Below are 57199 nucleotides of genomic sequence, written 5' to 3'. Positions count from 1 at the left end.
CCGGGCCCGGCGGGGTGAGGGCCCGACCTTGGTCGAGGCCCTCACCTACCGCATGGAGGCCCACACCAACGCCGATGACGCCACGCGCTACCGGGCCGACAGCGAGGTCGAGGCCTGGCGGGCACATGACCCGGTGCAGCTGCTGGAGCGGGAGCTGACCGATCGCGGACTGCTCGACGACGCGGGCATCGAACAGGCGCGGGAGGCGGCCGAGCGTATGGCGGCCGCGCTGCGTGACCGGATGAACGCCGATCCGGTGCTGGAGCCGATGGATCTCTTCACTCATGTGTACGCCGAGCAGACCAGTCAGCTCCGGGAGCAGTCCGCCGCCCTGCGCGCCGAGCTGGACGCCGAGCACGACCACCACGAGCACAGCGCGGAGGCGGGACGATGACCACCGCGGCAGCGACCGCCGACGGACGTACGGCGAAGGCCAAACCGGCCAGCATGGCGCAGGCTCTCGGGCGCGCGCTGCGGGACTCCATGTCCGAGGACCCCACCGTCCATGTGCTCGGTGAGGATGTGGGCACGCTCGGCGGGGTCTTCCGGATCACCGACGGGCTGGCGAAGGAGTTCGGCGACGAGCGGTGCACCGACACCCCGCTCGCCGAGGCGGGCATCCTGGGCGCGGCCGTCGGCATGGCGATGTACGGGCTGCGTCCCGTGGTGGAGATGCAGTTCGACGCCTTCGCCTACCCGGCTTTCGAGCAGCTGATCAGCCATGTCGCCAAGATGCGCAACCGCACTGGGGGAGCCATGCCGCTCCCCATCACCGTGCGGGTGCCTTATGGCGGCGGGATCGGCGGTGTCGAGCACCACAGCGACTCCTCCGAGGCGTACTACATGGCCACGCCCGGCCTGCACGTCGTCACACCGGCCACGGTCGGGGACGCGTACGGGCTGCTGCGTGCGTCGATCGCCTCGGACGACCCGGTGGTCTTCCTGGAGCCGAAGCGGCTCTACTGGTCCAAGTCCGACTGGTCGCCCGAGGCCCCCGCAGCGGCCCTGCCGATCGGCAGGGCCGTCGTCCGCCGCCCCGGGCGCAGCGCCACGCTGATCACGTACGGGCCCTCCCTGCCGGTCTGCATGGAGGCGGCCGAAGCGGCGGTCGCCGAGGGCTGGGACCTCGAAGTGGTGGACCTGCGCTCGCTGGTGCCGTTCGACGACGAGACGGTGGCCGCGTCGGTGCGTCGCACCGGGCGCGCGGTCGTCGTCCATGAGTCGTCCGGCTTCGGCGGGCCCGGTGGGGAGATCGCGGCCCGGATCACCGAGCGCTGCTTCCACCACCTGGAGGCTCCGGTGCTGAGGGTGGCCGGGTTCGACATCCCCTACCCGCCGCCCATGCTGGAGCGGCACCATCTGCCGGGGGTCGACCGGGTGCTCGACGCGGTGGCCCGGTTGCAGTGGGAGGCGGACAGCTGATGGCCCAGGTGCTCGAATTCAAGCTGCCGGACCTCGGCGAGGGTCTGACCGAGGCGGAAATCGTGCGTTGGCTGGTGGAGGTCGGCGACGTCGTCGTGATCGACCAGCCAGTCGTGGAGGTCGAGACGGCCAAGGCCATGGTGGAGGTGCCGTGCCCCTACGGAGGCGTGGTGACGGCCCGCTTCGGTGAGGAAGGGACGGAACTTCCGGTCGGGGCGCCCTTGCTGACGGTCGCGGTCGGAGCGCCGGAAGGGTCGGAGACCTCGGGCCCCGCCTCCCCCGGAGCGGCCTCCTCCGGTCCTGCGGGCGCCGGGGGCGGGGCGGCCGCCGACGGTTCGTCCCCGTCTTCCGGTTCCGCCGCCCCGGAGCCCTCGGACGGGTCGGGGAACGTGCTCGTGGGATACGGCACGGGCGCACCGGCCGCTCGGCGCCGACGCATCCGGCCGGGTGGGCTGACGTCCGCCCGGGGCTCTGCCGCCGGTGGCATGTCCGCTCATGGCTCCGCTCATGGCTCCGCTCATGGTTCTGCTCCTGGCCCTGTTCATGGTTCTGCCACCTCCGTACCGGCTCCGGCTCCGGCCTCGATTCCGGCCCCGGCTCCGGCCGTGACCGCGCCCGTGGTCGACGGTGTCGAGCGGGGTCAGCCGGACGCGGCGGACCGGCAGGGGCCCGTGGCGGTGGTTTCCCCACTCGTACGCCGACTGGCCCGGCAGCACGACATCGATCTGCGACGCCTGGCGGGCTCCGGCCCCGACGGGCTGATCCTGCGGGCCGACGTGGACGCCGCGATCAGCCGGGCGGAGGAGACCGCGCGAGCCGCGACCCGTACGGCGGCAGGGGCGGCTGTCGCGAGCGCGGCCGCGTCCCACGCTTCCCCGGTCCTCGCGGGTGCGGGGGCATCGACCGCCCCGGCCGCCGAGCGGATTCCGCTGCGCGGGGTGCGGGGAGCGGTCGCCGACAAGCTGTCGCGGAGCCGGAGCGAGATCCCGGACGCCACCTGCTGGGTGGACGCGGACGCCACCGAACTGATGGCGGTCAGGGCCGCGATGAACGCGGCGACGGGCCCGTCCGCCGGGCCGAAGGTGTCGGTCCTGGCCCTGCTGGCGAGGATCTGCACGGCCGCGCTGGCCCGGTTCCCGGAGCTCAACTCCACCGTGGACACGGAGGCCCGGGAGATCGTCCGGCTCCCCGGGGCGCACCTCGGGTTCGCGGCCCAGACCGAACGGGGCCTCGTGGTTCCGGTCGTCCGGGACGCGCACACCCGTAACGCCGAGTCGATCGGGGCGGAGATCGCCCGGCTGACCGAGCTGGCGCGGACCGGGAAGCTCAGCCCGTCGCAGCTGACGGGCGGTACGTTCACGCTGAACAACTACGGGGTGTTCGGGGTCGACGGTTCCACGCCGATCATCAACCACCCGGAAGCGGCGATGCTAGGGGTAGGCCGGATCATGCCCAAACCCTGGGTGCACAACGGCGAGCTGGCCGTGCGTCAGGTCGTCCAGCTTTCGCTCACCTTCGACCACCGGGTGTGCGACGGCGGAACGGCGGGTGGCTTCCTCCGCTACGTGGCGGACTGTGTCGAGCAGCCTGCGGTGCTGCTTCGCTCTGTGTAGAGCCGACCGGCGTGCGGACGTCCCCTCCGGACCCGGCCTTGTCAGCCACCTCGGAGGGGGCGTCGGCCACCGGCGCCGCCCATACTCGACGCATGACCGCCTATGACGTGATCGTCCTCGCCGGCGGGGCCGCGAAGCGGCTCGGCGGCGCCGACAAGCCGGCAGTCCGGGTGGGGGGCCGGGCGCTGCTCGACCGGGTCCTCGCGGCCTGCGCCGGGGCGGGTGTCACGGTCGTGGTCGGCGGTCGGCGGCCCACCGCCCGGCCGGTCACCTGGACGCGGGAAGTACCTCAGGGCGGCGGCCCGTTGGCGGCGCTCGGCGCGGGGTTGCGGCTGACGACGGCCGAGCGCGTCCTCGTCCTCTCCGCCGACCTGCCGTTCCTGGGCGCGGGCACGGTCGAGGCGCTGCTCGTCGCAGCCGGAGAGGGGGGCCGGGAAGGCGCCCTGTGTACCGACCCCGACGGGCGCGACCAGCCGCTCGTGGCCGCCTATCGCGCCGAGCCGCTCCGCCGGGAGCTGGCACTCATCGCCACCGAGCACGGCAGCCTCGCCGGGCTCCCACTGCGGCTGCTGACCGCGGAGCTGGATCTGGCCCGGGTCGATGCCGGACCACACGCCGCGTTCGACTGCGACACTTGGGACGACATCGCCGCCGCCCGGGCCCGGATCAGGGAGCATGGGGCCGTGCTGGACGAATGGATCACCTCGGTCAAGAACGAACTCGGAATCGAACTCGACGTCGACACCGGTGTCCTGCTCGACCTCGCCCGTGACGCCGCGCACGGAGTCGCCCGCCCCGCCGCCCCGCTCACGACCTTCCTGGTCGGATACGCGGCAGCCAGGGCGAGCGCCGACGCGGGGCCGGAAGCGGCCGCCGCTGCGGTCGCGGACGCCGCCCGCAAGGTCACCGCCCTTGCGCTGCGCTGGGAAGCGGAAGCGGATTCGGGCGGCGAAGGGGCCGGGACGCCATGACCGCTCCCCACTCGCCCGGCCCCGAGTCCGGCCGAGGCTTCTCCGCCGCCGGATCCGGGAGCGACCTCGCACGTGCTGCGGAGGAGCAGGCCGTCGAGCAGGCCCTCGCCCTGGTCGGCGGGGGCAGTTGGGACCCGGGCAGGGATCAGGCCAGGGACCCGGGCAGGGATCCAAGCAAGGATCTGGGCAAGGACCCAGGTAGCGACCCCGGCAGGGACCTAGGCAGGGAACCGAGCAGAGGAATGAGCGACGGTCCTGGCAGCGGTTCCAGAGGTGGCCTGGGCAATGGCCCCAGCGGCAGCATCAGTGAAAGCACTGGGGGCAGCACCGCCGACGACCCCCACACCAACTCCAACGGCAGTCCCAGCGACGGCACCCTCGGCCCCGTATCCCCCGCCCCCACGCCCCACGCCCCGCCCCTCCCCTGGGAGCGGGCGCGGGCGGTTGCCGCGCGGGCGGGGCGGGGAGGACCGGGTGCCGTCATCCGGCTGCCGCTCGACCGCGCGCTCGGGCACGTGCTCGCCGAGGCGCTCGGTGCGCTCACCGACCTGCCGTCCTTCGACACCTCGGCGATGGACGGCTGGGCGGTCGCCGGACCGGGACCGTGGGCGTACGAGTCCGGGGCGGGGCTCCTCGCCGGGCGCCGCGAGCCCTCCGCGCTGTCCGACGGAAACGCCGTACGGATCGCCACCGGCGCCCGTGTCCCGCCCGACACCACGGCGGTCATTCGGAGCGAGCACGCCCACGTCGACGAGGCCAAGGGGCTGCTGCATGCCCGGCGGCCCGTCGTCACCGGCCAGGACATCCGGCCCCGGGGCCAGGAGTGCCGTTCCGGCGAGCAACTCGTCCCGGCCGGGACCGTCGTGACCCCGGCCGTGCTCGGGCTCGCCGCCGCCGCCGGGTATGACGCGCTGCCCGTCGTCCCCCGGCCACGCGTCGACATCCTCGTCCTCGGCGACGAGTTGCTTGCCGCCGGGCTGCCGCACGACGGGCTGATCCGCGACGCCCTCGGGCCCATGCTCGGCCCCTGGTTGCGAGCCCTGGGCGCCGAGGTCTCCGGGCCCGTCCGCCTCGGGGACGACGCCGGGGCGCTGCGGGAGGCGATCATCGCCTCCGACGCCGACGTGATCGTCACCACCGGCGGCACCGCCGCCGGCCCGGTCGATCATGTGCACGTCGTTCTCGACGGCCTTGGGGCCGAGCTCCTGGTCGACGGGGTGGCCGTACGCCCCGGCCACCCCATGCTGCTGGCGCGATTGCCTGCATCCGGACAGCCGGACGGGCCGTACACGCGGCAGGACGAGCCGTACACGCGGCAGGACGGGACGTGTTCACAGCAGGACGGGCCGCATCCGTATCTACGGCCGGACGGGCCCTATCTGGTTGGGCTGCCCGGTAATCCGCTCGCGGCCGTGTCGGGGCTGCTGACGCTCGCCGAGCCGCTGCTCGCGGGCATCGCGGGCCGACCGGACCAGGACGTGTACAGGGCTCTCGTTCACGCCGAGGTGCCCGGGCATCCGCGGGACACCCGCCTCGTCCCCGTGGTGCATCGCGCGGGCGGGGCGGGCGGTCGGGACCATGTCGCCCCCCTCCGCTACAACGGTCCCGCGATGCTGCGGGGGATCGCCGCGGCGGACGGGTTGGCCGTCGTGCCCCCGGGCGGGGTACGGTCCGGCACCGAGGTGGAGATTCTGGATCTCCCATGGGCCCCGGCGACGCCGTGGACGGAAGGGTGTTTCACGTGAAACTTCCCGGCCATGACGCGATGGCCAGGAGAGCTGACGAACTGGTCGCGCCGACGAGGGTGATGCTCCCCCGCCGGGTCGTCTCCGGGCCGGCCCGGCAGGTCGCCAAGCGCCTGTTGATGGCGCTGCTCGTGCTGGCCGCGACCGTGCTGATCGTCTGGCTCGACCGTGACGGCTACAACGACAACGCCGACGGCAAGGTCGACCTGCTGGATGCGGTCTACTACGCGACGGTCACCCTCTCCACCACCGGGTACGGCGACATCACACCGCAGAGCGACGGGGCTCGGCTGATCAATGTGGTGCTCGTGACGCCGCTGCGCGTGATATTCCTGATCATCCTGGTCGGCACCACTCTCGAAGTCCTCACGGAACGGACCCGGGAGGACTTCCGGCTGAAGCGTTGGAGAGCCAACTTGCGTGACCATACCGTCGTCGTCGGATTCGGTACGAAGGGCCGGTCGGCGATTCTGACTCTCCGCGCCACCGGCCTGACGAAGGAGCAGATCGTCATCGTCGATCCGGCTTCCAAGGTGGTCGAGGCCGCCAACGCGGAGGGCTACACCGGGGTGCTCGGTGACGCCACCCGCAGCGATGTGTTGCTGCGCGCCGAGCTCCAGAAAGCACGTCAGATCATCATCGCCACCCAGCGCGACGACACCGCCGTTCTGGTGGCCCTGACGGCACGCCAGCTGAACCGCCGGGCGAAGATCGTGGCGGCCGTCCGTGAGGAGGAGAACGCGCCGCTGCTCCGGCAGTCCGGTGCCGACGCTGTGATCACCAGTGCCAGCGCCGCCGGACGGCTGCTGGGCCTCTCCGTCCTCAGCCCGAGCGCGGGAACCGTGATGGAGGACCTGATCCAGCAGGGCAGTGGCCTCGACCTGATCGAACGGCCGGTCATAAAGGCAGAGGTGGGCAAGAGCGTGCGGGAGGTCGACGACCTGGTCGTCAGCGTGCTGCGCGGGCACCGGCTGATCGGTTACGACGATCCGGCGGCCAGCCCGTTGCAGTTGACGGACCGGGTCATCACCATCGTGCGGGTGAGCCCCAGCTCGGCTTCGGTGCCGCCCGACCCGATGCCCCCGCATCAGCGCCCCTGAGCAACCTGCCCGACCTGCCTGCCTGCCGGACCGCGGCAGGCCAGGTGCCGCTGGAGCGAGCGCGGCGAGAGTAGCCTCGCGGCCATGCATGCGATCACGATCCCCGAACCCGGTGGCCCCGAGGCACTCGTGTGGGCCGAGGTGCCCGATCCCGTACCCGGCGAGGGCGAGGTCCTCGTCGAGGTCGTCTCCAGCGCCGTGAACCGCGCCGACGTGCTCCAGCGGCAGGGCTTCTACAACCCGCCGCCCGGTGCCTCGCCCTACCCCGGTCTGGAATGCGCGGGCCGTATCGCCGCGCTCGGTCCGGGGGTGAACGGATGGGCGGTCGGCGACGAGGTGTGCGCGCTGCTGGCGGGCGGCGGCTACGCGGAGAAGGTCGCCGTACCGGTGGGCCAGCTCCTCCCCGTACCGGAGGGCGTCGGTCTGGTGGAGGCCGCGGCGCTGCCCGAAGTGACAGCGACGGTCTGGTCGAACTTGTTCATGGTTTCTCACCTCCGGCCCGGCGAGACGGTGTTGATCCACGGCGGTTCCAGCGGGATCGGCACGATGGCCATCCAGCTGGCGAAGGCGGTCGGCGCGCGGGTCGTCGTCACGGCGGGCAGTCCGGACAAGCTCGCCCGCTGCGCGGAGCTCGGCGCGGACATCCTCATCAACTACCGCGAGCAGGACTTCGTCGAGGAACTGCGTGAGAACACCGCCGGGGCGGGGGCCGACGTCATCCTGGACATCGTCGGCGCCAAGTACCTGGACCGGAACGTGCAGGCGCTCGCCGTGAACGGCCGCCTCGCGATCATCGGCCTCCAGGGCGGGGTCAAGGGGGAGCTCAACCTCGGCGCACTGCTGACCAAGCGGGCCGCCGTCACCGCCACATCCCTGCGGGGCCGCCCGCTCGGCGAGAAGGCCGCCATCGTGGCCGCCGTACGCGAGCACGTGTGGCCGCTGATCGGCGGCGGGGTGGTCCGGCCCGTCGTGGACCGTACGGTGCCGATGGAGGACGCCGCCGAGGCGCACCGCGTGCTCGAATCCAGCACGCACATCGGCAAGGTGCTGCTCGCCGCGCCGAAGGCCTGGGCAGCGTCTCGCACCTGAGCGGGCCGACCGCGTAGAGCGGGGCCCGGCACACGCCGTCAGGTGTGTGCCGGGCCCCGCTCGGTCGCTACGGCTGATACGGATCGCTGATTCGGACCGCTACGGACCGCTGCTACGGACCGCTACGGATCGCGGACGAGGGGCTTCGGGGCTGATAGGGGCTACAGAGGCGGATACGGGTTCGGGTTACAGATACGGGCCCGAGCGGATCGGGCCGTGCGGGTCCCCGCCGCCTTCCTCGTCCTCGTGGCCCATCCCGGGCGGCAGCGCGCGGCGCATCTGCTCCAGCTGGGCGCGGGCCGCCATCTGCTGGGCGAACAGCGCCGTCTGGATGCCGTGGAAGAGGCCTTCCAGCCAGCCCACGAGCTGGGCCTGCGCGATCCGCAACTCGGCCTCTGAGGGTACCGACTCATCGGTGAACGGCAGGGAGAGCCGCTCCAACTCCTCGACCAGCTCGGGGGCCAGACCGTCCTCCAGCTCCTTCACGGAACTGGCGTGGATCTCCTTGAGCCTGACCCGGCTCGCCTCGTCGAGAGGAGCCGCCCTGACCTCTTCCAGAAGCTGCTTGATCATGCTGCCGATGCGCATGACCTTCGCGGGTTGTTCCACCATTTCTGTCACCGGGACCTCGCGCGACTCGTCGTCACTGGCACCGCCGCCGATAGCCATTCCGTCCTGGCCCACGACAAGGACCTGCGGATGCTCCTGCGACCGGTCATTCCTCGGCATTTCCATGCCGCCATTGTCTCGCACACGTGCCGTACACCACGGTGGTGCCCCCGGAAGTGGATGATCCACCGTCTCCAGGGGCACCGAAACGCGTCGTGTGTCCGCCCGGTGTCCCGTGACCGCCTGGCGTCCTGTGACCGCCCGGCGTCCCGGGCCGGTTCAGCCCGCGCGCCGGGCCAGCGTCAGTCGGGAGCTGGTGAGGGCGGCGGCGAGCAGCCCCGCCAGCACCGGGACGACCAGGGCGAGCAGCCCGATCGTCTCCCACGGCATCACGATCGGGGTGTACGCCGATTCCATCGGGTTGTCCCGCATGCCCGCCAGCGCTTCGCGCAGATCGGTCAGCCGCAGGGCGACCGCGGGCACGATGCCCGCCACCGTACCGAGCAGCACCCCGGTCAGGGCCACGACCAGACACTGGAAGCCGGACAGGGAGCGCCGTACGCCCGGGGGCGCTCCCACCGCGCTGAGCGTGGTGAGGTCGGCCTCCGCGTCGGCCTTGGACAGCCCGGTCGTGATGGCCGCGGCGCCCAGCGTCACCACTCCGGCGAAGAGGGCGAGGATCAGCAGGATCGTGTCGTCCTCCGACCGGGACATCTCGTCGGCGGTCATCACGTACGCGCTGTGCCCCGTTTGTTCGATCGCCGCGCTGACCTTCTGCCGCTCGGCGTCCGTCGGGTTGCGGTTGAGCTTGTAGAGGCTGCCGTAGTCCTCGGTGTGCAGGCCGAGCCTGTCCGCGGTCTTCTGCGGCATGATCACCCGGATGCCCGGGGTCGCCGCGTAACTGTCCGGCGCGACGTACACCTTCAGCCGGTCCGTGGTGGTGCGGGCCTCGCCGGGGTGCTGCGCGCGGTTCTTCTTGTCGCGGTCGTTGTAGGTGTGGACGGCCTTGAGGGTGATCTCGCCGTTCTTCGCGTACGCCGAGTTGAGCAGGACGGGTGTGCCCGCGGCCAGGGCCTTGGCCGCCGCCGGGTCGTCGAGCTTCACGTAGGAGTCGAGCAGCGCGGCGTCCCCGACGACGATCTTGCTGTCGTCGGTGCCGAACGCGACCATGGTGTAGTCGGCGTCCATGCAGGCGGGGGAGTTCATCAGCCGCTTGTGCTCGTCGGCCGAGAGCCGCAGGGCGAGTTCCTTGGCGCCCTTGCCCTGGAGCGGGCAGGAGTGGCCCTTTCCGGTGGGCTTGACGATTTCGAGGGTGCCGCAGCCGTCCTCCTCCTCGTAGTACACCGAGCAGTCGCTCCCCGCCCAGACCCGTGCGATGTCGGCCTTCCCGCCGCCGACCGGGTAGTTCTGCTCCACGGCGGCCCGCATTCGGGGCAGGTCGGCCTTTTCCTCGACGCCCGTGGACATCAGCGCGGCGGTGCCGGGTGTGAGGTTGGGTATGTGGTCGTACGCCTGCTCCGCCGCATGGCTGCTGGTGTACGTGGCGATGGCGATGCTGCCCGCGACGGCCGCCATGACGGCGGCGACGGCGGGGGCGGTACGGCCCCGGTTGCGGGCGGCGTCGCGCAGGGCGATCCGGGGTGTCAACGGCAGTCGGCGGCCGAGCCGGCCGAGGAAGCCGACGATCACCGGGATGCAGCCGAGGACGCCCAGTTCCGCGAGGACGGATCCCCCGGCGACCAGGTTGATCTCACCGCTGACGCCGCCGACGACCGCCAGGGCGACTCCGATACCGAGCGCGATGACGCCGATGACGGGCAGCACACGGGAGCTGCGGCGGGTGCCGCGCCGCCCGGTGAGGGACTCCAGGACGGGCTGCCGGCCGGCCACGATCGCCGGGGCGAGCGCGGCGAGGACGCCGGTGACCAGGCCGAGGACGGCGATGCCGAGGATCTCCCAGGGCCGCACGGTCAGTTCCCCGAAGCGGTTGCCGGTGTAGTCCTCGATCATCGGGCGGAACAGGGCGGTGAGTCCGAACCCGGCGCCCACGCCGACCACGGCGCCGATCCCGCCGAGCACCGCGCCGCCCGCGAGCACCACGGCCCGGACCTGACTCCGGCTTCCGCCGCACGAACCGACCAGGCCCAGCTGCCTGCGCGAACGGCGGGCGCCCACGGCGAACGCCGGACCGGCCAGCAGCACGATCTCCAGCATGGCCATGGCCGCCACGGTGACGGCCGCCGCGGTCATCGCCGCACCCCCGTCGTCCCAGCCGTACATGTCCGCGGCCATGGGGACCTCGGAGTCCGGCGGCGGGTTCAGGGCGACCTGGCGGGACATCACCACGACGCCCCTCTCGTTGGCGGCAAGCACGTCCTGCCAGGTCACGCCCGCACCGGCCGGGCCCTGGACCAGCCACTTCCTGCTGTTCGCCTGGGGCGGCAGGATCTCCTTGTCGCGGTCGGCGGCCTTCTGCCACGGGGCGATGACCGCGCCCGGGGCGGCGAACAGGGACTCGTCGCGCAGATCCGCGGGCAGTTCCACCGCACCGGTGATGGTGTAGCCCAGCTGGGGACCGCGCACGGTGACCCGGTCGCCGACGGAAAGGCCGGACGCCTCGATGAAGGCGTCGGTCGCCGCGATCTCGTCCTTGGCCTGCGGGAACGCGCCGTCGGTCAGTTCGACCCGGCCACGCAGCATCGGGTCGGCGACACGCAGTTCGGTGATCTGGGTGTCGGTGACACCATGACGGGTCGTCACGGAGGCTGGCGCGGACTGCTCGGTGAGGAACCGAGAGCCCTTGGGGAAGCTCGCCGGTACGTCGACGGGCTTGCGCTCGTCCCCGGGAAGCGGGTCCGGGGAGTCCTCGGGCGGCTGCCACGTGAAACCGTCGGGCATCTGTTGCAGCCGGACCGGGCCCATCCCCGGATCTGTGAAGCGGGCGTCGGCCGAGCCGAGGTCCGCCGTCAGTTTCTCCGCCTTGGTGGGCAGAGCGCTGCGGTACGTCAGGTCGGCGGCGGTCACACCGAGGACCGGCAGGGCGATCATCGTGACGACCAGGGCGCTGCGTCCCTTGGACCGCAGGGCGTCGCGCCTGGCTATGCGGAAGGCGGCGCGCCATCCGGAGAAGACGCTCACTTGGCGCCCTCGGCGGTGTTGGCGGCGAGCAGCGAGTCGGGCCCGGTGGTCAGCGTCTGGTCGACGATCGAACCGTCGCGGAGGAACACGACCCGGTCGGCCCAGGCCGCGTACCGGGGCTCATGGGTCACCATGACTCCGGCCGCGCCCTGGTCGCAGCGGGTGCGCAGCAGGGCGAGGACGGCCTCGCCGGTCTCGGAGTCGAGTGCGCCGGTGGGCTCGTCGGCGAGCACGAGGCGCCGGTCGCCGACGAGGGCGCGGGCGATGGCGACGCGCTGCTGCTGGCCCCCGGACATCTCGTCGGGGAAGCGGTCGGCGATCGCCTCCAGCTTCATCTCGGACAGTGCGGCGAGGGCCTCCTTGCGGGCCTTGCGCACGGAGACCCCGTCGAGTTCGCGGGGCAGCGCGATGTTCTCGGCGGCGGTCAGGGCGGGGATCAGGTTGTAGTCCTGGAAGACGTAGCCGACGCTGCGGCGGCGCAGGGCGGCCATCCCCTTGGGGCCGAGGGAGGCGATGTCCTGGCCCTCGATGACGACCTGGCCGCTCGTGGCGGTGTCGAGCCCACCGGCCAGGGTCAGCAGGGTGGACTTGCCGGAGCCGGAGGGCCCCATCACGGCGACCAGCTCACCCGGGTGCACGGCGAGGTTGATCCCGCGCAGGGCGTGCACCTCGGCGATGCCGGATCCGTGGGTACGGGTCAGCGCCCGCAGTTCGAGTACGGGGTCACCGTCGGGCGTCCCGGAAGACGACTGTGCCGGTGTCGTGACGGGCGAGGACATGGTGGGTGGTTCCCCCTAGGAACGCGTGAACGGCAGGGTGCGGCATGAACCGCACGGCCAGGTGTGGGTGGCGGCGACCCGGACCGGTGCGCCGGGCGGTGTTGGTGGCAACCGGGACCGGTACCGCCGGGCGGTGGAGGCGGTGACGGTGGTGGAGGCGGTGACGGTGGTGGCGGCGGGCCTCAGCGCCGGGTCCGGACCCGCTCGGCCAGTGCGCGGGCCGGGCCGCGGGTCGCCGCAGTGCCGGGCTCGGGCGAGGGCTCGGTTGCAGCGGCCTCGGCGAGCCGGACGAGTCGGGACTCGCAGTGGTCGAGCCAGCGGGCCTCGGCCTCCGCCTGGAAGATCAGCTGCTCGACGACGAGGAGCCAGGCGACCTCGTCCCGGTTGGCCGGGACGTCGGCCAGGGCCTGGGCCTTGAGCCGGGTGTAGTCCTGCATCGCCTTGAGGGTGTGGTGGCGCTGGGACTGGATGACCTCACGGATGTCGACACCCGGGGCTCCCACGGCCATGGCGAGCTTGATGGCCAGTTCGTCGCGGGGCGGGTTGGTGCGGTCCACCGGGGTCTCGAACCAGCTGCGCAGCTCGGTCCGGCCCTCGTCGGTGATCGCGTAGAGGTCGTGTCCGGCGTCGTCCGCACCGTCCTGGACGACCATGCCGTCACGCTCCAGACGGCTGAGCGTCGTATAGACCTGCCCGACGTTCAGGGGCCAGGTGGAGCCGGTGCGCGACTCGAACTCGGTGCGGAGCTGTGAGCCGTAACGGGGACCCCGTTCCAGCAGGGCCAGCAGCCCGTGGCGGATAGACATACTGAGTATGTATACCGAGTATGTCGGTGCTGGCAAGTGGCTCCGCCCTCAGCCCCGGGAGGGGTGACGCTCAGGTCGCGCGGCGCATACGGAATGCGAGGAAGCCGAGCCCCAGACCGATCAGGGCGATGCCCGTCCCCAGCGAGAGCTGCTGCACCTGCCTTACGGCCGCGGCGTCCAGCGCCCGGCCGGCCCGCTGTCCCGGATCGGTGAACGCGTCGGGCGGCGGAGTGAATACGGGCAGCTCAGCGCCGTCGTCGGCGATCTGCTCGGCCTCGCCGTTCTCTTCCGCCCCGATCGGGCTCTCGACCCGTGCGAGCTCCAACGGCGTCAGCGAACGCCCGGGACGCGCCTTCCCCGCCCCGGCCTCGCGTCCGGCCAGGGGGGCGGACGAGCCGGTCACCTCGGGAGAAGCGGAAGCGGACGTGGAAGTGGAAGTGGAGGGGGAAGTCGAGGGGGACGTGGAGGGCGAGTCGGACGCGGAGGGGGCGACGGCATCGGACGGCCCGGCCTCGGGCCCCGCTGGGGCTCCGGAACCCCGGAGGCCGGACAAGGGCGGGGGCGGAGTCGAAGGGGGCGCGGGAGGGGACCCCGACCCCGTCGGGAGGGGCGTTGTGGAAGAGGCAGAGGCGGACGGGGCGACGGACGCGCCCACGGCGGGGACCGACGCCCGGAGGGAGGGGGCGGTCAACGACGGACCGTCGGCTGCCGGTGCTGCCGGTGCTGCCAGGGCTGGTGCGACAGGTGCTGCTGGTGCTGCCGACGCTGCTGCTGCCAGTGCTGGTGCTGCTGCTGTCGAAGGCGAGCCTGCCGCCGATTCCGGCACGGACGACGGACCATCGGCCGTCGCTGCCGTCACCGACGCCGCTGCCGCCGACGACCCGTGGGCGGGCCCGCCCAGCGGCCCCAGAGCCGCACCGGCCGCCGCCATCAGACAGACCGCGCACCTCGATGCCCACGCGGCCGGAAGTCCTGGAGCCATGAGATCAGCGTCACATGGGCCCCTCCATCCGGCATCCCGGATGCGGTATCCGGAATTCCGAGGCCGTCGCTGGTCCATGAAGAGCTACGCGAAAGGCAGACAAGGCCCCACAATGATCAGAACGGCGATCAGAAACGAGCAGTGCCGCCGAGCCGCGACACCCGACCGCCCGAGGTCAGGAGGCCCTGCCCGTGGAGACCTTCAGCTCGAAGTGGGCGCCGCGCTCGTCGACGGCCGCACCCGGGGACGGGAACTGGCCGACGACCTGGTCCTCGGCGTAGGTGTTGCCCGTCTCCTCGATCACCTTGATCGTCCAGCCCGCGGCGGCCGCGCACGACTTCGCCGACAGGATGTCCTTGTAGACGAACCTCGGCGCGCGGACCTTCTTCGGGTCGTTGGAGTCCTCGGAGGCGTTCGAGCACTCCGTTTCCTTCATCGTGCGGTTGCGCTCCGGCGGGCGGTAGCCCTCGTCCGTCGACTCGCTGGTGCCCGGGTCGCCGTCCTTGCCCGCCTGGTCGTCCTTGCCGCCCTGGAGGGCGATCGCGGTGATCAGGCCGCCGACGGCGAGCAGCGCGACGACGATCGAGCCGACGACGACCGGCATATTCCGCTTGGAACCGCCGCCGGGGCCGCCGACGGACGTCGTGTGCTGCGGGTTGATCGTGTACGGCGGCGGGGTCTGGTGGGCCAGCGGGCCCGGGGTCGGGTAGCCCTGGGCCTGGCCCGCCTGCGGGTAGCCGTAGCTCGGCGTGGGCGCCGGGGTCGGCTGGTTGTACGGGCCGGACTGGTGGGGCTGCTGGGGCGGGTGGGGCTGATACGGCGTCTGGACGCTCTGGGGGGCCGGGGTGGCCTGGTCGACCGGCGGGAACACCGCCGAGCCGACGCCCGAGCCGCTGCTGGCGGGTCCACCGCCCGCCACGATCATCGGGGCGCCGGTCTGCCCGCCGGAGGCGTTCAGCACGCGGGCGACCTCGTCGCGCATCGCCGCGGCGCTGGGGAAGCGCTCGTTCGGGTTCTTCTTGAGCGCGCGGGCGACGAGGGCGTCCATCGCCGGGGTGACCGACCGATTGATGCTGGACGGCGCGACCGGCTCCTCCTGCACATGCGCGTACGCGATGGCGAGCGGCGAGTCCGCGTCGAACGGGATCCGGCCGGTGAGCAGCTGGAAGAGCATGATGCCCACCGAATACAGGTCGGACCGGGCGTCGACGCCGCGGCCGAGGGCCTGCTCGGGGGAGAGGTACTGCGGGGTGCCCACGACCATGCCGGTCTGCGTCATGGAGGTGACGCCGGACTGCATGGCCCGGGCGATGCCGAAGTCCATGACCTTCACGACGCCGCGCTTGGTCATCATCACGTTGCCGGGCTTGATGTCCCGGTGGACCAGGCCCATCTCGTGGCTGGTCTCCAGCGCGGCGAGGACGTCCGCCGTCACCTTCAGCGCCTTGTCGGCGGGCATCGCGCCGTGACTCTGGATGTCGGAGGCCAGGACCGAGCCGAGCGGCTGGCCCTCGACGTACTCCATGACGATGTACGGCATCAGCGCACCGCCGAGCTCGTCCTCGCCGGTGTCGAAGACGGAGACGATGTTGGTGTGCTGGAGCTTGGCGACGGCCTGCGCCTCGCGCCGGAAGCGCTCGCGGAAGGACTGCTCGCGGCCGAGCTCGGTGTGCAGGGTCTTGATCGCGACCTGGCGGTCGAGCGCGGAGTCGTAGGCCAGGTAGACGGACGCCATCCCGCCTTCGCCGAGCAGGTCGCGCAGCTGGTAGCGGCCACCCGCGACCGCCCCGCCCGCGTAGCGGCCCTGTGCGCCGTCCTGGCTCATGACTTGCATCCCCCTCGGCGGCGCGCAGGCACGCGATGTGCGGTGCACGCGATGTTCCCTAATTACGCGCCAAGTCTGCCCGAGGGGTCTGACACGTCAAGCCGGGTGCCCGTTCCGTGACCCTAAGCACAAGAAGCGTCTCGGAAGCGTTACAGGAAACGCATCAAATTCAGGTGTAGGGCGCGCCGGGCGGTCGGATGATCGGCCCGGGACGGAACCGGGGTGTCCGGCGGAGGCTGTAGCGTGACGTGGCAATGCAGCAAGGCACCGTGAGAACCCGCGGACGCGCGGACAGAAACGACGGCGAGGACTGATGGCACCCGATTCCGAAGCAAACGGCGGCGGAGTCTCGGATGGCACCGACTCCTGGGGTGTCGGCGGCGTCGTCGGCGACGGACGGTACCGGATGACCCACCGGCTCGGCCGGGGCGGCATGGCAGAGGTCTACGCGGCGGAGGACGTCCGGCTCGGACGGACGGTCGCGGTGAAGCTGCTCCGCTCCGACCTGGCCGAGGACCCGGTCTCCAAGGCCCGTTTCACCCGTGAGGCACAGTCCGTAGCGGGCCTCAACCACCACGCGATCGTCGCCGTGTACGACTCCGGCGAGGACGTCGTGGGCGGCCAGACCGTCCCGTACATCGTGATGGAGCTGGTCGAGGGCCGAACCATCCGCGATCTGCTCCTGACCGCCGAGGCCCCGCCGCCCGAGCAGGCGCTGATCATCGTCTCCGGTGTGCTGGAAGCCCTCGCCTACTCGCACCAGCACGGCATCGTGCACCGCGACATCAAGCCCGCGAACGTGATCATCACGGACTCCGGCGCGGTCAAGGTGATGGACTTCGGCATCGCCCGCGCACTGCACGGCGCGCAGTCGACGATGACCCAGACCGGCATGGTCATGGGCACACCGCAGTACCTCTCCCCCGAGCAGGCGCTCGGTAAGGCCGTCGACCACCGCTCCGACCTGTACGCCACCGGCTGCCTGCTCTACGAGCTGCTCGCGCTGCGGCCCCCGTTCACCGGCGAGACCCCGCTCTCCGTGGTCTACCAGCACGTCCAGGACATCCCGGTGCCGCCGTCCGAGGTTTCGGACGTGGTGCCGCCGGAGCTGGACGGGATGGTGATGCGCTCCCTGGCGAAGGACCCGGACGACCGGTTCCAGAGCGCCGAGGAGATGCGCGGCCTCGTCCAGTACAGCCTCCAGATGCTCCAGGTGCAGGGCGGCCACACGGGCACCTGGAACACCGGTCCCGTCGCGCTGCACGAGAGCGGCCACACCCCGTCGCACGGCATGACCGGCTCCACCCGGGCGATGGGTCACCCGATGCACGGGGACACCTCGCAGGGCCCGATCCTGCCGCCGTTCAACCCGGACGACGGGGGCTACGACGGTGGCTACGACGGTGGCCAGCGGCGTTCCGGCGGCGGGCGCGGCAAGACGTGGCTGTTCGTGGTGCTCGCGCTGATCGCGATCGGCGCCGGAGTCGCCTTCGCCCTCAACGCGGCGCAGGACAGCGGTGGCAAGGAGACGCCGACCACGCCGTCCACCTCGGTCAGCCAGTCCGAGGAGGAGCCGTCTGAGGAGCCGTCGGAGGAGCCGTCCGACGAGCCCGAGGAGCCGGACACCTCCGGCGGCGGGCAGACGCAGCCGAACCCGCCGCCGTGGACGCCGGACCCGACCCCGAGCCAGCCGTCCTTCACCCCGTCCCCGGACCCCTCGGAGCCGGACCCCGGTACGTCGGACGGCAACACCAACGAGGGCACCAGCGGGGAGCCCAGCGGTGATCCCGTCGACCCGTCCGCCGATCCCGGTACCCCGGGCGGCAACGACGGCGAGCCCGGCGGAGCCGGTGGCGGCGACGACGGCGGTACGGGAACCACGCCCGGCGCCTCGTCGGCGGGCAACGCCACCTCGTAACGCACCACCGCACCACCCTGTATGCACCAACGCACCATCCTGTGAGCCCGGCGTGCGCCCCCGATGGCGCGCGCCGGGCTCACAGCCGTCCGCACACGCGCCACCACTCACCTCACCACGCACGACCGCTACTCCGTGAAGGCGGCGCAGACCTCCTCGTACGCGCGCGTCCACCAGACCGCCAGGGCCGACACCGCGGGAAACTGCGGGTCGGCCCTGCGGTCGTCCAGGCGGTAGCGCCAGCGCAGTATCCAGAAGTCGTTGAGCCGCTCCCACCACACCCGGTGCACCGCGGCGGCCAGCTCGGCGGTCCCCGCCCCCGCCGCGCGCCGGTACGCGCGGGCGTACGCCCGTACTTTCGCGAGGTCCAGCTCCCCGGCCGGCCGGACGAAGAAGATCGCCGCGGCCCGTACGGCCTCCTCGGCGCGCGGCTGGACGTCCAGCCGGTCCCAGTCCACGATCGCGACGGGATCGGCGCCCCGGTAGAGCAGGTTCAGCGGGTGGAAGTCCCCGTGCACCCACCCGGTGGCGGGGCCGTCCGGGGCGGGCGGGCGGCGGTGGGCGTGCTGTTCGAGCAGGGCCCGGCGCTCCACCAGCCGGTGAACGGCGAGTTCGTCGAAGGCGTCGCGGGGGGTGTCCCGGCCGCCCTGCCCGCGCGCGGCGGCCAGCAGGTCGTCGATCAGCGCGAAGGTGTCGGCGGGGTCCGGGCTGCGGTGGACCGGCCGGGCGGGGCCGCTCGCGGACCCGGGGCCGTCACGCGGTGCCATCACCTGCTCCAGGCCGGTGTGGACGGTGCCCAGCAGCGTGCCGAGCCGTCGGGACTGGGCGAGGGTCAGCTCGGCGCCGACCCGGTGCAGACCGTCGACCCAGGGGTGCAGGGCGTAGCAGCGCTCGCCGATCACGGCGACGGTGTCGCCCCGGGCGTCCGTCAGGGGCGGGACGACGGGCACGCCGAGCGACTGGAGGCGTTGGGTGGCGCGGTGCTGGCGGACGATCGCGGCGCGCTCGCCGGTGGTGTCGTCCAGGTGCTTCTTGTCGAGATGGTGCTTGAGGAAGTACGCACCGCGCGTGGTGGAGACCCGGTACCCGTGGTTCAGCAGGCCCTTGGTGATCGGCTCGCAGGCGAGCGGTTCGCCCACCTCCGGGTAACGGCGCAGCACCTCGCCGACCGGAGGAACAGGCGGGCGGGTGACATATGAGCGCAGCACTTACCAGATGTTAGATCACTCTGCGTGGCCGATCGGCGGACTTGCGGTCACGGGTGCGGGTGCGCTAAGGCCTGGACAGGCCCCAGGGGCGTCCGGCGATCATGGGTGGGCGAAGTCCAGCGTGTGCTCGCTGACGAAGTGCGGGTCCACGCGGAGGTAGGCCGGTGCGAAGGGCTCCCCGTTCACGGTGAGCGGTGCGGCGCCGAACAGTTCCCGCTGCTCGGGGCAGGGGTGCACGATCTCGGCGGGGCCGGTGAACTGCACCGACCACAGGTCGCCGCCGTCGCCGGAGGACGGGTGGTTGTAGTTGTCCGCGCCGTACGCCACGACGCTCCCGTCGCACGCCTCGTGGTAGCCGAAGCCGCTGTGCATCCGCAGCAGGATGCGGCCGTCGCTCACGATGTGCCGGGCGACGGCCAGGAAGGGCAGGGCCCGCATGCTGGTGGCGAGCCGGCCGTACGGGACCCGGCCGAGCAGCTCGATCGGCTCGACCCGCTCGATCGTCCCGGTCGCGCGGGGTCCGTCGGGGGAGCCGTGGGAGTCGAAGGGCATGGGCTCCACTGTCCCCCGCCCGTAGGGACCGCGTAAGAGTCGCCTGCCCCGGGCGGCCCGGGACCAAAGTCCCCCGCGATCAAAGTCCCCCGCGATCAAAGCCCTGCGGGATCGAAGTCCCCCGCGATCAAAGTCCGACGGGACCCGTCTCCCCTGGGGAGCCTCAGCGGCGCTCGGCCTGGAGTCGCGCGACGTACGCGGCCGCCTGCGAGCGGCGCTCCATGCCCAGCTTGGACAGCAGGCTGGAGACGTAGTTCTTGATCGTCTTCTCGGCCAGGTGCAGCCGCTCCCCGATGACCCGGTTGGTCAGCCCCTCGCCGATCAGGTCCAGGATCTTGCGTTCCTGTTCGGTGAGGCCCGCCAGCTTGTCGTCGCCCTTGCCGTTGTTGCCGTCGCGCAGCCGCTCCAGCACCCGGGCGGTGGCCACCGGGTCCAGCAGGGATTTTCCGGCCGCCACGTCCCGTACGGCATTCAGCAGTTCGTTGCCGCGGATCGCCTTCAGCACATAGCCCGAGGCCCCGGCCATGATCGCGTCGAAAAGCGCCTCGTCATCGGCGTACGAGGTGAGCATCAGGCATTTGATGTTCTCGTCCAGGGAGCGGACCTCCCGGCACACCTCCACCCCGCTGCCGTCGGGCAGCCGCACGTCGAGCACCGCCACATCGGGACGCGTCGCGGGGATGCGCACCAGCGCGTCCGCGGCCGTGCCCGCCTCGCCGACCACCTCGATGTCCTCCTCGACGGAGAGGAGCTCATGGACGCCACGCCGGACGACCTCATGATCGTCGAGCAGAAATACCGTGATTTTTCCATCTTCGCGCACGATCGCAGTCTCACACACTCGCTTCTCCTCCGCTCTTCCCTGGCGCTGATCCGCGGGATAACGTGCCGTTGTTCCGGCGGCCTGCAAGGCTGTTTCCAGTGCTGTGACCAGCAGAGCTTCGCGATTTTTTCGATTTACTTGGAAATCCAAGCAAAATCGCAGGTCAGATAGGGTTTCGCAGTTATGCGATGCACTGGGTAACGTGCCTATGACAGGGCGCTCGCCGGGGCACCTGTCACGCCTGATCCCCGGCCGAGCGGCACCCACCCCGTGCACGGGTCCGGATTTCAGGCGAGCCGCACTGGTTCCCGGCAGACCCCGGGGGCCGGACCGACGGAGGAGCACGCACGTGACCGTGGAGAGCACTGCCGCCGCGCGTAAACCGCGACGCGCCAGTAAGCGGACCAGCGCCGCCAAGAAGCCGCAGAGTTCCGAGCCGCAGCTCGTACAGCTGCTGACGCCCGAGGGCGAGCGCGTCGAGCACCCGGACTACAGCATCGACCTGAGCGCCGACGAGCTGCGCGGTCTGTACCGGGACATGGTGCTCACCCGTCGCTTCGACGCCGAGGCCACCACCCTCCAGCGCCAGGGCGAGCTGGGCCTGTGGGCCTCGCTGCTCGGCCAGGAGGCCGCGCAGATCGGCAGCGGCCGGGCCCTGCGCGACGACGACTATGTCTTCCCGACCTACCGCGAGCACGGCGTGGCCTGGTGCCGCGACGTCGACCCGACCAAGCTCCTCGGTATGTTCCGCGGGGTGAACCACGGCGGCTGGGACCCGACGACCAACAACTTCCACCTGTACACGATCGTCATCGGCTCCCAGACGCTGCACGCCACCGGCTACGCCATGGGCGTCGCCAAGGACGGCGCGGACTCCGCCGTGATCGCGTATTTCGGTGACGGGGCCTCCAGCCAGGGCGACGTCGCCGAGTCGTTCACCTTCGCCACGGTCTACAACGCGCCCGTCGTCTTCTTCTGCCAGAACAACCAGTGGGCCATCTCCGAGCCCACCGAGCGCCAGACCCGCGTGCCGCTCTACCAGCGTGCGCAGGGTTACGGCTTCCCCGGCGTCCGGGTCGACGGCAACGACGTCCTGGCCTGTCTGGCCGTCACCCGCTCCGCGCTGGAGCGGGCCCGCCGCGGCGAGGGCCCGACCCTCGTCGAGGCGTTCACGTACCGCATGGGCGCGCACACCACCAACGACGACCCGACGAAGTACCGGGCCGACGAGGAGCGGGCCGCCTGGGAGGCGAAGGACCCGATCCTGCGGCTGCGCACCTACCTGGAGAAGGAGAAGCTCGCCGACGAGGCCTTCTTCGCCGCGCTGGACGAGGAGAGCGAGGCCCTCGGCAGGCGGGTACGGGAAGAGGTGCGCGGGATGCCCGACCCCGAGTCGATGGCCCTGTTCGACCATGTCTACGCCGACGGCCACCCCCTCGTCGACGAGGAACGGGCCCAGTTCGCCGCCTACCAGGCATCGTTCGCCGACTCTGCCGAGGAGGGCAAGTAGCCATGGCCGTGGAAAAGATGTCCATCGCGAAAGCGCTCAACGAGTCGCTCCGCCTCGCCCTCGACACCGACCCCAAGGTCCTCATCATGGGCGAGGACGTCGGCAAGCTCGGCGGCGTCTTCCGTATCACCGACGGCCTCCAGAAGGACTTCGGCGAGGACCGGGTGATCGACACCCCGCTCGCCGAGTCCGGCATCGTCGGCACGGCGATCGGCATGGCCCTGCGCGGCTACCGCCCCATCGTCGAGATCCAGTTCGACGGCTTCGTCTTCCCCGCGTACGACCAGATCGTCACGCAGCTCGCGAAGATGCACGCCCGCGCGCTCGGCACGATCAAGCTGCCGGTCGTCATCCGTATCCCGTACGGCGGTGGCATCGGCGCGGTCGAGCACCACAGCGAGTCCCCGGAGGCGCTCTTCGCGCACGTAGCCGGGTTGAAGGTGGTCTCGCCCTCCAACGCGAACGACGCCTACTGGATGATGCAGCAGGCCGTCCAGAGCGACGACCCGGTCATCTTCTTCGAGCCCAAGCGGCGCTACTGGGACAAGAGCGAGGTCGACACCGACTCCATCCCGGGCCCGCTGCACAAGGCCGTCACCGTCCGCGAGGGCAGCGACCTGACGCTCGTCGCGTACGGGCCGATGGTGAAGGTCTGCCTGGAGGCCGCCGCGGCCGCGCAGGAGGAGGGCAAGTCGATCGAGGTCCTGGACCTGCGGTCGATGTCCCCGATCGACTTCGACGCCATCCAGACGTCAGTCGAGAAGACCGGCCGGCTGGTGGTCGTCCACGAGGCGCCCGTCTTCTACGGCTCCGGAGCGGAGATCGCCGCCCGCATCACCGAGCGCAGCTTCTACCACCTCGAAGCGCCGGTGCTCAGGGTCGGCGGCTACCACGCGCCCTACCCGCCGGCCAGGCTGGAGGAGGAGTACCTGCCAGGCCTGGACCGGGTGCTCGACGCCGTCGACCGCTCGCTGGCGTTCTGAGGAGAGGTTCGTGACGACGATGACTGAAACGTCTGCTCGTTTCCGTGAGTTCAAGATGCCCGACGTGGGCGAAGGACTGACCGAGGCCGAGATCCTCAAGTGGTTCGTCCAGCCCGGTGACACCGTCACCGACGGGCAGGTCGTGTGCGAGGTCGAGACGGCGAAGGCGGCCGTCGAGCTGCCGATCCCGTTCGACGGCGTGGTGCACGAGCTGCGCTTCCCCGAAGGTACGACGGTCGATGTCGGCCAGGTGATCATCTCGGTGGATGTGGCTCCGGGCAGCGAGGACGTGGCCCCGCTGCCCGCCCCCGCGCAGGAACCGGTGGCGGCCGCCACCGAGCCCGCCCCGGCCGAGGAACCGAAGGGCCGCACTCCGGTCCTGGTCGGCTACGGGGTCGCCGAGACCTCCACCAAGCGCCGCCCGCGCAAGGGGGCTTCGGCCGCTCCGGAGGCGGCTGCTGTCGCCGCGGCGGTACAGGCCGAGATGAACGGGCACGGGACTCCGGCGCCCGCTCCGGAGGCGGTGACCGCCCGCCCGCTGGCGAAGCCGCCGGTACGGAAGCTCGCCAAGGACCTGGGTATCGACCTGGCGACGGTGACCCCGACCGGCAAGGACGGGATCATCACCCGCGAGGACGTCCACGCGGCGGCGGCCCCGGCTGCCGAGGCTTCTCCGGCCGCGGCACCGTCGGTCCCGGTCTCCGAGCCGGTGACGGCGGCAGTCGAAGCCCCAGTGGCCTCGGCCTCCGCCCGCGAGACCCGTATCCCGGTCAAGGGCGTCCGCAAGGCGGTCGCCCAGGCGATGGTGGGCAGCGCGTTCACCGCTCCGCACGTCACCGAGTTCGTCACGGTCGACGTGACGCGCACGATGAAGCTCGTGGCGGAGCTCAAGGAGGACAAGGACATGGCGGGGGTGCGGGTCAACCCGCTCCTCATCATCGCCAAGGCCCTCCTCGTCGCGATCAAGCGGAACCCCGAGGTCAACGCCGCCTGGGACGAGGCCAACCAGGAGATCGTGCAGAAGCACTACGTCAACCTGGGCATCGCGGCCGCCACCCCGCGCGGCCTGATCGTGCCGAACATCAAGGACGCGCACGACAAGACGCTGCCGCAGCTCGCGGCGGCCCTGGGTGAGCTGGTCAGCACGGCCCGGGACGGCAAGACCTCCCCGGCCGCGATGGCGGGCGGCACGGTGACGATCACCAACGTCGGTGTCTTCGGCGTGGACACGGGCACCCCGATCCTGAACCCGGGCGAGTCCGCGATCCTGGCGGTCGGCGCGATCAAGCTCCAGCCGTGGGTCCACAAGGGCAAGGTGAAGCCGCGTCAGGTCACCACCCTGGCCCTGTCGTTCGACCACCGTCTGGTCGACGGCGAGCTGGGCTCCAAGGTGCTGGCCGATGTGGCGGCGATCCTGGAGCAGCCGAAGCGCCTGATCACCTGGGCGTAACGCGTTCTCTCGGTGGGCCCGTACGTTTCTTCGTACGGGTCCACCGGTGTTTCCGGGCGTCACCGTACGGAGAGCTGGGCGAACACGGCCTTCCCCACTGTGCGCGGCTCGACGCCCCAGTCGTCGGCGAGCTGAGCGACGATCAGGAGCCCGCGCCCGTAACAGTCGTCGGCGCCGGGCTGCCGGAGGCGGGGCAGCCGCTCGCCGCGCGGATCACTGACGGCGACCCGGAGGGCGACCTCGGTGAGGGCGAGGTGGACCCGGAAGAGCCGACCCCGGATGGCCCCGTGCAGCAGCGCGTTGGTGGCCAACTCGCTGACCAGGAGCGCCGCGTCACCGGCGAGCGACGGGTGACCCCACTGGAGGACGAGCCGAGCGGTGCGGTGCCGGCTGAGGGCGACGCTGTGCGCGGTGGGCGTGTGGTCGACGCGGTCCTCACGGAGGACGGGCTCGGGGGCGGGGGCTGAGATCTCCTGGGCTGCGGTCATGGTCGCGTGCCTCCGGGGGTGGGGTGGGCGGTGGCTCTGTCGCCGGCCGCGGTGGGCAGGGCGGTGCGCTTCCGCCGAATGACTCCGCTGTGCGAGCGGCGGAGTACTGAAAGTAGCCACCTCCAGTGGTGGGGGCAAGTGAAACGGGGACACTTGTCCCCATCGAGTGATGGTGGTCGACGTACCGTCCCGGAAAGCGGGACACTGAGGCGGTGAATCGAGCGACTCCGCAAGGCAACCGGTCGTCAACTGTCCTGGGCCGCAGGCTTGGTAGCGAGCTGCTGCGTCTGCGCGATGCGTCCGGCAAGACGCAGCAGCAGGCTGCCCAGGTCATCAGCGCGACCAACTCGAAGATCGTGAAGATGGAGCGAGGGTGGGTTCCGATGAGGGACCCGGACATCCGAACGCTCTGCGAGTTCTACGGTCTGGAGGACGCGAAGTCCGTCGGGCGGCTACTGGAGGTTGCCCGGGTGGACCGGGAGCGCCGTAAGGCGAAGGGCTGGTGGAACCAGTACCCGGAGCTGCGTTCCCTCGTCGAGTACGTCGCGCTCGAAGACATCGCAACAGGCGTCCGGACCTGGCAGGGGGCTTTCGTGCCGGGGCTGCTCCAGACCCCGGACTACGCCAGGGCGCTCGCAGTCGGGAACGCGGACTGGGGCGACCCGGACGAGATCGAGCGCTTCGTCGAAGCGAAGATCGCGCGGCAGGCGCGCCTCACGGACAGCAACCCCCTCGCGCTGTGGGCGATCGTCGGAGAGGGAGCCCTGCGACAACTGGTCGGCGGCCGCGAGGTGATGCGGGCTCAGCTGGCCCGTCTGGCAGAGGCTGCTGCCGAGCCAAATGTCACCGTGCAGGTTGTCCCCTTTCTCGCGGGCTCGCACCCTGGCATGACCAGCGCTTTCAGCATTGTCTCGTTCGCTGAACCCGGTGCGATGGACGTGGTCTACATGGACACGACGTCGTCTACCCTGTGGCTGGAGAGTGAGACGGATGCCGACCGCCACAACGTCACATTCGGGCGCATCGCCAGAAGCGGGCTCGCTCCCCGCGATTCCATCGCTCTCATAGGGCGTATTCGCAAGGAGTTGTAGCTGTGTCCCACTTCGAGTTCGTCAAGTCCAGCTACAGCAGTGGCAATGGCGAGTGCGTCGAGGTGGCCCGCAACATCCCCCCGACCGTCGCCGTCCGCGACTCCAAGCGCCCCGACGGCCCCGTCCTCACCGTCGCGCCCGCCGCGTGGGGCGCCTTCACGGCCGGTCTGCACCGGCAGCAGCCGTAGGCCGTAGGTACGGCGAAAGGGGCCCGGCGGTACGGCGAAGGGGCCCGGCCGCGGACACCGTGCGGGCCGGGCCCCTCGCTCGTACGCGCGGGCGAGGCGGGTTACTTCTTGAACCCGTAGTCCATGAGCTTCTTCGCGTCGGCGGTGCGGTTCGCCTCGGAGGACGACGTGAGCACCGTGCCGATGACCGTCTTGCCCTTGCGCGTCGCCGCGAAGACCAGGCAGTACTTGGAGGTCGGGCCGGAGCCGGTCTTGACGCCGGTCGCGCCGCTGTAACTGCTGAGCATCTTGTTGGTGTTGCTCCACGACATGTAGCGGTAGCCGCCGTTCTTCGTGGTCACCTTCTGCTTCGTCGACTTCGTCTTGACGATGGTGCGGAAGGTGGAGTTCTTCATCGCCTTGCTGGCGATCTTCGTCAGGTCGCGGGGGGTCGAGTAGTTCTTGCCACCCCCTATGCCGTCGAACGAGTCGAAGTGGGTGTTCTTCAGCTTGAGGCTCTTCGCCGTGGCGTTCATCTTGCCGATGAAGGACTTCACGCGGGCCGCACGGGTCTTGCCGGTGCCGAACTTGTCGGCCAGGGCATACGCGGCGTCGCAGCCTGAGGGGAGCATCAGGCCGTAGAGGAGCTGGCCCACGGAGACCTTGTCGCCGACGATCAGCCGCGCGGAGGAGGCGTTCTTGGAGACGATGTAGTCGCTGTAGGCCTTCTGGATCGTGACCTTCGACTTCAGGTTCACGTTCTTCTGCTGGAGCACCACCAGAGCGGTCATGATCTTGGTGGTGGAGCCAGTGGCCCGGCGGGTGTCCGCGGACTTGGTGAAGAGGGTCTTGCCGGTGCCGTCGTTCATCACGAAGCCGCCCTTGGCGACGATCTTCGGAGCCGGCGGCGGCGTGGCGGCGTGTGCCGTCGAGGCGAAGGCGCCGCTCGCGAGCACAGCACCCGCGGTGAGGGGCACGGTGCTCGTGACGGTGACGCGGTTGATGCGCTTGATGTCGATTTTCAACTGAACGCTCCAAATGCCCCTGATATGCGGCCACATAAGGGTGCCGCTCGGCGAGTGAGACGGTTGGCGCGGCGCAATGGATGCATCCCTAACGGGTGAATTTGCGCAGGCTTGACCTGACTCCCGGCGGAGGTGTGGCAGGGGCGCAGCAGGCCTTGCCCCGCCAGGCACCGCGGCCCTCCTTGGCCGCGATGACGGCGATGGCGAGGGCTGCGACGGGGTCGGCCCAGGACCAGCCGAGCGCGGCGTTGAGGACCAGGCCGACGAGCAGAACGGCGGAGAGGTATGTGCACAGGAGGGTCTGCTTCGAGTCCGCGACGGCGGAGGCGGACCCGAGCGCGCGTCCCGCCCTGCGCTGAGCGGCGGACAGGAACGGCATGATCGCGAGCGACAGCGCCGCGACGCCGATGCCGATGAGGGAGCGTTCGGCTTCGCTGCTCCCCGTCAGTGCCCGGACCGCGTCGGCGGCGACGTACGCGGCGAGCGTGAAGAACGACAGGGCGATGATCCGCAGGGCGGTGCGCTCCCGGGCCTCGCGGACCGCGTGCTCGCGGGCTGAGAACTGCCAGGCGACCGCGGCGGCCGAGGAGACCTCGATGACGGAGTCCAGGCCGAAGCCGATCAGTGCGGTGGAGGAGGCGATCGTTCCGGCGGTGAGGGCGACGACCGCCTCGATCACGTTGTAGACGATGGTGGCCGCTACCAGCAGGCGTATCCGGCGGGCGAGCGCGTCCCGGCGGGCCGGGGTGGGACCCGGCGACAGGGCGGTCATCAGCAGCAGCCCTTGGTCTCCGCGTCCGTGCAGGTGACGCGGTCCGTCTCGACGGCCACCACGGCGGCGCGCAGGTCGTCCAGTGCGCTGCCGAGGCGTTCGTCGGCCAGCTCGTAGCGCGTGCGGCGGCCGTCGGGCACGGTGACGACCAGCCCGCAGTCGCGCAGGCAGGCCAGGTGGTTGGAGAGCCGGGTGCGCGAGATGCCCAGGGCATCGGCGAGGTCGGAGGGGTACGCGGGGGCCTCGCGGAGAGCGAGCAGCAGGCGGCAGCGGATCGGGTCGGCGAGCGCACGGCCGAACCGCGCGAGCACCTCGATGTCGGAGGCGACAGTCAGCATGGAGCGACAGTACAGGAAATCCTGAATTCAGGAGATGGTGAACTATTGGTTCCTGGCGATCGGCCGTACCCCGGTCCAGAATCCGGACGAGGCCCTCGCATGCGTGCATGTTGTATCTATGCTGTGCGCATGCTCGCCGCGACCTCCGCCTCCGTACAGCCGACGCCCTCCTCCCTCAAGCGCCCGCCCGCCGCCGAACGCGTCTACACGCACATCAAGGAAGCGGTCCTGGACCGTCGCTACGAGGGCGGGACGCTGCTCACCGAGGGGGATCTCGCGGACGCGGTCGGGGTGTCCCGGACGCCCGTGCGGGAGGCGCTGCTGCGGCTGGAGGTCGAGGGGCTGATCAAGCTCTACCCGAAGAAGGGCGCCCTCGTACTGGCCGTCTCCGCCCAGGAGATCAAGGACGTGGTGGAGACCCGGCTGCTGGTCGAGGAGTTCGCGGCGCGCAAGGCCGTGCCCGCGTCGCCGCAGTTGATCGCCCGGCTCGAACAGCTCCTGGAGGAGCAGCGGGAGTTGGCGGAGGACGGCGATCTGGCGGCCGTGGCCGTCAAGGACCGGTGCTTCCACGCCGAGATCGTGGGACACGCGGGCAACGAGATCCTCTCGCGCCTCTACGACCAGCTGCGCGACCGTCAGCTGCGGATGGGCGTCGCGGTGATGGAGGCACACCCCGGCCGGATCGAGGCCAACATCACCGAGCACGGCGAGCTCCTGTCGGCGATCCGGGCAGGGGACGCCGAGGGGGCCGCGCAGGTCGTGCGGCGCCACGTCGGCCGGGTGCGGGTGCTGGTCCGGGGTGAGGACCGGTGAGTTCGGCCGCCCCCACGCTCTCCCTGCCCGGCGATCCACCCGGGGGGCGGCGCGCCGCCTGGGTCTGGGGCATCGGCGTCGCCGTCTACTTCGTCGCCATCATCTTCCGTACGAGCCTGGGCGTCGCCGGACTCGACGCCGCCGACCGGTTCGACGTCAACGCCTCCGCGCTCTCCACCTTCTCCATCCTCCAGCTCCTCGTCTACGCGGGCATGCAGATACCCGTCGGGCTGATGGTCGACCGGCTCGGCACCAAGAAGGTCCTCACCATCGGGGCCGTCCTGTTCACCGTCGGCCAGCTGGGCTTCGCGCTCGCCCCCTCGTACGGGATGGCGCTGGCCGCCCGCGCCCTGCTCGGCTGCGGGGACGCGATGACGTTCATCAGCGTGCTGAGGCTCGGCAGCCGCTGGTTCCCGGCCCGGCGCGGGCCGCTGATCGGCCAGGTCGCCGCGCTGTTCGGGATGGCGGGCAACCTCGTCTCGACGCTGTTCATCGCGCGGGCCCTGCACAGCTACGGGTGGACCACGACCTTCGTCGGGAGCTCGCTGGCAGGCGTCGTGGTGCTGGTGCTGCTCCTGCTGTTCCTCAAGGACCACCCCGAGGGCCACGAGCCGCCGCCCGCCGAGCACGCGGGCGCCTCGTACGTACGCAGGCAGATCGCCGCCGCCTGGCGGGAGCCCGGCACGCGGCTCGGAATGTGGGTGCACTTCACCACCCAGTTCCCGGCGATGGTGTTCCTGCTGCTGTGGGGGATGCCGTTCCTCGTCGAGGCGCAGGAGCTGAGCCGGGGAACGGCGGGCACGCTGCTCACGCTGGTCGTGCTGTCCAACATGGTGGTGGGGCTCGTCTACGGGCAGATCGTCGCCCGGCACCACGAGGCCCGGGCCCCGATCGCGCTGGGCACGGTGGCGACGACGGCCCTGCTCTGGGCCTCAGCGATCTTCTACCCGGCCCAGCACACGCCGATGTGGCTGTTGGTCGTGCTGTGCCTGGTCCTCGGCGCCTGCGGGCCCGCCTCGATGATCGGCTTCGACTTCGCCCGGCCGGCCAATCCGCCCGAGCGCCAGGGCACGGCCTCGGGGATCGTCAACATGGGTGGCTTCATCGCCTCGATGACCACGCTGTTCGCCGTCGGGGTGCTGCTGGACGCGACGGGCGACAACTACCGCGTCGCGTTCGCCTCGGTCTTCGTCCTGGAGGCGCTCGGTGTCACCCAGATCCTGCGGCTGCGCCGACGTACGGCGCTGCGGGAACGCGACCACCATGTGGTCAGCCGTGTCGAGGCCGTGCACGTGCCCGCGTAGCCCCTCCCGATACGCGGGCACGGCCCCCGGGCGGCTACGGCGTGACGGCGAAGTTGTCCAGGATCGCGGCGGCCAGCTCCTGATCGCCCTCGATCTTGATCCGGTCGGCGACGGCCGCGGGACGGACCCGGCCGCAGGCGAGGCGGACGTACGTCTCCCAGTCGAGCGACAGCGTCGCGGCGGGGCCGAGCGAAGGCGCACCGTCTATCGAACCGCGGCCCTCGGCGTCGACGCGTACCGTCCGCAGGAACTCCACCGGACCGTGTACATCGAAGACGACCGCCGAATTGGCGGGGGCGCCCGCGTTCTTGGCGACCACCTTCGGCAGCCCGAGGAGCAGGGTGTCCCGGGCGATCAGCGCGCCGGGAGAGTCGAGGTTGCCCGGCTGCCCGAGCGTCGTGCGCAAGTCCTGCTCGTGCACCCAGACGTCGAAGGCCCGCATGTGCAGCGCCACTTCGAGGGTCTGCTCGGCGCCGAGCGGGGCGCGGACCATGGTCTCGGGGGTGCGCGACTCGTTGCGGAGCTGCCGGGCCCGGCGGATGAGGACGTACTCCAGCTCGGAGGTCATCTCCGGGGCGGTGTGGTGACGCCGGACGTCGACCTGCATCTCCATGTAGCGGGCGAAGTCGCTCTGCACGTGGTAGAGGTCGCGCGGCAGGGTGTGGATCGGGCGGGGATCGCCGAGCATCTCGCACTCCATGCCGATGACGTGCGACACGATGTCGCGCACCGACCATCCCGGGCAGGGCGTACGGCGGTTCCACTCGCTCTCGGCGAGGGGCGCCACCAGCTCGGCTATCGCCTCGATGGCGTGGGTCGCGGCGTCTGCGTAGTTCTGGAGGCTGGGATGGACGGTCACGGGACCCCTCGTGCGGTTCTGCGGTGCATGGGCTGGAGAGCAGGAGTGCTGGCGGGTGGGCGGGCACTGACGGCGCTGTCGGCGGGCTGCGTGGGAGGTTCGGTGGCTAAGTTACGCTGCGAGCAGGCACCCCGGCAGTGCTTTCGTGTGACGATCGTAGGCCTGTGTTGACGGCTCGAATGCCAGGACGGTGGTAGTGTGCGCGCCTCCCTCATCCAGATCGCAGTAGACCTGGAGGAATCGGTCAATTCCCGCCGGGAGCGGGTGGCCTCTCTGGTCACCGCCCAGCGGGGAGTCGACCTGGTGGTCCTCCCCGAGCTGTGGCCGGTCGGCGCCTTCGCCTACCAGGCCTTCGCCGAGGAGGCCGAACCCCTTCAGGGCCCCACCCACGACGTGATGGCGAAAGCGGCCGCCGAGGCGGGCGTCTGGCTGCACGCCGGTTCGTTCGTAGAGCGCGCCGAGGACGGCACGCTCTACAACACCAGCCTCGTCTTCTCCCCCCAGGGAGAGCGCTCGGCGGTGTACCGCAAGATCCACCGCTTCGGCTTCGACCAGGGCGAGGCGGTCATGATGGGCGCGGGCGAGGAACTGGTGACCGTCACCCTGCCGCAGACGACCCTGGGCCTCGCCACCTGCTACGACCTCCGCTTCCCGGAACAGTTCCGCGGGCTCGTCGACGCGGGCGCCGAGACGCTCGTCGTGGCGGCGGGCTGGCCCGAGCGCCGCCGCGCCCACTGGACACTCCTGGCCCAGGCCCGCGCAGTGGAGAACCAGGCGTACGTCCTCGCCCTCGGCACGGCGGGCACCCACGCGGACGTCCCGCAGGCCGGGCACAGCATCGTCGTCGACCCCTGGGGCGAGGTACTGGCCGAAGCCGGACCGGACGAGGAGATCCTCACCGTCGAGTTCGACCCGTCGAAGGTCCACACGACCCGGGAACAGTTCCCGGCCCTGAAGGACCGCCGCCTGGGGCTGACGCCGCCGCGCCTGTGAGCTTCTCGCGGTGTCATGGGGGGTCGTTGTTTCACGTGAAACAACGACCCCCCGCGCGGGAACGGTGTCAGCCCTCGGTCTCCTTGTCCGCCAGCACGATCACGCACATCGCCACCCCGATGAGCAGCGCGGCGTCGGCGTCGTCGCGGACGACGTCGATGCCGTACGTGTCCCGGATCGTCAGCCAGCGGCGCGAGATCTGGGCCAGCAGTTCACCGTCGTACTCGATGGCGAACTCGCGGTCCAGGATCTTGCCGCTGACGTCCAGCTCCGTGCCGTCCACCAGCGTCACGCGGTAGTGGTTGCGGAGCAGGGACAGCCGCTTGCGTTTGACCTTGGCCAGCTCCTCGCCGCCGCGCTCGATGAGCATCGTGTCGCGCAGGCTGATCAGCTTCTGGCGCAGCTCGATCAGGACCCGGCCGTCGGCGTCCTTGAGCTCGAAGGTGTCGCGCAGCCGCATCGCCTTGCCGTCGACCAGGAACACCTTGCGGCCCTCGGTGTCCTCGATCCAGTAGTCGTCACCGATGGCGAACAGCCGCTCCCGCACAACAAGTCTCATGCGACACAGGTTCCCCCGGGGCCCGGCGGAATGCGCGCAGGCGGCCACGGTGTTGACTGGTGGCATGGCAACCCGTGCACGCGTCCGCGCCCCCGAACTCATCGGCAAGGGCGGCTGGCTGAATACAGGCGACCGGCAGTACACCCTCGCTGACCTGCGAGGGCGCATCGTCATTCTCGACTTCTGGACGTTCTGCTGTGTGAACTGTCTGCACGTCCTGGACGAGCTGCGCGAGCTGGAGGAGAAGCACCGCGACACCGTGGTGATCATCGGCGTCCACTCGCCGAAGTTCGTCCATGAGGCCGAGCACCAGGCCGTCGTGGACGCCGTGGAGCGCTACGAGGTCCACCATCCCGTCCTCGACGATCCCGAGCTGGCCACCTGGAAGCAGTACGCCGTACGGGCCTGGCCGACGCTCGTCGTCATCGACCCCGAGGGCTATGTCGTCGCCCAGCACGCGGGCGAGGGGCACGCCCACGCCATCGAGAAGCTCGTTGCGGAGCTGGAGGCCGAGCACGCCGCCAAGGGCACGCTCCGCCGCGGCGACGGCCCCTACGTCGCGCCCGAGCCCGTCGCCACGCATCTGCGCTTCCCGGGCAAGGCGATGCTCCTGCCCGACGGGGGCTTCCTCGTCTCCGACACCACCCGGCACCGTCTGGTCGAGCTGGACGCGGACGGCGAGACCGTACGGCGGCACTTCGGGACGGGCGAGCGCGGTCTCGGCGACGGCGGCCCGGACGAGGCCCGGTTCAGCGAACCGCAGGGGCTCGCTGCCCTCCCCGACGGGCGCATCGCCGTCGCGGACACCGTCAACCACGCGATCCGGGCCCTCGACCTCACGACCGGGGTGACCAGCACCCTCGCCGGGACGGGCCGGCAGTGGTGGCAGGGGAATCCGACCAGCGGTCCGGCGCGCGAGGTGGACCTCTCCTCGCCGTGGGACATCGCCTGGTTCGGCGACCGGTTGTGGATCGCCATGGCGGGCGTGCACCAACTGTGGACGTACGACCCCGAGGGCCGGACCGTGCGTGTCGCCGCCGGGACCACCAACGAAGGTCTGGTCGACGGACCGGCCGCCGAGGCCTGGTTCGCCCAGCCGTCCGGGCTGGCCGTCTCCGCCGACGGCGAGCGGCTCTGGGTCGCCGACTCGGAGACCTCCGCGCTGCGGTACGTCGACCGCGACGGGAACGTCCACACGGCCGTCGGCACCGGGCTCTTCGACTTCGGCCACCGCGACGGGGCCGCCGACCAGGCGCTCCTGCAACATCCGCTCGGCGTGACCGCGCTGCCCGACGGGTCCGTCGCGATCAGCGACACGTACAACCACGCGCTGCGCCGCTACGACCCGGCATCAGGTGAGGTCACCACCCTCGCCACCGATGTCCGCGAGCCCAGCGACGCGTTGCTGGTCGACGGCGATCTGGTCGTCGTCGAGTCCGCCCGCCACCGGCTGACCCGGCTCCGCCTGCCCGAAGAGGCGGTCCGGGTCGCCGAACAGGCGCACCGCACCCAGCGGGCGGCCACCGAGATCGCCCCGGGAACCCTCCGTCTCGACGTGGTCTTCCAGGCGCCCGCCGGACAGAAGCTGGACACCCGCTACGGGCCCTCGACCCGGCTGCTGGTCTCCGCGACCCCGCCCGAGCTGCTGGCGGACGGGGTCGGCGCGGGCACCGACCTGGGGCGTGACCTGGTCCTCGCGGACGGGGTCTCCGAGGGCGTCCTGCACGTCTCCGCGATGGCGGCGTCCTGCGACGACGACCCGGCCAACGAGTACCCGGCCTGCCATGTCCACCAGCAGGACTGGGGCGTTCCGGTGCGCGTCACCGCCGACGGCACCGCCCGGCTGGCGCTGGTCCTGGCAGGGATGGACAGCCCTGCCTGACGGCGGATCGCTTGACGGCTCCGACGGCTCCGACGGTTCTGACGGCTCAGAACTCGTCGGCGCCGTTGCGCAGCTCGGTGGTCCAGTAACCGGTGGCCCACTTCTGCGGGTTGACGGCGAGGCCTTCGGGGGCGGGAGACTTCACGACCGCCATCCCGCCGCCGTTGGCCTTCAGCGTCACCGTGAACTCCTTCACCGTCTCGGTGCTCTCCTTCCGGCCGCCCTCGGACATGCGCACCGCGGCATAGGCGGACTGACCCGGCTCCAGGATCACCGGGGCCTCCGGCCTGCTCTTGGCTACGGGCGGGACGATGCCGCGAGCGTTGTCCAGGAAGTGGATGTGCGGGTACTCCTTCATCTCGCAGCCGGCGCCGGAGGTGTTCTTCGCGGTCAGCGTGAGGTGGGTGTAGGGCGGGCCGTCCTGCCGCTCGGCGGTGATCTTCAGGCCCTGCGCGGTGCAGAGGGGGGCGGAGGCCTGGGAAGTGCCGCCGGTGGAGCCGGTGGTGCCTGCCGTGCCGGAGTTCCTGGCCGTGCTGGCGGCCTGCTCGGTGCCGGTGCCCGTTTCGACGGACCCCGTCGTGCCGGTCTCCTCGGCGTCGTCCGCGGCCTTCCCGGAGTCGGGGGTCTGTGCGGCGACCGTCACGGAGCCACTGCCGGCCGGACCGGCGGACTTGGTGCCGGTGCCGTCCCCGCCGCAGGCGGTGAGGGCGAGGGCCAGGACGGCGGTGGTCGCGGCGGCCAGAACGGTGCTGCGGTTGCGGTGGTTGCGCACGGAGACTCCCCCGGAAGTGGTGGTGAGGCGACGCCTGGTCAAGACGGCTGCCCCGGATTGCTGACGGGAATGACTCTGCCCGCCGCCGCTCACGTATCGCTGTCGCGCCGCTGACGTCCGGCTGACGTACGGGGCTGAGTGCTGTGCGGTCCGCTTCACGCCCCTGTGCGACGAGTCCCGTACTTCGGCTGACATACGCGTCCATGCGCCGTGCGCTCCGCCTTGCCGCGCCTCGTTCGGCCCCCGGCGCGTGGCCCCCGTGCCCCGTCCGGCCCGGGTGCGGGGGCCGCTCACCCCTCGTCGGAGAGCCGCCTGAGCGCCTGCTCGTGCCGTCGCCGGTAGTCCGTCCGCGCCGTCACGCGCAGCAGCGCCTCCAGCGCCCGTACGGCCCCCTCGTCGTAGCCGGCGCGTTCCGCCTCCTCCGCCGCCAGGTCCAGCAGCCGTATGCCCTCGTCCTCCTCGCCGAGCGCGAGGCGAGCCTCGCCGCTGATGGCCAGCAGCAGGGTCCGGCGGGCCACCTCCTCGTGCTCGGGGCCCAGGTCGAGAGCCGTCCGGGCGGACACGAGGGCCTCCTCGGGGCGGCCTGCGGTGAGCCGCATCCGGGCGAGGTGCTGGAGGCCGAGCATCTCGGTGTGCCGGTCCGCCTCCGTACGGGCCAGCTCAACAGCCCGTAGGCACCCCTCCTGTGCCGTGTCCAGATCGCCCAGTTCGGCCTGGACGACTGCCAGGTTGATCAGCGCGGTCGCCTCGCCCAGCGGGTCGTCGGCCTCGCGGGCGAGCAGTGGCGAGCGCTCCAGCAGGGCTGCGGCCTCGGCGGTCCGGCCCTCCTCCGTCAGCACCCAGCCGAGCAGGGTCAGCACCCGGGATTCGGCGTACGTGTCCTTGCCCGCGCGCGCCGAGTCCAGCGCCAGCTCCAGCAGCGGGGCCCAGCTGTCCCGTACCCGCCACACCACCTGCGGCCACTGGAGCAGGATGATCCGCCAGGCCCGGTCGTGGAGACCGGCGTCCCGGGCGGCGGCCGCGGCCAGCGCCAGGTCGTCGCGTTCGGCGGCCAGCCAGCGCATCGCCGCCGTACGGTCGGCGAAGTCCCGTACGGAGGTGGGTCGGCGGTAGTCGTCCGGCAGGACGAAGCAGGGCTCACCGCCGGGCTCCGCGGTGTCGGCGGCGGCCAGGGCGGTGGCGATGTAGTGGTCGAGGACGTCTGCCAGGGCCTCGGGCCCGGCGGCCGGGTCGAGGCCGCGCGCGTACAGGCGCACCAGGTCGTGCAGCACCCAGCGCCCGGGGGCGGTCTCGGCGACGAGGTGGGCCGCGGCCAGCCGCTCCAGCGCGGCGGCGGCGGTGACCGGGTCCGTCCCCGCCAGTGCGGCGGCCGCGTACGGGTCGAAGCGGGAGCCGGGGTGGTGACCGAGCCGGGCGAACTGGTGGACCGCGTCGGGCGGCAGGTGCTGGACGGTCAGCCGCAGGGCGGCCGCGACCCCGGTGTCGTCCACGTCGAGGCAGGCCAGTCGGCCGTGTTCGTCGGCCAGTTCGTCGGCCATCGCGGCGAGCGTCCAGCGCGGGCGTCCGGCCAGCCGGGCGGCGGTGACGCGCAGGGCGAGCGGCAGTCCGCCGCAGAGCTCGGCGAGCCGGCGGGCCGCCACCGGTTCGGCGCGGACCCGTTCCTCGCCGAGCACACCGGCGAGCAGGGCCGTCCCGTCGCGGGGTTCGAGAGTGTCGACCGGGACGGGCCGGGCGGCGTCCGACGCGATCAGCCCCTCCAGCCGATGGCGGCTGGTGACCAGCGTGACGCAGCCGCTGCCGCCTGGGAGCAGCGGCCTTACGGTGGCGGAGTCGCGGGCGTTGTCGAGGATCACCAGCAGTCTGCGCCGGTTCGTCAGCGACCGGAAGAGCGCGGCGGCCGCCGGGACGGACTCCGGAACGCGGCGGGGTGCGACACCGAGCGCGAGGAGGAACTCCCGCAGTACGTCGATGTGCGCGGCTTCCCCGGTCTCCCCGGCCTCGCTGAACCCGCGCAGATCGGCGAAGAGCCGCCCGTCCGGGAAGAGATCGGGGCCGCGGTGCGCCCATTGGAGGGCCAGCGTGGTCTTGCCCACCCCGGCGGGCCCGGTGACCAGGCAGACGGGCCCCTCGCCCGCTGCCGCCCGGGTGAGCGCGGCCAGTTCGGGCCCGCGCCCGTGGAAGCCGCGGGGGGCCCGGGGCAGGAGGTCGGCGGGGGCGGATGCCTCGGGTCCGGGGCCGCCCATGGGCACCGGCACGGTCGCCGGCACGAGCCGGGGTCCGTCCCCGTCCCCGCCTCCGGGCGCGGGCGCGGGACCGCTCGGGAGCTCGGGCGGGAACCGGGGCGTGGATTCGTCCCCGAGCACGGGCGTGGGCCGGGGTGCGGGGACGCTTCCGTGCCTGAGCACACGGTCAGCCCCGGCCGCACCGTTCGCCTCCAGCACAGCGTCCGTCCCGGCCCCACCGTCCACCTCGGACACGGCGTCCGTGGCCGCGCGCTCGGGCGTCCCGCGCAGGATCAGCGCGTACGCGTCGGCGAGTTCCTGGCCCGGGTCGATGCCCAGCTCGTCCGCGAGCAGCCGTCGCGTGTGGTGGAAGCGGTCCAGCGCCTCCGACTGGCGCCCGGACCGGTACAGAGCCAGCATCAGCGCCGCGGCCAGCGACTCCCGCAGCGGGTGGGCCGTCGTCTCCGCCGCCAGCAGGGCCGCCGCGTGGTGGTGCTCGCCCAAGGCCCCGTACGCACGGGCCAGATGCTCCAGTGCCGTCAGCCGGGACTCCTCCAGCGAGTGCGCGGCCGCTCTCAGCGGCGGCCCGGCGAGAGCTCCGCCGAGCGCCGGGCCCTGCCACAGGGAGAGGGCTTCCTTGAGCATCAGGACCGTGTCGGTGGGGGAACGTTGCTCCCGCGCCAGCAGCAGCAGCTCCTCGAACCGCTGGGAGTCCAGCAGGGTTTCCGGCATCCGCAGGACATACGCGTCGTCGAGCGTGACGAGCTCGACCCCGTATGCCTCCGCGCCCGCCAGCAGCGCGCGAAGCCGGGAGACGTGCCCCTGGATGACGCTGCGGGCATGCCGTGGGGGCTCGTCGTCCCAGAGGGAGTCCGTCAGCCTGCCGATGGATACAGGGGTGTTGGCCGACATCAGAAGCGCGGCCAGCAGGCTGCGCCGTTTGGCGGGCCCGAGCGGCAGCGGCCCGGCGTGCGTTTCGACAGAGACCGTGCCGAGCAGCCGGAACTCCACGAGCGGCTTTCCTTCCGGGGGTGCGCCCGCGCCGGGGGCGCGGGGATCCGCCCCAGAATATCGGGGCCGCCCGCGACCCGGCGCCGGTCATGCCTGGTCGACGCCGGTTTTCGGCCGTCGGGCGGCGGCGGGTCAGCCCGCCAGGAACGCCGTGAGCGCGTTCGCCAGCAGATACGGGTCGTCCGCGCCGCACAGCTCACGCGCGCTGTGCATGGAGAGGATCGCGACGCCGATGTCCACGGTCTGGATGCCGTGCCGGGCCGCGGTGATCGGACCGATCGTCGTGCCGCAGGGCATCGCGTTGTTGGAGACGAAGCTCTGCCAGGGCACGCCCGCCTTCTCGCAGGCCGCGGCGAACACCGCGCGGCCGCTGCCGTCGGTGGCGTACCGCATGTTGACGTTCACCTTGAGGATCGGACCGCCGTTGGCGACCGGGTGGTGCGTCGGGTCGTGCCGCTCCGCGTAGTTGGGGTGCACGGCGTGGCCGGTGTCGGAGGAGAGGCAGACCGTCCCGGCGAAGGCGCGGGCGCGGTCCTCGTACGTACCGCCGCGCGCGAACACCGAGCGCTCCAGCACCGATCCGAGCAGCGGCCCCTCCGCCCCGGTGTCGGACTGGGAGCCGTTCTCCTCGTGGTCGAACGCCGCCAGCACCGGGATGTACGGGATCTCGGCGTCGGACTGCCCGGCCACGGCGGCCAGGGCGGCGGTCGCGGCGTGCACCGAGAGGAGGTTGTCCATCCGGGGCCCGGCCACCAGCTCCCGGTCCCGGCCCAGGTAGGACGGCGGCTCGATGGCGTGCGGCATCAGGTCCCAGCCGGTGACCTCCTCGGCGTCGACGCCCGCCTCCTCGGCGACGAAGCGGATGAGGTCGCCCTCCTCCACATCGCCGAGCCCCCAGATCGGCTGCATGTGCTTCTGCCGGTCGAGCTTGAGCCCCTCGGTGTTGGCCGACCGGTCCAGGTGGACGGCGAGTTGCGGCACCCGCAGCAGCGCCCGGTCGATGTTGACCAGCCGGTGGGTGCCGTCCCGCAGTGAGATCCGCCCGGCCAGGCCCAGGTCCCGGTCGAGCCAGGTGTTGAGCAGCGTGCCGCCGTAGACCTCGACGGCGATCTGGCGCCAGCCGTGCGCCCCGGTGTCGGGCAGCGGCTTCACCCGCAGGTTCGGGGAGTCGGTGTGCGCCCCCGCGATCCGGAACGGGGTGTGCGCCTTCGCGCCCTCCGGCACGTACCAGGCGACGATCGCCCCGCCGCGCAGCACGTACTTCCCGCCCGCCGACGCGTCCCAGGCGGCGGTCTCCTCGACCTGCCGGAACCCGGCCTCCTCCAGCCGGGCGGCGGAGTTGGCGACGGCGTGGTACGGGGACGGGCTGGCTGCCAAGAAGGTCATCAGATCATCGGTGTGCGCACGGTCGAACCGGAGGGGAGAACTCATGTTCCTCACTGTAGCGAGGACTGGGGGTCCGGTATCCGGTGACCGGGGAGATCCGTGGGTCTCCAGGACCGTGGCCCGATCCGTGGCCTACAGCTCGTCGATCGCGGTCAGGTCGATGTCGATGTCGTACGGGGCGGAGAGCTTGAGCCGGTCGTGGTGGACGCCGGTGGAGACGTAGCTCTTGTTGACCGGGTCGAGCTCGTAGGTGATGACCATGGGGCGATCGTTCTCGCCGGTCATCTCGACCAGCCAGAAGTGCTGGATGCCCGCAGCCGCGTACTTGTGCGGCTTGGTGTCCCGGTCGCGGTCCTCGGAGTCGGGCGAGACGACCTCGACGGCCAGGATGACGTCGGAGGCTTCGTAGCGGGTGGTGCGCTGGTCGCCGTCCGCTTCGGCGGTCACCACGAGGAGGTCGGGCTCTGGGGCATTGCGCTTGTTGAGCACGACGGCCATCTCTCGGCGCACTCGCAGGTCGTTCGGCACGTGCTGCCGCAGCCCCTGCTCCAGCAGATACATCGCCAGCGTGTGGAACTTCCGCTGCGGACTCACGAAGACCAGGCTCCCGTCGATCAGCTCTGTGTGCGGCGGGAGGTCCTCAAGCGTGAAGAGATCGTCCACGGTGTAGCCGTCCGCAGGCGGGACCGGCCACTTGGAGCCGTCCGGCTGGCGGTGCAGCGATTCGGGCAGTGCCTCGGCGGTCATGGTTCCTCCCATGGACGGGATTCTGGGCCGTGCACTCAGCGTACCCAGCTGATACGACAGTGCCGCCACCCGAACGAATTCCGGATGGCGGCACTGGTTGACGCACTGATGAGGTGCGAGGTCCTAGAAAGCGGCCTCGTCCAGCTCCATCAGGGAGTTGTCGACGGACTCGGCGAGCGCGCGCTCGGTCGAGACGCCCGGCAGGACGTTCGCGGCGAAGAACTTCGCGGCGGCGATCTTGCCCTGGTAGAAGGCGACGTCCTTGGCGGCGGCGGTCGGCAGCTTCTCCGCCGCCACTGCCGCGCCCTTGAGCAGCAGGTAGCCGACGACGACATCGCCGGAGGCCATCAGCAGGCGGGTCGTGTTGAGCCCGACCTTGTAGATGTTCTTGACGTCCTCGCCGGTCGCGGTGAGGTCGGTGATCATCGTGCCGACGATCGCCTCCAGGTCCACGGCCGCCTTGGCGAGCGAGTCCAGCGCCGGGGCCAGCTCCTCGTTGCCGTGGTTGCTCGCGAGGAACTTCTTGATCTCCTCGGAGAGCGTGTTGAGCGAGGCGCCCTGGTCGCGGACGATCTTCCGGAAGAAGAAGTCCTGGCCCTGGATGGCCGTGGTGCCCTCGTAGAGGGTGTCGATCTTGGCGTCCCGGATGTACTGCTCGACCGGGTACTCCTGGAGGTAGCCGGAGCCGCCGAAGGTCTGGAGCGACTGCGCGAGCTGCTCGTAGGACTTCTCGGAGCCGTAGCCCTTCACGATCGGCAGCAGGAGGTCGTTGAGGCCGTTCAGCGCCTTGGCGTCCTCGCCCGCGGCCTCCTTCTCCTGGATCGCGTCCTGGACCGAGGCCGTGTAGAGCACGAGGGAGCGCATGCCCTCGGCGTACGCCTTCTGCGTCATGAGGGAGCGGCGCACGTCCGGGTGGTGCGTGATGGTGACCTTGGGCGCGGTCTTGTCCATGAAGTTCGCCAGGTCCGGACCCTGGACGCGCTCCTTGGCGTACTCCAGCGCGTTCAGGTAGCCCGTGGAGAGTGTGGCGATGGCCTTCGTGCCCACCATCATGCGGGCGAACTCGATGATGCGGAACATCTGGCGGATGCCGTCGTGCTTGTCACCGATCAGCCAGCCCTTGGCGGGGTGCTGGTCGCCGAACGTCATCTCGCAGGTGTTGGAGGCCTTGAGGCCCATCTTGTGCTCGACGTTCGTCGCGTACACACCGTTGCGCTCGCCCAGCTCGCCGGTGGTCCAGTCGAAGTGGAACTTCGGGACCATGAAGAGCGAGAGGCCCTTGGTGCCCGGTCCCGCGCCCTCGGGGCGGGCCAGCACGTAGTGGATGATGTTCTCGGACATGTCGTGCTCGCCCGAGGTGATGAAGCGCTTCACGCCCTCGATGTGCCAGGAGCCGTCCTCCTGCTGCACGGCCTTCGTCCGGCCGGCACCGACGTCCGAACCGGCGTCCGGCTCGGTCAGCACCATCGTCGAGCCCCACTGCTTCTCGACGGCGATCTCCGCGATCTTCTTCTGCTCCTCGTTGCCCTCCTCGAAGAGGATGCCGGCGAACGCCGGGCCGGAGGAGTACATCCACACGGCCGGGTTCGAGCCGAGCAGCAGCTCCGCGTAGCCCCAGATCAGGGAGCGCGGGGAGGTGGTGCCGCCGATCTCCTCGGGCAGGCCCAGGCGCCAGTACTCGGAGTCCATGAAGGCCTGGTACGACTTCTGGAAGCTCGCCGGGACCGGTGCCGTCTTGGTCTCCGGGTCGAAGACCGGCGGATTGCGGTCGGCGTCGGCGAAGGAGTCGGCGAGCTCGTTCTCCGCGAGGCGGGCGATCTCCTCCAGGATGCTCTTCGCGGTGTCGACGTCCATCTCCGCGAACGGACCGGTGCCGTACAGCTTGTCGCGCCCGAGGACCTCGAAGAGGTTGAACTCGATGTCGCGGAGATTCGACTTGTAGTGCCCCATGGGAAGGCTCCGTAATCAATAGCAGTGGCGCACAGCGCCCCGGGGAGTGATGCGGGTCGGGCGACAGGCAGGCGTTCGGTACAGAGAGACGTGGGTGTGTCAGCTGACCTCTACGATGATGCTACCCGTCAGTAATAAGGCGCAACCCCTCAAGCCGTAGATGTGTCCGATTACTCTTTGCAGCATGTACGGCTACGACCAGAACCCTGGTGCTCAGCAGCAGATGGGTCAGATGGGCCAGATGGGCGGCGGCTACGCGGAGCAGCCGCTGTATCCCGAACCCTCACCGCCCTCACTGGCCGACGCGGTACGGGCCTTCACCACCGGCTCCCTCTCCGCGGAGGACTTCCAGCAGATCTTCGCCTCGTCGAAGGTCTACTGCCCGCGCGGTGACAACCCCGGCTTCCTCGCCCTGCACAACACGCAGCAGCCGGTGATCCCGATGTTCACCACGCTCAAGGAGCTGCGGCTGTACGCGGGCAAGGACTCCAAGTACTTCGTGATCACCGGGGCCGAGGTGATCGACCTGCTCCCGACGGGCTACGGCTTCGTCCTGGACATGGAGGGTGACCACCGGATGGTCTTCGACGCCAAGGCCGTGGAGCAGATGGTCGACTTCGCGATGCGTCGTATGTACGGGTAGGCAGCCCGCTTCCGTATGAGGGGGGTGTCCCATCTGACGGGTCGCTGACCTGCGGTTTCGATGTTCGGGCAAGGGTCCGTGCCAGGAGTGGCGCGGGCCCTTTGCGCTGCCCGGGAATGCGCGAGGCCTTGTGAGATGTTCATCGTTCAACTAAATTGGTTCCAGAACACTCGCCCGGAGGTGGCTCCCATGCCCGCAGTGACCGTCGACAACCCGCTGACCCTGCCCAAGGTGGCGGCTTCGGGTGACGCCGCGGCCCGTCCCGTGCTCGCCGTCACGACCGCGCCCAGCGGCTTCGAGGGCGAGGGCTTCCCGGTGCGCCGCGCGTTCGCCGGGATCAACTACCGGCACCTCGACCCGTTCATCATGATGGACCAGATGGGTGAGGTGGAGTACGCCGCGGGCGAGCCGAAGGGCACGCCCTGGCACCCGCACCGGGGCTTCGAGACCGTCACCTACCTGATCGACGGGACCTTCGTCCACCAGGATTCCAACGGTGGCGGCGGCACCATCGAGAACGGCGACACCCAGTGGATGACCGCGGGCTCGGGCCTGTTGCACATCGAGGCGCCGCCGGAGTCGCTCGTCATGTCCGGAGGGCTCTTCCACGGCCTCCAGCTCTGGGTGAACCTCCCCAAGGCCGACAAGATGATGAACCCCCGCTACCAGGACATCCGCGGCGGTGAGGTCCAGCTCCTGGCCTCCCCGGACGGCGGCGCGCTGCTCCGGGTCATCGCCGGTGAGCTCGACGGCCACCAGGGGCCCGGCATCACCCACACCCCGATCACGATGATCCACGCCACCGTCCGGCCGGGCGCCGAGGTGACCCTGCCCTGGCGCGAGGACTTCAACGGGCTCGCCTACGTCCTGGCCGGGCGCGGCACGGTGGGCGCGGAGCGCCGGCCCGTCGCGATGGGCCAGACCGCGGTGTTCGGCGCCGGCGGCTCGCTGACCGTCCGTGCGGAGGAGCGGCAGGACGGCCACACCCCGGACCTGGAGGTCGTCCTCCTCGGCGGCCGCCCGATCCGGGAGCCGATGGCGCACTACGGCCCCTTCGTGATGAACAGTCAGGCCGAGCTGAAGCAGGCCTTCGAGGACTTCCAGAAGGGGCGACTGGGGACGGTCCCGGCCGAGTCAGTCTGACGCGCGTGGTACCGCGGAGGCGGAACACCCGCCTCCGCGGTGCTGCGAAGGCCGACCGGCACGCCGGTCAGGAGGTACTCGGGCGGGCGGGCGCACGCCGTGCTCGCGCAGTACGGAGCCGATGCGGTCCCAATCGCCCCGGGCACGCTGCTGGATACCCGCATGGGCGTGAACGCCCCCGGCCTGCATCCCCCGTAACCGAGCACCACCAACGCGAGCGCGGCAGCCGCCGGCAGCGAACCGCTTCCACGGATCCGGCGGAGGACGGCGAGAACCCCCAGGGCAGCAGGCAGCGCCAGCAGTGCGTAGACCGGGGCAGGAATCGTGCCGCTGCGCAAGGGACGAAGAGGAGGTACGGAGCCGACGCGGCGACGGCCACGGCCAGCCACAGCGGCGCAGCGTGGGCATCAGCGTGCCGGTCAGCAGCAGGGGGACTCCCCGGGTGCGCGGCGCACTGAACGGGGTTGCGGGGCCATAGGGGGTGAAACGACTGGCGTAGACGATCTCGTCCCAGCCCAGTGGGAGCGTGAGCGGCACCGGAGCAGCCGACACCAGACAGAACGCCCCGCACACGATCCAGAGCATCCTGTGTGCCGGAACGGCTGCGCGTAGGGTCTTCATGCGGTGTGGCGCACCATGCGGCGCCCGCGGCGGACTGCACCGCGCGCGAGGATCCGGGCCGTGGCAGCGAGCACGGCGACCCCCCGCCATCCGGGTGAGGCCGGCTGCGAAGCAGCGGGCCGCCCGGACCGTTCCCCGGCCAGGGAGCGGAGCAACCGCTCGTAGCGGTCGGCGATGTCCTCCGGTGCGAAGCGCTCCGCCGCACCGGCCCCTGCCGCCCTGCCCATTTCCTTGCGCCGTCCCGCATCCACCATCAGCGTCCGCAGCGCTTCGGCCATGTCGCGGGTGCTGTCGCGGGGGACGAGGAGACCGTCCACCCCATGGCGGATGATCTCGCCGGGACCATGCGGACAGTCGGTGCTCACCACGGGTAAGCCGCAGCGCATGGCCTCGACGATCGTCATGCCGAACGACTCGTGGGCCGAGGTCACGGCGGCGATGGATCCCTTGACCCACTCCTGCTCGATCGGAGTGACCGCCCCCATCATGAAGGCCCGGTCCTCCAGCCCATGACGGGCTATCCGTTCGGCGATCCGGGCGCGCTCCGCGCCGTCCCCGTAGATGCGCAGGGACCAGTCCGGGCAGTCCGCACCGGCCGCGGCGAAGGCGTCGACCAGCATCTCGTACCGCTTGACGCGGGCCAGCCGGCCGGCCGCGACGACGACCTTGGCGTTCCCGTCAGCCGGTGGCACGGCGGGTTCGGGGACGCTGTTGGGGATGGCCAGTACCCGGATGTGCGGCAGCCGCAGGCCGCGCCGGTGGTCGTGCGCGTCCGCTTCGGTCATGGTGACGAGGGCGTCGAGACCGCCGTACCAGCGCTGGAGTTCCGTACGCAGCCGGTGGGGGTGGCTGTCATGGGTCAGGTGCTCCTGGCCGACGAGGATGGCGTTCCGGGGGCCGAAGCGGGCCAGCAGGACGTTGAGTCCTGCCCTGGTGCTCACGATGACGTCGGCATTCGTTTCCCGCAGCCAGGCGATGATCTGCTGCTCGGCGAGCCGGTGGTACTGGTGCGCGCGGCTGTCCCCCTGGGGGAACACCTCCCCCGCCTGCGAAACGAGGGGATGTGTAGTGTCCGGCGAACTCTTGCGCCGGTCCACCAGCGCACGCAGCGGAACCCCGGACGGCTGCCCGAACCGGGGCGACTTGCGGTGCCGGAAGACCGACACGAGTTCCACGCGGTGGTGCTTGCTGAGCGTCTCGGCGAGAGTCATGGTCGTCCGCGTGGTGCCGCCGGTCGCATAGGCGTTGTGCAGCAGGAAGGCTATGTGCACGTGAGGTGTCCCCCCGGGTGGTCCCGTGTGGTGCGGCTGGTCAGGGCCGCATGTCGGCTTGTCGTCCCTTGCTCATGGGCAGTCGGGCTGCCATACGGCGCGTGCAACCGGCTTATCCACTAAGCGGTTTGCCCTACGGCGCGGCTCGGCACAGGAGCCGGAGAGGGGATGGCGTCGGCAGACCAGAGGACTCGGACGGCCTGGATCCGGTTGCTCACGTCGAGCTTGTCGTAGACGCTCCGCAAGTAGCTCTTCACGGTGCCAGGGGCGAGGGAGAGCATGGCTGCGATCGCGGGAGCGGCGTGGCCGTCGGCGAGCAGGGTGAGGACTTCCCGTTCACGAACGGTGAGCCTGCCGAGCAAGGTTCGTGCATCTGACTGTGTTTGGGCTCGTCTCAGAGGCTGTAGATAGCTGTCGACCAGCAAGGACGCCAGTGCGGGCTCCAGCGCGAGGCCGCCCTGTGCCGCGGCAGGCACCGCCCAGGGGAGGTGATGGCGTGCGGTGCTGCGGCGGAGTATCCCGGCCGCGCGCTCGCCGAGCAGCGCGCAGGCTCCCTGTCTGCTGACCCGGTCGGCGAGGACCACGGTGCGGGGTGGTAACGGCCGCCGATTGATGGTGCGGAGTAAGCGCAACGCATCGCACTCGGTAGCGGGGCTCGCCACCAGGACGTCCAGTGGCACGCGATCTGTCACGTCGAGCACGCGATTGGTGTGTCCGTCGGCGACGACGCTCAACTGGTGTTCCGCCTCCAGGACATTACGGATGCCGACCCGGACCAAGTCCTCCGGGGCCAATACTCCAACGCGAACAAAAATGTGAACCCCCGTAGCTCGCAGCTTTCGTCACGGTGAGGAAGGTCAGCCCCCGTGGAGCTTTTGCGATTCTATGGCACGTGCGGAATCGAATCCATTGACTACCTTCGGGCCCTTCAGTATGGCGATTTTTGCTGTTGACAGTGCACTCTGTCGGGTCATACAGGATCGGTGAAGGGGGTGGGGTTGCCTTGTGCGCACGGGGGCGGGCGGCATTGTCGCGGTGCGCCTCCCGGACGAAGCAGATGCGGATTTTCGCCATGGCCGGTTCTCTTGGTGGTAAAGGCGCCGCCAACCGACCCGGTCGCTCCGCATCGGCGCAATCGCGAGACTGCGGCGTTATGTCAACCCCTCTTTCGGCAGAGGGGAGGGAAGTCCGTCGTCCAGTAGTGGATGCCCTGGTCGGCCGGGCCGCGCCGAAGATGGTGTGCACCCGAGGCCTCCGCGCTCCGCGCTGGGCGCGAGTGCTCAGGTGAAGGGCTTCGCGGGTGTAAGTGCCACGGAGCCGAGGTCCTCAACGTTCCGGAAGAGACGAAGGGTTCCATGAAGATCATGAAGAAGGTCGCTCTGTCGGGTGTTGCCGTCATGGCGCTGACCGCGGCCGCCCCGGCTTTCGCTATCTCGGCCTCGGTCGACGAAGTCACCGCCAAGACCATCGACAGCCGCAAGCGCATTGCGGTCGTCAAGACTCACGACAACGACGCCAAGGTCAAGGGCCAGTACAAGCGGTCGGGCGAAGGCGGTTCGGTCCGTACCAAGTGGAACAAGAACGGCTATGCCAGCACCGTGAAGAGCGGTGCCGGCGCGCGCATCTATTCGGTGAAGGCGTGCGAGTACAAGAACAACTGGCCGGACGACTGCAGTGGTTGGGTGTCGCGATAGCGCGGGCCGTCGCGCGGTCGACCGCGCCGCCCGGCTCTCTCCGCAGGTCGGTGCCACGTGTCGATCGCGCATAGCCTTTCCGGATGAACCTGTCCGGTGTCCGGGGTGGAGATGGCTGTTCGGGCGCCTCCACCCCGGCGCGCAGATCACCCTTTGAGGATAAATGACTGACTCTCAAAGCTTTTTGGCCCAAGGGTTCGCCGCGTCGGCGGATGTCTCCCCCTCCGAGGAACCCATGCTCGAAGTGGAAGGGCTTTGCGTGGAAGTGCCGGGGAGATCGCTGCTCGATGATGTGGATCTCACCTTGCGCAGCGGAGAGTCCGTCGCGGTGACCGGTCCGAGTGGCAGCGGCAAGAGCACGCTGCTGATGTGCTTACTGGGACTCGACCGGCCGACAGCCGGGCGGGTGAAGGTGGCGGGCGCTGACGTCACCAGGATGCGGCCGCGCAAGCTCGCCGGGCACCGGCGTGCTCACATCGGCACGATCTTCCAGTTCGGCGAGTTGCTGCCGGAGCTGACTCCGGTGGAGAACGTCGCGGTGGCCGCTCTCCTGTCCGGTGCCCGCCGGTCCGCGGCGTTCGAGCAGGCGGCATCGCTGCTGGCGCGGCTTGGGGTGTCCGCCGATACGGTCGCTACCTCCCAGCTGTCCGGCGGTGAGCGCCAACGGACCGCCGTGGCACGGGCATTGATCAACAAGCCGTCGCTTCTGCTCGCTGACGAGCCCACCGGCGCTCTGGACGAGCGGAACCGGGAATCCGTCTCGGATCTGCTTTTCGGTCTTCCGAAGGAGACCGGCTGCGGACTGCTGGTCGTCACGCACGACGCGGCGGTGGCCGCACGCGCGGACAGGACCGTGCGCCTCGTCGGCGGTCGGCTGACCGAGGCGGTGGCATGAGCGCGATGGCGCAGATGCTGCGGATCGGTCGGGGCGCGGCGAGGGCGGCCGAGGCGGGCAGGATCCGCGGCTGGCTGCTGACCGTCGCTGCCTTTCTGCTCGCCGTAGGTCTGGGCGTCCTCGTGCTGGCGCAGAGTTCGTTCGACGGCCGTGCGCAGCGCAGCCACGAGCGAGCCATCGACTGGGTGCCGGGGGCCCGCGACGCGAACCTGATAGCCCAGCCTGTGACGGACATGGTCGGAACCACCGCCTTCCAGGTGGTCTGGCTGGTGCCTCTGCGGGCCGACGCGCCGCTGCCTCCGGGCCTCAACCGCTGGCCGGAACCGGGGGAAGCCGTTCTCTCGCCTGCGCTCGCGGAGGCCGGTGCCGGCACTGCGGAGCACATCGGCAACCGGTACGGGAAGTCCGTCGGCCTGATCGGCACAGAGGGTCTGCAGGCCCCCGCAGAGCTACTGGCGTACGCCCGCCCCGCCGGGGGTGCGGACGATCTCGACGCCGAGTCGTTCCAGGCGGTGGGTTTCGGCGGGGCCGACGCGTCCCCGTTCGGTGAGGACGCCAATCTGCCGCCCCCGGAACAGTTCTACGGCGCCCTGGCCGGTCTGGTGCTCCTGCCCGTGGTCCTCCTGATCACCGTGGCGGTACGTGTCGGTGCGGTGGCCCGCGACCGGCGGTCGCGCCTGCTGGCCGTGCTGGGGGCCAGCGCGCGGGCGCGCGCCTGTTTCACTGTCGGTGAGGCCGCTGCGCCGGTGCTCGCCGGTACCTTCTTGGCCGCGCTCGCCCTCGCCCCCGCACTGCTGACCGATGTGCCTCTCCCCATCGTCGACTTCCGGCTCTACCGCCCGGACGCGACTGCCGCCGTACCGGGGTTGATCGTCGCTCTGCTGGCCGCTCCGGTCGCCCTGCTCGCGACGGCGGTGCTGCTGCAGCCGAGAGCCGACGGCGTGCAGCGGAGCGGGGCCCGGCCGACCGTACGCCGCGGCAGGCTGTACCGGTTCGCCGGGATCGCATTCGCGCCCGTCCTGCTGGTGACGGTGCGCGGCACCGAGCTCATGGCCGACGACATGAAGCTGCCGTTCTACGTCCTCGGCACCGCCCTGGTCTTCGCGACGCTCCCAGCCGCGGTGGGCATGCTCTGTGGGGGACTCGGAGGGCAGCTGGCCAGGTGGGGACGCCGTGTCGGATCGAGCGGGGGCCTCATCGCGGGCCGCCGCCTGGCCACCCATCCGCAGGCCACCGTCCGCCTCGTCGCCTCACTGACACTGGCCATCGGACTGGCGGCGCAGGCGCAGTTGTGGGGCGGGGTGTTCGGCGAAAACTCCGCCCGTGCCCTGACCACTCTGGACAGGATCGGCAGCAGCGTGCTGACCGTGGACCATCCGGACTCCACGAGGCGGCTGGCCGCCTTCGAGCAGTCGCTTCCCGACGGGGTGGAGACCGCGGTGCTGCGCGTGGCGACCGATGACGACACCGTGACGAGCACCGCCCGGCTGATCGGCTCGTGTGATGTACTCAAGGCGCTGAACGTGCCCTGCACGTCCGCCCCTGTGCCCATCCCCGGCGGGGGATCCGATGCGCGGCTGCGGGAGCTGGTGTCATGGAGCACGTACGACACCGCTTCGGTCTCCGCACAACGCGGCGCGACGGCGGGCTGGCGCACGACTGACGACATCTCCGTGACCCTGGTACTCGTCAACACCGCCGCACCGCACGAGGATCTGCCGATCGGGCAGCTGAAGCAACTGGCGTACGAGCATCTGGGCGCGGCGGCGAACGTCACGTCGGTCGGCGGTTTCTATCTCAGCGCCGTCGGAGGTCTGGAGGCGGCCACACGCTGGATCCGGCTGCTGGCGGCCGCCGGCATGTTCGTCGTCGCCCTGGCGGCGGGGCTGGGAGCGATGGGGGAGTTCGTCCGGCACGGGCGTGAGCTGGCCCCCCTCGGTGTGCTCACCGGGCGGTGGGCGGTGTTCGGGACCACGGCCTTGTGGTCGCTCCTGCTGCCCTCCCTGCTGGCGGTGGGGATCGGCGCATTCACCTCGGTCTGGCTCGCCGCACCCATCCAGATCGACCGGCCCACGGTGATATCCCTGGCCTCTCTCGCGCCGACGACCCTGGCAGCGCTGTGCGGCGCGATCGTGCTCACCGCCTGGGGCGCCCGGGCATCGGTCCGGGCGGCCCGGGGCTGGCGGCCCACAGCGGACTGACCGGCGGCCGGCCCGCAGGTGGACCGGACGCGGGCCAGTGTGCACGGATGTGCTCGGGCGGGGCGTGGTGAAGTCGTTCCACCGCACGGGGAATGCCGCGACGGGGTGTCCGTCAGGGTTCCGTTGTTTCATGGCATGTGACGGCTTGTCACCCATACGGGGGGCGTCGGCGGGCCCGCCGACGCCCCCCGTGATCGGGTGGGAGGGTGCCCGCATCCAAGCCCCTCCTCCCCGACGACGCCCGTCGCACGGCAGCCTGGTGCGGGGTGGTCCTGCTCGTCGTGGCCGTCGCCGCCGTCGCTGTCTGGCTGGTCGTCGCCCTCAAGACCGCGGTCACCCCGGTACTCCTCGCCCTTCTCGGGACCGCGCTGCTCGGCCCCGTCCACCGCCGGCTCACCGCCCGCAGGCTCAACCGGTCCCTGGCCGCGGGCCTGACCTGCGCGGCCCTCGTGGCGGTGGTCGGCGGGGCCGGATACATCGTCGTCACCGCCCTCGTCGACTCCGGTGCCCAGATCGTCGCCTCGCTGAAGGACGCCGGTCAGTGGGTCGTCGACCACCTGGACATCGCGGGTGTCACGGACGTCGACAGCCTCGCCGACAACGCGCAGAACCTGGTCGAGAAGTTCGGGGCGAGCGCGGCGGGCGGTCTGCTCAGCGGTCTCAGCCTGGTCGGGACCCTCGTGGCGACCAGCGTGCTGGCCCTGCTGCTGACCTTCTTCTTCCTGCGCGACTCGGACCGGGCCGTGAACCTCGCCCACTCGGTGGCCCCGCGCGGCACCGGCGACCTGGTGGAGGCCATGGGGCGCCGGGCCTTCGAGGCCGTCGAGGGCTTCATGCGCGGTACGACGTTCATCGCCCTCATCGACGCCGTGTGCATCACGGTGGGCCTGCTGATCCTGGACGTACCGGGGGCGGTGGGGCTCGGTGCGCTGGTCTTCGTCGGCGCGTACATCCCGTACCTCGGGGCCTTCATCTCCGGCGCGGTCGCCGTGCTCGTCGCACTGGCCGACCGGGGGTTCGTGATCGCCCTGTGGGCCCTGGGGGTGGTGCTCGCGGTCCAGGTGCTGGAGGGGCATGTGCTCCAGCCGATGATCCAGAGCCGTACGGTCCAGATGCACCCAGCCGTGATCATGGTCGCGCTGACGGCGGGAGCGAGCGTGGCGGGCCTGCTCGGCATGCTGCTGGCCGTGCCCCTGTGCGCGGCGGCCTTCGGCGTGCTGGGGGAGCTGCGGAAGGGGTACGGGGCGCCCTCGGGGCCGCCTTCCGGCCCGTCGGGCGGCGAACCCGGCCCGTCCAGCGGCCCCGCCGCCCCGTAGGCCTCCGGAATCAGGCCTTCGCCGGCTCTCCCGGCTGGTGCGACTCGTACAGCTCGAACCAGATCGACTTCCCCTCCCCCCGCGGGTCCACCCCCCACGCGTCCGCCAGCATCTCCATCAGCACCAGCCCCCGCCCGCTGGACGCCATCTCGCCGGGCCGCCGTTTGTGCGGCAGCTCGTCGCTGGCGTCGGCCACTTCGACGCGCAGCCGCCGCTCCCCCCGCTCCCCGGCGACCTCCGCCACCATCAGCGCGTCCCCGTCCGTGTGGACGAGCACGTTGGTGGCCATCTCGGAGACCATCAGGACCGCCGAGTCGACCTGCTCCGGGTCGCTCCAGTCGTGCAGCAGCTCCCGTACGAGCTGCCGCCCCACCGAGACCCGCTCGGGTTCGGCCTGCGCGATGGTCAGGACGCTGCGGCGCGGCGGGGCCTCCCGGGCCGGGGCGATCTCGCGCCGCAGCACCAGGACCGCGATGTCGTCCTCGCGCCGGTCCGCGAGCGGTCCCGTCGTGTAGTGCGAGGTCGGCCCGTGCACGGCCTGGACCAGCGCGTCGGCCATCCCCTCCAGATCCTCGGTGGGCTCCTCCAGGACCGGGCGCAGCCGGGTCCAGCCGGTGGCCATGTCGTGTCCGCCGGTCTCGATCAGGCCATCCGTGCACAGCATGATCGTCTCGCCGGGTTCCAGGACCACCCGGGTGGTGGGGTAGTCCGAGTCCGTCTCGATGCCGAGCGGCAGCCCGCCCGCCGTCTGCCGGATCACCGCGGTGCCGTCGGCGCTGATCACCACCGGGTCCGGATGGCCCGCACGGGCGATGTCCAGGGTCCCGGCCTCGGGGTTCACCTCCGCGTACAGGCAGGTCGCGAAGCGCGGCGCCGGGGGCTCCTGGTCGCCCTCCACGCTCTCGTACGCGTCGGTGAGCCCGGACAGGAAGCGTGAGGCCCGGGAGAGCACCGCGTCCGGGCGGTGCCCCTCGGAGGCGTAGGCGCGCAGGGCGATGCGGAGCTGGCCCATCAGTCCGGCGGCCCGGACGTCATGGCCCTGGACGTCCCCGATGACCAGGGCGATGCGTCCGTTGGGCAGCGGGATCATGTCGTACCAGTCGCCGCCGACCTGGAGCCCGCCGCCGGTCGGCACGTACCGTGCGGCCACCGTCATACCAGGGATGTCCGGTCCCAGGGTCGGCATCATCGAGCGCTGGAGCCCGAGTGACAGCTCACGCTCCGTCTCGGCGACCCCGGCGCGGGCCAGGGCCTGGGCGAGCATCCGGGCGACCGTGGAGAGCACCGCGCGCTCGTCGGGCGAGAACCCCACCGGATGCCTGAACCCGGCCATCCAGGCGCCCATCGTGCGGCCGGAGGACACCAGCGGCAGGAAGGCCCAGGACTGCCGGCCGAAGCGCCGGGCGAGCGGCCAGGTGGCGGGGTAGCGGCGACGGTACTCCTCCGGCGACGGGAGGTAGATCGCCCGGCCGGTGCGGACGACCTCGGCGGCCGGGTAATCGGTCTCCAGCGGCATGTCGGTGAAGGGGTCCTCGTCCCCCACGTTGTGCCCGTGGTGCCCGATGATGGTCAGCCGCTCCCCGGCGGCCCCGAAGACCGCGAGCCCGTCCGGGGAGAAGCCGGGCATGGACAGCGATCCGGCGACCCGCAGCACCTCCTCGGTGGACCGGGCCTCGGCCAGCGCCCGCCCGGCGTCCAGCAGGAACGCCTCCCGGGAGCGGCGCCAGTCCCCGGTGATCGGCGGGTGCGAGACATCGGAGGAGCCGGGCTGCGGTTCGGCGACCTCCTGGAGGGTGCCGATGAGGACGTAGTGCTCGGTGCCCCCGCGGTCGGGGATGACCGGCTTGGAGCGGCTGCGCACGGTACGCAGCACCCGCCCGCGCTCGTCGACGATCCGCAGCCGCGCCTCGGCCAGGGTGCCCTCGGTGACGGCGAGGTTCACGACCCCGTAGATCTCGTTCCAGTCGACCGGATGGAAACGGGAGCGCACCGCCGACTCCCGGTAGCTGCCGGGCTCGGGCGGCAGGCCGAGCAGCCGGGCCGCCTCCGCGTCGAGCGTGACCGTGCCGGCTGCGTTGTCCCAGCGCCACAGGCCCGTCGCGATCGCGGCCAGGACTTCCTCGGTGCGCATTGCCCCACTTTAGGAAGATCTGATCGGCGGACGCCACCGAGGGGCGGCCACCTGCCCCGGCGGCCGGGCGGGCGGGCAGCGCAAAGGGAAATGAAGCGGCCCGGCCCTGGGCGGTAGCCTGGGGAGGCTCAATCCACCCCCAACCGCGAAGACTGGATGAACGACGATGCATCGGTACAGGTCCCACACCTGCGGCGAGCTCCGCGCCTCTGACGTCGGCACCGACGTCCGGCTGAGCGGCTGGCTGCACAATCGCCGAGACCTGGGCGGCATCCTCTTCATCGATCTGCGCGACCACTACGGTCTGGTTCAGCTCGTCGCCCGCCCCGGCACCCCCGGCAACGACGCCCTGGCGAAGCTGACCAAGGAGACCGTCGTCCGTATCGACGGCAAGGTCTCCGCGCGCGGCGCCGACAACGTCAACCCGGAGCTGCCGACCGGTGAGGTCGAGATCGAGGTCACCGAGGTCGAGGTGCTCGGCGAGGCCGGCCCGCTGCCGTTCACGATCAACACCGAGGACGGCGTCAACGAGGAGCGGCGCCTGGAGTACCGCTTCCTCGACCTGCGCCGCGAGCGCATGCACCGCAACATCATGCTGCGCTCGGCCGTGATCGCCTCCATCCGCTCCAAGATGGTGGCCCTCGGCTTCAACGAGATGGCGACCCCGATCCTCACCGCGACCTCCCCCGAGGGCGCGCGTGACTTCGTCGTCCCGTCCCGGCTGAACCCCGGCAAGTTCTACGCGCTGCCGCAGGCCCCGCAGCAGTTCAAGCAGCTGCTGATGATCTCGGGCTTCGACCGCTACTTCCAGATCGCGCCCTGCTTCCGCGACGAGGACGCCCGTGCGGACCGTTCGCCGGGCGAGTTCTACCAGCTCGACGTCGAGATGTCCTTCGTCGAGCAGGAGGACGTCTTCCAGCCGATCGAGAAGCTGATGACCGAGCTCTTCACCGAGTTCGGCAACGGCCGTGAGGTCACCTCGCCGTTCCCGCGCATTCCGTTCCGCGAGTCGATGCTGAAGTACGGCAACGACAAGCCGGACCTGCGCGCCAAGCTGGAGCTTGTCGACATCTCGGATGTCTTCGCCGACTCCGGGTTCAAGGCGTTCGCGGGCAAGCACGTCCGCGCGCTGCCGGTCCCGGACACCGCGGGCCAGTCCCGGAAGTTCTTCGACGGCCTCGGTGAGTACGCCGTCGAGCACGGCGCCAAGGGCCTGGCCTGGGTGCGGGTGGGCGAGGACGGCACGCTGGCCGGTCCCATCGCCAAGTTCCTCACCGAGACCGATGTGAAGACGCTCACCGAGCGCCTCTCGCTGGTCCCGGGCCACGCGGTCTTCTTCGGTGCGGGCGAGTTCGACGAGGTCTCCAAGATCATGTCGGCCGTCCGGGTCGAGGCCGCCAAGCGCGCCGGTCACTTCGAGGAGGGCGTCTTCCGGTTCTGCTGGATCGTCGACTTCCCGATGTACGAGCGGGACGAGGAGACCGGGAAGATCGACTTCTCGCACAACCCCTTCTCGATGCCCCAGGGCGGCCTGGCCGACCTGGAGGAGAAGGACCCGCTGGACATCCTGGCCTGGCAGTACGACATCGTCTGCAACGGCATCGAGCTGTCCTCGGGCGCCATCCGTAACCATGAGCCCGAGCTCATGCTCAGGGCCTTCGAGATCGCCGGTTACGACCGGGAGACCGTCGAGCACGAGTTCGCGGGCATGCTCCGCGCGTTCCGCCTCGGCGCCCCGCCGCACGGTGGCATCGCCCCGGGCGTCGACCGCATCGTGATGCTGCTCGCCGACGAGCCCAACATCCGCGAGACGATCGCCTTCCCGCTCAACGGCAACGCCCAGGACCTGATGATGGGCGCCCCGACCGAGCTGGACGAGACCCGTCTGCGCGAGCTGAACATCCAGCTGCGCAAGCCGGTCGCCGCGAAGGGCGCGACGGAGAAGCCCGCCTCGGAGAAGTAGGGCGCACCGTCCCGCTCCGCGGATGTTTCACGTGAAACAGCCCCCGATCACCCGATCGGGGGCTGTTTCGTTGCATGCGCGGAAGAGCCGGTGACCGGCGGGCGACGCGGTACAGCCGGATGGCCCCGGTTCGGGTTCGGCCGGGCCGGGCGCGGCAAAGACTGGCACCGAGACACCCCTCTCACACTGTGTGCCGCCCCGCCCCGCCACGCCGTCCGCCGTCACCCGAGGAGCCCGCCGCCGTGTCCGTCCCGCGCCGCCCGCCCGCCCTGCTCGTCGCACCGCTCCTCGCCCTGGCCCTGTTGCTCACCGGCTGCTCCTCCGGTACGCCCTCCGCCCCCACCGACCCGGCGCGGGGCGCGGCGGGCCCCCAGTCCGACGCCGCGTCCACGCCCGGGTCCTCACCCAGCGCCGAGCCC

47 protein-coding genes (1 of these 47 cut by a window edge) are annotated in these 57199 nt (G+C 71.1%); 24 read left to right on the top strand and 23 right to left on the bottom strand.

The window, feature by feature from the left end:
* The 7 genes from pdhA (CIB93_RS20930) to CIB93_RS20900 all read left to right on the top strand — a co-directional run.
* Positions 1 to 394 carry the 3' end of a pyruvate dehydrogenase (acetyl-transferring) E1 component subunit alpha gene (gene pdhA / locus CIB93_RS20930; protein ID WP_096628861.1) on the top strand. 767 nt of this gene lie to the left of the window's left edge, so 394 of the gene's 1161 nt are visible here — the last part of the coding sequence; the start codon falls outside the window, past its left edge; it ends in the stop codon at positions 392 to 394.
* A complete protein-coding gene (locus tag CIB93_RS20925; protein WP_096628859.1) occupies positions 391 to 1422 on the top strand; it encodes an alpha-ketoacid dehydrogenase subunit beta in 1032 nt (343 codons plus the stop codon). The genes pdhA (CIB93_RS20930) and CIB93_RS20925 overlap by 4 nt, the downstream gene beginning before the upstream one ends.
* The gene (locus tag CIB93_RS20920; RefSeq protein WP_096628857.1) at positions 1422 to 3035 is read left to right on the top strand and encodes a dihydrolipoamide acetyltransferase family protein; all 1614 of its coding nucleotides are present in this window, start codon (positions 1422 to 1424) and stop codon (positions 3033 to 3035) included. Before CIB93_RS20925 ends, CIB93_RS20920 begins: the two co-directional genes overlap by 1 nt.
* Before the next feature lie 92 nt (positions 3036 to 3127).
* Positions 3128 to 4006, top strand: coding sequence for a DUF6457 domain-containing protein (locus CIB93_RS20915; protein ID WP_096628856.1), 879 nt, complete (start codon positions 3128 to 3130; stop codon positions 4004 to 4006).
* Positions 4003 to 5751 carry a molybdopterin molybdotransferase MoeA gene (locus CIB93_RS20910; protein ID WP_096628854.1) on the top strand — a complete coding sequence of 583 codons (1749 nt, stop codon included), beginning with the start codon at positions 4003 to 4005 and terminating at the stop codon, positions 5749 to 5751. The genes CIB93_RS20915 and CIB93_RS20910 overlap by 4 nt, the downstream gene beginning before the upstream one ends.
* The gene (locus CIB93_RS20905; RefSeq protein WP_096628853.1) at positions 5709 to 6851 is read left to right on the top strand and encodes a TrkA family potassium uptake protein; all 1143 of its coding nucleotides are present in this window, start codon (positions 5709 to 5711) and stop codon (positions 6849 to 6851) included. Before CIB93_RS20910 ends, CIB93_RS20905 begins: the two co-directional genes overlap by 43 nt.
* Positions 6852 to 6935: 84 nt before the next feature.
* Positions 6936 to 7940 carry an NAD(P)H-quinone oxidoreductase gene (locus CIB93_RS20900; RefSeq protein WP_096628851.1) on the top strand — a complete coding sequence of 335 codons (1005 nt, stop codon included), beginning with the start codon at positions 6936 to 6938 and terminating at the stop codon, positions 7938 to 7940.
* A 186-nt stretch (positions 7941 to 8126) separates the two neighbouring features.
* Here CIB93_RS20900 and CIB93_RS20895 read toward each other — a convergent pair whose 3' ends face one another.
* From CIB93_RS20895 to CIB93_RS20870, 6 genes are all read right to left on the bottom strand, one after another.
* The gene (locus CIB93_RS20895; RefSeq protein ID WP_096628849.1) at positions 8127 to 8675 is read right to left on the bottom strand and encodes a bacterial proteasome activator family protein; all 549 of its coding nucleotides are present in this window, start codon (positions 8673 to 8675) and stop codon (positions 8127 to 8129) included.
* A 153-nt stretch (positions 8676 to 8828) separates the two neighbouring features.
* Positions 8829 to 11687 (bottom strand): FtsX-like permease family protein, encoded by a 2859-nt coding sequence (locus tag CIB93_RS20890; RefSeq protein ID WP_096628848.1) that lies wholly within the window; start codon positions 11685 to 11687, stop codon positions 8829 to 8831.
* Positions 11684 to 12466, bottom strand: a complete 783-nt coding sequence (locus tag CIB93_RS20885) for an ABC transporter ATP-binding protein (RefSeq protein ID WP_096628846.1) — start codon at positions 12464 to 12466, stop codon at positions 11684 to 11686. The genes CIB93_RS20890 and CIB93_RS20885 overlap by 4 nt, the downstream gene beginning before the upstream one ends.
* 182 nt (positions 12467 to 12648) lie before the next feature.
* On the bottom strand, positions 12649 to 13272 hold the full coding sequence (locus CIB93_RS20880; protein ID WP_096628845.1) for a PadR family transcriptional regulator: 624 nt from the start codon (positions 13270 to 13272) through the stop codon (positions 12649 to 12651).
* Positions 13273 to 13342: 70 nt separating this feature from the next.
* The gene (locus tag CIB93_RS38965; protein WP_096628843.1) at positions 13343 to 13675 is read right to left on the bottom strand and encodes a hypothetical protein; all 333 of its coding nucleotides are present in this window, start codon (positions 13673 to 13675) and stop codon (positions 13343 to 13345) included.
* Between the two features lie 754 nt (positions 13676 to 14429).
* Positions 14430 to 16079, bottom strand: coding sequence for a protein kinase (locus CIB93_RS20870; RefSeq protein WP_096628842.1), 1650 nt, complete (start codon positions 16077 to 16079; stop codon positions 14430 to 14432).
* A 313-nt stretch (positions 16080 to 16392) separates the two neighbouring features.
* On the opposite strand from CIB93_RS20870, the gene CIB93_RS20865 reads away from it, so the two are divergent.
* Positions 16393 to 17997, top strand: a complete 1605-nt coding sequence (locus CIB93_RS20865) for a protein kinase (protein WP_096628840.1) — start codon at positions 16393 to 16395, stop codon at positions 17995 to 17997.
* A 128-nt stretch (positions 17998 to 18125) separates the two neighbouring features.
* Here CIB93_RS20865 and CIB93_RS20860 read toward each other — a convergent pair whose 3' ends face one another.
* From CIB93_RS20860 to CIB93_RS20850, 3 genes are all read right to left on the bottom strand, one after another.
* On the bottom strand, positions 18126 to 19157 hold the full coding sequence (locus tag CIB93_RS20860) for a phosphotransferase (protein WP_096628839.1): 1032 nt from the start codon (positions 19155 to 19157) through the stop codon (positions 18126 to 18128).
* 147 nt (positions 19158 to 19304) lie between these two features.
* Entirely contained in the window at positions 19305 to 19757 is a 453-nt protein-coding gene (locus CIB93_RS20855; RefSeq protein ID WP_096628837.1) for a pyridoxamine 5'-phosphate oxidase family protein, read from the bottom strand.
* 163 nt (positions 19758 to 19920) lie between these two features.
* Entirely contained in the window at positions 19921 to 20580 is a 660-nt protein-coding gene (locus tag CIB93_RS20850) for a response regulator transcription factor (RefSeq protein ID WP_096628885.1), read from the bottom strand.
* A gap of 349 nt (positions 20581 to 20929) precedes the next feature.
* Between CIB93_RS20850 and pdhA (CIB93_RS20845) the strand changes: the two genes are divergently transcribed.
* The 3 genes from pdhA (CIB93_RS20845) to CIB93_RS20835 are packed head-to-tail and all read left to right on the top strand — an operon-like array spanning position 20930 to position 24523.
* A complete protein-coding gene (pdhA, locus tag CIB93_RS20845; protein ID WP_096628836.1) occupies positions 20930 to 22090 on the top strand; it encodes a pyruvate dehydrogenase (acetyl-transferring) E1 component subunit alpha in 1161 nt (386 codons plus the stop codon).
* A 2-nt stretch (positions 22091 to 22092) separates the two neighbouring features.
* Complete coding sequence (locus tag CIB93_RS20840; RefSeq protein WP_096628834.1) at positions 22093 to 23073, top strand: alpha-ketoacid dehydrogenase subunit beta; 981 nt, start codon at positions 22093 to 22095, stop codon at positions 23071 to 23073.
* 10 nt (positions 23074 to 23083) lie between these two features.
* Positions 23084 to 24523 (top strand): dihydrolipoamide acetyltransferase family protein, encoded by a 1440-nt coding sequence (locus CIB93_RS20835; protein ID WP_096628833.1) that lies wholly within the window; start codon positions 23084 to 23086, stop codon positions 24521 to 24523.
* A 59-nt stretch (positions 24524 to 24582) separates the two neighbouring features.
* Here CIB93_RS20835 and CIB93_RS20830 read toward each other — a convergent pair whose 3' ends face one another.
* Positions 24583 to 25011: an ATP-binding protein gene (locus CIB93_RS20830; protein WP_096628831.1), complete on the bottom strand. Its 429-nt coding sequence runs from the start codon at positions 25009 to 25011 to the stop codon at positions 24583 to 24585.
* Positions 25012 to 25223: 212 nt separating this feature from the next.
* Between CIB93_RS20830 and CIB93_RS20825 the strand changes: the two genes are divergently transcribed.
* Both CIB93_RS20825 and CIB93_RS20820 read left to right on the top strand, forming a co-directional pair.
* Positions 25224 to 26102: a helix-turn-helix transcriptional regulator gene (locus tag CIB93_RS20825; protein ID WP_096628830.1), complete on the top strand. Its 879-nt coding sequence runs from the start codon at positions 25224 to 25226 to the stop codon at positions 26100 to 26102.
* A gap of 2 nt (positions 26103 to 26104) precedes the next feature.
* Entirely contained in the window at positions 26105 to 26290 is a 186-nt protein-coding gene (locus CIB93_RS20820) for a DUF397 domain-containing protein (RefSeq protein ID WP_096628828.1), read from the top strand.
* Between the two features lie 101 nt (positions 26291 to 26391).
* Here CIB93_RS20820 and CIB93_RS20815 read toward each other — a convergent pair whose 3' ends face one another.
* The 3 genes from CIB93_RS20815 to CIB93_RS20805 all read right to left on the bottom strand — a co-directional run bounded on the left by CIB93_RS20815 (position 26392) and on the right by CIB93_RS20805 (position 28404).
* Entirely contained in the window at positions 26392 to 27294 is a 903-nt protein-coding gene (locus CIB93_RS20815) for a D-alanyl-D-alanine carboxypeptidase family protein (RefSeq protein WP_096628827.1), read from the bottom strand.
* Positions 27295 to 27382: 88 nt separating this feature from the next.
* Positions 27383 to 28066 (bottom strand): cation transporter, encoded by a 684-nt coding sequence (locus tag CIB93_RS20810; protein WP_096628825.1) that lies wholly within the window; start codon positions 28064 to 28066, stop codon positions 27383 to 27385.
* Positions 28066 to 28404: a helix-turn-helix transcriptional regulator gene (locus tag CIB93_RS20805; protein WP_096628824.1), complete on the bottom strand. Its 339-nt coding sequence runs from the start codon at positions 28402 to 28404 to the stop codon at positions 28066 to 28068. Before CIB93_RS20805 ends, CIB93_RS20810 begins: the two co-directional genes overlap by 1 nt.
* Before the next feature lie 129 nt (positions 28405 to 28533).
* Here CIB93_RS20805 and CIB93_RS20800 point away from each other — a divergent pair, with 129 nt between their 5' ends.
* Together CIB93_RS20800 and CIB93_RS20795 are read left to right on the top strand one after the other, a co-directional pair.
* A complete protein-coding gene (locus CIB93_RS20800; protein WP_096628884.1) occupies positions 28534 to 29217 on the top strand; it encodes a GntR family transcriptional regulator in 684 nt (227 codons plus the stop codon).
* Positions 29214 to 30521, top strand: coding sequence for a nitrate/nitrite transporter (locus CIB93_RS20795; protein WP_096628822.1), 1308 nt, complete (start codon positions 29214 to 29216; stop codon positions 30519 to 30521). The genes CIB93_RS20800 and CIB93_RS20795 overlap by 4 nt, the downstream gene beginning before the upstream one ends.
* Before the next feature lie 34 nt (positions 30522 to 30555).
* On the opposite strand, the gene CIB93_RS20790 is transcribed toward CIB93_RS20795, so the two are convergent.
* A complete protein-coding gene (locus tag CIB93_RS20790; RefSeq protein ID WP_096628821.1) occupies positions 30556 to 31380 on the bottom strand; it encodes a maleylpyruvate isomerase family mycothiol-dependent enzyme in 825 nt (274 codons plus the stop codon).
* A 198-nt stretch (positions 31381 to 31578) separates the two neighbouring features.
* Between CIB93_RS20790 and CIB93_RS20785 the strand changes: the two genes are divergently transcribed.
* Positions 31579 to 32373 carry a carbon-nitrogen family hydrolase gene (locus CIB93_RS20785; protein ID WP_096628819.1) on the top strand — a complete coding sequence of 265 codons (795 nt, stop codon included), beginning with the start codon at positions 31579 to 31581 and terminating at the stop codon, positions 32371 to 32373.
* A gap of 67 nt (positions 32374 to 32440) precedes the next feature.
* On the opposite strand, the gene CIB93_RS20780 is transcribed toward CIB93_RS20785, so the two are convergent.
* Positions 32441 to 32932 carry an LURP-one-related/scramblase family protein gene (locus CIB93_RS20780; RefSeq protein ID WP_096628818.1) on the bottom strand — a complete coding sequence of 164 codons (492 nt, stop codon included), beginning with the start codon at positions 32930 to 32932 and terminating at the stop codon, positions 32441 to 32443.
* Between the two features lie 64 nt (positions 32933 to 32996).
* Between CIB93_RS20780 and CIB93_RS20775 the strand changes: the two genes are divergently transcribed.
* Positions 32997 to 34814 (top strand): NHL domain-containing thioredoxin family protein, encoded by a 1818-nt coding sequence (locus CIB93_RS20775; RefSeq protein ID WP_096628816.1) that lies wholly within the window; start codon positions 32997 to 32999, stop codon positions 34812 to 34814.
* Positions 34815 to 34860: 46 nt separating this feature from the next.
* Here CIB93_RS20775 and CIB93_RS20770 read toward each other — a convergent pair whose 3' ends face one another.
* The 5 genes from CIB93_RS20770 to CIB93_RS20750 form a co-directional block, all read right to left on the bottom strand.
* Positions 34861 to 35586: a DUF4232 domain-containing protein gene (locus CIB93_RS20770; protein WP_096628815.1), complete on the bottom strand. Its 726-nt coding sequence runs from the start codon at positions 35584 to 35586 to the stop codon at positions 34861 to 34863.
* A 290-nt stretch (positions 35587 to 35876) separates the two neighbouring features.
* Positions 35877 to 38819 carry an AfsR/SARP family transcriptional regulator gene (locus tag CIB93_RS20765; protein ID WP_096628813.1) on the bottom strand — a complete coding sequence of 981 codons (2943 nt, stop codon included), beginning with the start codon at positions 38817 to 38819 and terminating at the stop codon, positions 35877 to 35879.
* 132 nt (positions 38820 to 38951) lie between these two features.
* A complete protein-coding gene (locus CIB93_RS20760) occupies positions 38952 to 40250 on the bottom strand; it encodes a M18 family aminopeptidase (RefSeq protein WP_096628812.1) in 1299 nt (432 codons plus the stop codon).
* 87 nt (positions 40251 to 40337) lie between these two features.
* Complete coding sequence (locus CIB93_RS20755; protein WP_096628811.1) at positions 40338 to 40964, bottom strand: Uma2 family endonuclease; 627 nt, start codon at positions 40962 to 40964, stop codon at positions 40338 to 40340.
* Between the two features lie 111 nt (positions 40965 to 41075).
* On the bottom strand, positions 41076 to 42902 hold the full coding sequence (locus CIB93_RS20750; RefSeq protein ID WP_096628810.1) for an acyl-CoA dehydrogenase: 1827 nt from the start codon (positions 42900 to 42902) through the stop codon (positions 41076 to 41078).
* A gap of 184 nt (positions 42903 to 43086) precedes the next feature.
* On the opposite strand from CIB93_RS20750, the gene CIB93_RS20745 reads away from it, so the two are divergent.
* Both CIB93_RS20745 and CIB93_RS20740 read left to right on the top strand, forming a co-directional pair.
* Positions 43087 to 43545 carry an SseB family protein gene (locus CIB93_RS20745; RefSeq protein ID WP_096628809.1) on the top strand — a complete coding sequence of 153 codons (459 nt, stop codon included), beginning with the start codon at positions 43087 to 43089 and terminating at the stop codon, positions 43543 to 43545.
* A gap of 189 nt (positions 43546 to 43734) precedes the next feature.
* Positions 43735 to 44688: a pirin family protein gene (locus tag CIB93_RS20740; RefSeq protein ID WP_096628807.1), complete on the top strand. Its 954-nt coding sequence runs from the start codon at positions 43735 to 43737 to the stop codon at positions 44686 to 44688.
* 617 nt (positions 44689 to 45305) lie between these two features.
* Here the strand turns inward: CIB93_RS20740 and CIB93_RS20730 are convergent.
* Both CIB93_RS20730 and CIB93_RS20725 read right to left on the bottom strand, forming a co-directional pair.
* On the bottom strand, positions 45306 to 46580 hold the full coding sequence (locus CIB93_RS20730; RefSeq protein WP_096628804.1) for a glycosyltransferase: 1275 nt from the start codon (positions 46578 to 46580) through the stop codon (positions 45306 to 45308).
* Between the two features lie 119 nt (positions 46581 to 46699).
* Positions 46700 to 47314 (bottom strand): response regulator transcription factor, encoded by a 615-nt coding sequence (locus tag CIB93_RS20725; protein WP_179500182.1) that lies wholly within the window; start codon positions 47312 to 47314, stop codon positions 46700 to 46702.
* Between the two features lie 621 nt (positions 47315 to 47935).
* On the opposite strand from CIB93_RS20725, the gene CIB93_RS20720 reads away from it, so the two are divergent.
* The 4 genes from CIB93_RS20720 (at position 47936) to CIB93_RS20705 (ending at position 52686) form a co-directional block, all read left to right on the top strand.
* The gene (locus CIB93_RS20720; RefSeq protein WP_096628801.1) at positions 47936 to 48274 is read left to right on the top strand and encodes a hypothetical protein; all 339 of its coding nucleotides are present in this window, start codon (positions 47936 to 47938) and stop codon (positions 48272 to 48274) included.
* A gap of 235 nt (positions 48275 to 48509) precedes the next feature.
* The gene (locus CIB93_RS20715) at positions 48510 to 49169 is read left to right on the top strand and encodes an ABC transporter ATP-binding protein (RefSeq protein ID WP_096628799.1); all 660 of its coding nucleotides are present in this window, start codon (positions 48510 to 48512) and stop codon (positions 49167 to 49169) included.
* Complete coding sequence (locus CIB93_RS20710; protein WP_143660071.1) at positions 49166 to 51370, top strand: hypothetical protein; 2205 nt, start codon at positions 49166 to 49168, stop codon at positions 51368 to 51370. Before CIB93_RS20715 ends, CIB93_RS20710 begins: the two co-directional genes overlap by 4 nt.
* 206 nt (positions 51371 to 51576) lie before the next feature.
* A complete protein-coding gene (locus CIB93_RS20705; RefSeq protein ID WP_096628796.1) occupies positions 51577 to 52686 on the top strand; it encodes an AI-2E family transporter in 1110 nt (369 codons plus the stop codon).
* A gap of 10 nt (positions 52687 to 52696) precedes the next feature.
* Here CIB93_RS20705 and CIB93_RS20700 read toward each other — a convergent pair whose 3' ends face one another.
* A complete protein-coding gene (locus CIB93_RS20700) occupies positions 52697 to 54817 on the bottom strand; it encodes a SpoIIE family protein phosphatase (protein ID WP_096628794.1) in 2121 nt (706 codons plus the stop codon).
* Between the two features lie 166 nt (positions 54818 to 54983).
* Between CIB93_RS20700 and aspS the strand changes: the two genes are divergently transcribed.
* The gene (gene aspS / locus CIB93_RS20695) at positions 54984 to 56780 is read left to right on the top strand and encodes an aspartate--tRNA ligase (protein ID WP_096628793.1); all 1797 of its coding nucleotides are present in this window, start codon (positions 54984 to 54986) and stop codon (positions 56778 to 56780) included.
* The last annotated feature ends 419 nt before the right edge of the window (positions 56781 to 57199 follow it).

The sequence above is a fragment of the Streptomyces sp. WZ.A104 genome (assembly GCF_002382885.1).
Taxonomy (GTDB): domain Bacteria; phylum Actinomycetota; class Actinomycetes; order Streptomycetales; family Streptomycetaceae; genus Streptomyces.
The sequence above is the reverse complement of the archived record's forward strand: the minus strand, read 5'-3'. Positions and strand labels throughout refer to the sequence as shown.

Excerpts from the sequence above, each read along its gene's own strand:
- CIB93_RS20800 (WP_096628884.1), top strand. The coding sequence starts at position 28,534 with ATGCTCGCCGCGACCTCCGCCTCCGTACAGCCGACGCCCTCCTCCCTC.
- CIB93_RS20885 (WP_096628846.1), bottom strand. The coding sequence starts at position 12,466 with ATGTCCTCGCCCGTCACGACACCGGCACAGTCGTCTTCCGGGACGCCC.
- CIB93_RS20840 (WP_096628834.1), top strand. The coding sequence starts at position 22,093 with ATGGCCGTGGAAAAGATGTCCATCGCGAAAGCGCTCAACGAGTCGCTC.
- CIB93_RS20780 (WP_096628818.1), bottom strand. The coding sequence starts at position 32,932 with ATGAGACTTGTTGTGCGGGAGCGGCTGTTCGCCATCGGTGACGACTAC.
- CIB93_RS20855 (WP_096628837.1), bottom strand. The coding sequence starts at position 19,757 with ATGCCCTTCGACTCCCACGGCTCCCCCGACGGACCCCGCGCGACCGGG.
- CIB93_RS20925 (WP_096628859.1), top strand. The coding sequence starts at position 391 with ATGACCACCGCGGCAGCGACCGCCGACGGACGTACGGCGAAGGCCAAA.
- CIB93_RS20775 (WP_096628816.1), top strand. The coding sequence starts at position 32,997 with ATGGCAACCCGTGCACGCGTCCGCGCCCCCGAACTCATCGGCAAGGGC.
- CIB93_RS20920 (WP_096628857.1), top strand. The coding sequence starts at position 1,422 with ATGGCCCAGGTGCTCGAATTCAAGCTGCCGGACCTCGGCGAGGGTCTG.
- CIB93_RS20805 (WP_096628824.1), bottom strand. The coding sequence starts at position 28,404 with ATGCTGACTGTCGCCTCCGACATCGAGGTGCTCGCGCGGTTCGGCCGT.
- CIB93_RS20760 (WP_096628812.1), bottom strand. The coding sequence starts at position 40,250 with ATGAGTTCTCCCCTCCGGTTCGACCGTGCGCACACCGATGATCTGATG.
- aspS (WP_096628793.1), top strand. The coding sequence starts at position 54,984 with ATGCATCGGTACAGGTCCCACACCTGCGGCGAGCTCCGCGCCTCTGAC.
- CIB93_RS20905 (WP_096628853.1), top strand. The coding sequence starts at position 5,709 with ATGGGCCCCGGCGACGCCGTGGACGGAAGGGTGTTTCACGTGAAACTT.
- CIB93_RS20700 (WP_096628794.1), bottom strand. The coding sequence starts at position 54,817 with ATGCGCACCGAGGAAGTCCTGGCCGCGATCGCGACGGGCCTGTGGCGC.
- CIB93_RS20900 (WP_096628851.1), top strand. The coding sequence starts at position 6,936 with ATGCATGCGATCACGATCCCCGAACCCGGTGGCCCCGAGGCACTCGTG.
- CIB93_RS20710 (WP_143660071.1), top strand. The coding sequence starts at position 49,166 with ATGAGCGCGATGGCGCAGATGCTGCGGATCGGTCGGGGCGCGGCGAGG.
- CIB93_RS20910 (WP_096628854.1), top strand. The coding sequence starts at position 4,003 with ATGACCGCTCCCCACTCGCCCGGCCCCGAGTCCGGCCGAGGCTTCTCC.
- CIB93_RS20870 (WP_096628842.1), bottom strand. The coding sequence starts at position 16,079 with ATGAGCCAGGACGGCGCACAGGGCCGCTACGCGGGCGGGGCGGTCGCG.
- CIB93_RS20895 (WP_096628849.1), bottom strand. The coding sequence starts at position 8,675 with ATGGAAATGCCGAGGAATGACCGGTCGCAGGAGCATCCGCAGGTCCTT.
- CIB93_RS20740 (WP_096628807.1), top strand. The coding sequence starts at position 43,735 with ATGCCCGCAGTGACCGTCGACAACCCGCTGACCCTGCCCAAGGTGGCG.
- CIB93_RS20720 (WP_096628801.1), top strand. The coding sequence starts at position 47,936 with ATGAAGATCATGAAGAAGGTCGCTCTGTCGGGTGTTGCCGTCATGGCG.
- CIB93_RS20755 (WP_096628811.1), bottom strand. The coding sequence starts at position 40,964 with ATGGGAGGAACCATGACCGCCGAGGCACTGCCCGAATCGCTGCACCGC.
- CIB93_RS20915 (WP_096628856.1), top strand. The coding sequence starts at position 3,128 with ATGACCGCCTATGACGTGATCGTCCTCGCCGGCGGGGCCGCGAAGCGG.
- CIB93_RS20865 (WP_096628840.1), top strand. The coding sequence starts at position 16,393 with ATGGCACCCGATTCCGAAGCAAACGGCGGCGGAGTCTCGGATGGCACC.
- CIB93_RS20715 (WP_096628799.1), top strand. The coding sequence starts at position 48,510 with ATGCTCGAAGTGGAAGGGCTTTGCGTGGAAGTGCCGGGGAGATCGCTG.
- CIB93_RS20830 (WP_096628831.1), bottom strand. The coding sequence starts at position 25,011 with ATGACCGCAGCCCAGGAGATCTCAGCCCCCGCCCCCGAGCCCGTCCTC.
- CIB93_RS20745 (WP_096628809.1), top strand. The coding sequence starts at position 43,087 with ATGTACGGCTACGACCAGAACCCTGGTGCTCAGCAGCAGATGGGTCAG.
- CIB93_RS20880 (WP_096628845.1), bottom strand. The coding sequence starts at position 13,272 with ATGTCTATCCGCCACGGGCTGCTGGCCCTGCTGGAACGGGGTCCCCGT.
- CIB93_RS20810 (WP_096628825.1), bottom strand. The coding sequence starts at position 28,066 with ATGACCGCCCTGTCGCCGGGTCCCACCCCGGCCCGCCGGGACGCGCTC.
- CIB93_RS20750 (WP_096628810.1), bottom strand. The coding sequence starts at position 42,902 with ATGGGGCACTACAAGTCGAATCTCCGCGACATCGAGTTCAACCTCTTC.